Consider the following 52450-nt stretch of genomic DNA (forward strand, 5'->3'; position numbering starts at 1 on the left):
TCGGCGGCCATAGCGAGAGGGAAACGCCCGGATCCATACCGAACCCGGAAGCTAAGCCTCTCAGCGCCGATGGTACTGCAGGGGGGACCCTGTGGGAGAGTAGGACACCGCCGGACTTCTTTCGTGAGAAAGCCACCCAATGCTGGGTGGCTTTCTCTCGTTAACGCAGCGTTTTCGCACCGCGGCGCGGCGCAGCATCACCAGATCGCGAGCCGCACCAGCGCCCCGATGACACAGGCCCACAAGAGGCTGGCGAGCGTACCGACGATGAAGCGCTCCCGCGCCGCCGGGGTGGACAGCTCCGAAAAGCGTCCGATGCCCTTGAGTGCCACCACGACCGCGATGGCTTCGGGGAAGCCGGCGATCAAACCGAGCGTGACGCCGACCCGCTCCAGATATCCGATCGTGGTCCCGCCGCGGAGGATCTCCTGCACCTCGCCGGACTCGTTCGCGTCCCCCCGCACGCCAACGAGGATTCCGCCGGCGATCCCCTGCTGCACGGTGCCGTGTGTTGCCATGTCCAGTACCCGCCGCACGACCGGGTCGCCGCCGAGCACCGAGAGCGCCAGGGCCGGCAGGGCCAGGATCATCCCCATGATGCCCGGCACGTTCTGCGGCGTCATCACCACGATGACCAGGCTCAGCACAATGATCCCCGCAGCGATGGCCAGCGGGATGTTCCGTGGCCGCCGCAGGCTCAGCACGACCAGCGCGAGGGCCGCGCACAGCGCGAGGAACAGGAAGATCGACAGGATCGCGACGACAACGGCGTCGGGGATGACCACCACCATGCCGACAGTGTGGCATGTAGGTCCCTCACTGCACCGGCATCCATTCGCCTCTTGCCACTGATCCGGCGGCTACGCAATGCTCGAACCCATGGCGAAGATGGAGCATTTCGAGATTCCGGCTGACGATCTGCCGCGTGCGCAGGAGTTCTACCAGCGGGTGCTCGGATTCGACTACCAGCCGTGGGGCGACGACATGGGCATGCTGACCCAGCCGGACGGCGAGGGCGTCGACGGCGACCTGCATGAACGCGGTGCGGTGTCGCATCCCACGGTCGTGTTCACGGTTGACCGCATCGAGGACACCATCGCGCTCGCGGTGGCCCGCGGGGGTTCCCAGGTGAACGAGATCCAGGCACTCGGCGAGAACGGCCGCTGGGTGTACATCACCGACTCCGAGGGCAACATGATCGGGCTCTTCGACGAGATCGCCGTCGCCTGAGCCGCACGGAGGCGCGGCGCAGCGCGCTGATAGCCTGGACCGCGTGTCTTCCCAAGCCCTGACGGTCGCCGAACCCGCGATCGACCCCACGTTCGAAAACGTCTGGGACGAGTTGGTGTGGCGTGGCCTGGTTCACGTGTCCACCGGCCAGGAGGCGCTGCGCGAACTGCTCGCCGGCGACCCGATCACGTACTACTGCGGCTTCGATCCGACCGCGCCGAGTCTGCACCTGGGCAACCTCGTGCAGCTGCTCACGATGCGGCGGATCCAGCTGGCCGGGCACAAGCCGCTGGGCCTGGTCGGCGGCTCGACCGGACTGATCGGTGACCCGCGACCCTCCGCCGAGCGCACGCTGAATACGCCCGAGGTCGTGGCGGAATGGGTGGGCAGGCTGCGCGTTCAGGTGGAGCGCTTCCTGAGCTTCGAGGGCACCAACGCCGCCCGCATCGTCAACAACCTCGACTGGACGGCGCCGCTGTCGGCGATCGACTTCCTTCGCGAGATCGGCAAGCACTACCGCGTCGGCACGATGCTCAAGAAGGATGCCGTCGCCGCGCGGCTGAACTCCGACGCCGGGATCAGCTACACCGAGTTCAGCTACCAGATCCTCCAGGGGATGGACTACCTGGAGCTCTACCGCCAGTACGGCTGTGTGCTGCAGACCGGCGGCTCGGACCAGTGGGGCAACCTCACCAGCGGCACCGACCTGATCCACCGCGTCGAGGGCGCGTCGGTGCACGCGATCGGTACGCCGCTGATCACCAACAGCGACGGCACCAAGTTCGGCAAGAGCGAGGGCAACGCCATCTGGCTCGACCCCGAGATGTGCAGCCCGTACCGGATGTACCAGTTCTGGTTGAACAGCGACGACGCCGACGTGATCGGCCGGCTCAAGGTCTTCACCTTCCTCACGCGTGCCGAGATCGAGGAGTACGCCCAGCTCGTCGAGACCGAGCCGTTCCGGCGGGCCGCGCAGAAACGGCTGGCGCTGGAAGTGTCGACGCTCGTCCACGGCCCCGAGGCGACGGCGGCGGTCATCGCGGCATCCGACGCCCTGTTCGGCAAGGGGGACCTGACGTCGCTGGATGCCGCGACGCTGCGTTCCGCGCTCGAGGAACTGCCGCACGCCACCGCGACGCGCGAGACCACGGTCGTGCAGGCGCTCGTGGACACCGGTCTCACCACCAGCCTGTCCGAATCACGCCGCGCGATCGCCCAGGGCGGGGTGTCACTGGACGGCGACCGCGTCGACGATGACACCGCGCTGGTCACCGGTTCGCTCCCCGGCGGGGTGTCGGTGCTGCGACGCGGGAAGAAGACCCTCGCTGGACTGTTCCTGGCCGAGTCGGCCGAGTAGGCCGACGAGGCGCGGATGCCGTTCACTCCCAGCCACGCAGTCGTCGCGCTGCCGTTCATCCGCACGCCGCTCGTTCCCGCGGCCATCGCCATCGGCGCGATGACCCCGGATCTGCCGCTGTTCGTCCGCGGGACCCCGCTGACCTACGCGGCGACCCACTCCTGGCCGGCGCTGCTGCTGACGGTGCTGGTCGCCTTCGTGCTGCTGCTGGCGTGGCGGTGTCTGCTGCGCCCCGCGGTGCGGGAGCTCTCGCCGCGGTGGCTCGCCGCTCGCCTGCCCGCCGAATGGGACATGCCGGCAGGCGAGGCGGCGATGGACACCGTCGGCGCCGATCGGCGGCATCCGCGTGGCCGTGCCTACCCCGTGCTCCTTGTGATCTCGCTGCTGCTGGGCGTGGTCACGCACATCGTCTGGGACGCGTTCACGCACGAGGCGCGCTGGGGAGTGGTGCTCTTTCCAGCGCTCGACGCCGCATGGGGGCCGCTGCTGGGCTACAAGTGGCTGCAGTACGGCTCGAGCGTCGTGGGCCTGGTGGTCATCGCGGTGTGGGCGGCGGTGTGGCTGAGCAGGCGCGATGCCGCGACCCCCGTCTCGCGGGTGTTCCCCGCCGCCGTGCGCATCGGGTGGTGGGCATCGCTTCCGGTGATCCTCGTCGCGGCGTGGGTGAGGGGGCTCGTCGCCTTCGGGCCGCTGGATGCCGATTTCGGCGTGGCCCACCTGGGCTACCGCGTATTGCCCCCGGCGTGCGGTGTATGGGGCCTGGTCACCCTCGTGGTGGCGGTCGCGGTCCAGGTCGCACGAGCGCGCCGCTGATCTCGCTACCCGGACGCGCTCGGGCCCGATTCGCGCGTCCGGGCCGGCGTCAGAGCGCTGCGCCCACCGAGACCCGAGCATCCGCCAGTGCCAGCACGACCGCGAGCGCTTCGCGCAGCGACGCCTCCGGGTCGGTGGTGAGCCGATCCTGCCGCCACGCGATGTGCTGGTCGGGGCGCACCAGAATGCACCCGGACTCGCCGATGCCGGACGCCTTCGCCCAGGCGCCGTAGAGATCCGCGACCTCACCGCCCGCGCCGATGCGCAGTGCGGTCACGGGGATGCCGGTGGTTTCGGTGATCGCGCGAGCCGCGTCCAGCCATGCCCCGCCGCGGGTGCGGGTGAGCAGCGTGAACTGCTCGGGGCGGCAGAGGTCCAACGTCGACACCGTGGTGCCTCGGCATTCCACCCACGCGTGCGGCACCCGGGCCCCGGCGATGTTGCGGGGGCGATAGACGAGCTCGAGATCGATCTCGTCCTCCGGCTCCAGGGTGCCGTCGGGAACGACCGCGCCCTCGCGGTACACCTGATTCATCTCGGTGCCGTGCGCGTGGTAGGACCAGGTCTTGGAGTCCCGGGCCACGGCGAACGCCTCGCGGCGGGCCTCGCCGGCATCCGAATCGGCGAAGAGCACGTCGAACTGCGCCTGGCGCTCGGCGGGAGAGGCCGCCGGATCGATGCCGAGCGCCTTGACCACCTCGGGGTTCTGGTGCCAGCCGGCCACGGCGCGGTCCACGACGTGGCGCCCGATCGGCTGGCGTTCCGTGCTGTACGAAGCGAGGAGCCCCGCGCCGGCGTTCCAGCGCAGCGTGGCGGCGAGCTTCCAGGCGAGGTTGAAGGCATCCTGGATGCAGGTGTTGCCACCCAGCCCGTTCATGGGGGGATGCCGGTGCACCGCGTCGCCCGCGCAGAACACGCGGCCCTCGCTGTAGCGGTCGGCGACGACCTGGTTGATGCGCCACGGATACATCCCGCGGATGGTGATCTCGACGGTGTCGTCCTGGATGATCTCGCGGACGGCGGTGATCAGTTCTTCTTCCGAGAGCGTGGTCACGCTCTGCCCGAGGTGGACGAACCCGACGATCCACTCGTTCCAGGGGCGCACCATGCGCAGCATCGCGTTACCCATCGCCCCGTCGCGGCCCGGCTGCAGGATCCAGAAGATCGAACCTGGGCGGTGCGCGAAGTGCTGCGAGAGGTCCGCCTCGAAGTGCACATTCAGTGCGGGGGCGAGCGCGGGCGTGCCGGTGAAGGGCAGCCCGATGGCCTCGGCCACCGGACTCTGGCCGCCGTCGGCGCCGATCACGTACGCGGAGCGCACCGTGAACTCGGCGCCGGTGAGGCGGTCCCGCAGCGTCGTCGTGACGCCATCGGCATCCTGCGCCAGCGAGACGAACTCGGTGCTGTAGCGGGTGACGACGCCCAGCCGCATTGCTTCGCCGACGAGGATCGGCTCGAACCGGTCCTGCGGCAGGTCGCACCCCTTGCCGGGGCTGTGGGCGTATTCGCCGGCCCGGGCCGGATCGTTGCCCCAGCTCCACATGCGGCCGAACTCCACGCCGGCGACCGCCGTCATCATGACGTGGTTGGCCATCTGGTCGCCCGGCGTGGCCGCAGCCACGCATGCGTCTTCGAGATCGAGAGTGCGCATGACCTCCATCGTGCGCTGGTTGACGATGTGAGCGCGGGGGGAGTTGGCGACCCACGGCGCGCGACTGATCATCATGGCCTTGACCCCGTGGCGGGCCAGCGCGACCGCGGCGGTGGAACCGGCCAGGCCTGCCCCGACGATCAGGACCTCGGTCTCGAGTTGCTCCATCGCGACTCCCTTTCGTTAGTGTTCAGTCACAGCGTGAAACTAATGATGCACGCATACCCATTTCTTTCCAACGGTGGAGCGATCCTGAATACGAACACTGATGCTGCAGAACAGTTCGCGCACGTCGCGGACCTGATCGTCGACATCGCACGCGAGATGCGACTGCGCAGCGGCGTGGACGCGCCCGGCGTCCCGCTCAACCAGACGCAGAGTCAGGTGATGAGGTTCGTGCACTCCTGCCCCGATAGCTCGGTGTCCGAGATCGCCCTCGCAGTGGGCATCAAACGCACCAACGTCAGCTCCGCCCTGCAGGATCTGCGCGAGCTCGGCTACGTCACGACGGCCCCGGATCCGCGCGATGGCCGCGCGATCCGCGTCCGACCGACCGCGCTCGCCGATCGGACGATCGCGCAGTTGGGACGGGCGTGGGCGGGCACGCTGCAGGAGGCGTGGGATGCCGTCGGGCACGGCCGTGACGACATCGCGGCAGCGGAGTCCGTGCTCGCCGCTCTCATGCAGGGCCTGCGGGCCACCCGGCACGACGGCCCCGGCACTCCCCACTGAACGCCGGCGCGACATCACCTCCAGCCGATTTGCGAACACCCGTCGCGATGTGCAGGGTTAGGTTGCGACCACGGCATCCTCGTTAGGGTCTCCGCCCGTTACCGTCAGGGGAGCACCCCGCGGCTCCCGAATCGCCGCGGACGGGTGAGCATCGAGTGTTCTGACGCGAGGAGGCGTCGTTATGCGACGAAAAGCAGCACTACTGAGGGTCGCGATCCCTCTGACCATCGCAGGCCTGCTTTTGTCCGGCTGCGCCGGCGGAGCCGATCCCGAACCCGCGGGGAACAGCGGGGCACCATCCGGACCCAGCGGCACCCTCAAGGTCAACTGGGGTGGCTTCCCGCAGAGCTGGGCGCCGGGCCAGTCCATCGAGCCCGGGTACCTCCGCGTTCCCTACGAGACGCTGACCACCCTCGGTGCAGACGGGTTCACCGTCGAGCCGTGGCTGGCGACGGAGTGGGAGCAGACCCCCACTGATCTCACGCTCACGCTTCGCGACGATGTCACCTTCCACGACGGGACACCCTTCAACGCTGAGGCCGTGAAGATCAACATCGAGTACGTGCGTGACAACGGCGGACAATTCTCGGGCGCGCTGAGCGGTGTCGACTCGATCGATGTGATCGATGAGACGCACCTGAAGATCAACTTCTCCCGCCCCGCGCCGACGTTCCTCACGATGTTGACGCAGCGCAACGTACCCATCGCTTCGCCGGCGGCCATCGCCGACGCCTCGGTCGTGACGGCGCCGGTGGGCACGAGCCCGTGGGCGTACGACGAATCAGCCTCGGTGCAGGGCACGAAGATGGCGTTCGCACTCACCGACGACTACTGGGGTGAGGAGCCGGGCTTCGCCGGCGTCGAGCTGTTCGGCATCGCCGATGACACCGCTGCCACCGCCGCGTTGCTGTCGGGCGAGATCGACATCACCGACACCGAAGACGACCAACTGCCCACGCTGGAGTCGGCGGAGAACGCCGAACTCATCACCTACCCGGCGATCCGCAACAACATCGTGTTCTTCGACCGCGGCCCCGGCGGCGTGTTCGAGGACGTGGATCTGCGCAAGGCCCTGTGCTACGCGGCCGATGCCACCGGTTACAAGGAGATCGACTCGGCGGTGCTCGATGCCCCGCAGCAGCACTTCATCGACGGCGAGTTCGGCAACAACCCGGACATCGTCGGCTACCCGGACAGCAGCGAAGCCGCTGCGGCGTTCAAGGCAGCCGGCAGCCCGGCCGTGAGTGCGACGTTCCCGGCGGCACCGTTCAACAAGCAGCAGCTGGAGTACTTCGTCGACGGCATGAACCAGCTGGCAGGTGTCGAGGTGACCGTGCAGGAATTGGCGGTGCCGCAGTTCCTCAGCGACTGGAACTCGGGCAAGTACCCGCTCGGCGTCGGAAACAACCCGCAGATCGCCCCCTACGACTGGTACGCCACGTGGTTCGCGGAGCGGGCCTTCTCCAACCCCTCGGGGACTGAGAGTGCGCAGCTCAAGGCCGCGGCGCAGGCTGCCGTCGCTGCCGGCACCACCGAGGAGGCGCAGGGGCTGTGGGCGGAAGTCATGCGGATCATCATCGACGAAGAGGCGCTGGCATGTGGCTTCACGGTGCAGTCGGAGATCATCGCCTGGAACGCCGACACTGTCAGCGGCGTCGAGCAGCCCACCGAAGCGTGGGAGCAGAACCTCGTCAACTACCGCGATCTGAAGCCTGTCGGCTGACGTTCGCCTGACTGCATCACACCCGGAGGTAGAGACACATGGCACTGCGAGCGATGAGGCGAGGGGGACGGCGATGCTGAAACTCATCGGTTATCGGCTCATCCTCGCAGTGCCCCAACTGGCGATCGTGTCGCTGCTGGTGTTCTCGCTGGTCTACCTCATCCCGGGGAGCGCGGCGGCCGTCATCCTGGGCGACGCCGCCTCCTCTCCGGAGGAGATCGCGCGGGTCGAGGCCCAACTGGGCCTCGACCGGCCGTTCATCGTGCGGCTCGTCGAGTGGTACGCCGCTGCGCTGCAGGGCGATCTGGGCACATCGCTGCTCGCGGGACAACCCGTGACGGACATGATCGCCCAGCGCCTGCCCGCCACCCTGTCGCTGGTCATCGGGGGACTGCTCGTTGCCGTCATCGTGGGCATGGGTCTCGGCCTGTTCGCCGGGGTGAAAGCGGGACAGCCGCGGGACCGCGCCGTCACCGGCGTGACCGCCTTCCTGCAGTCCGTCCCCGAGTTCTGGCTGGGCCAGATCCTCGTGGTCGTGTTCGTGATCCAGCTGAAGCTCGCCCCGGTGCTGGCATGGACGCCGCCGAGCCAGGACGTCGGCAAGTGGCTGACCGGACTGATCCTCCCTTCTCTCGCCCTCGGCGTCGGGACCGCCGCCCTCATCGCCCGCCAGACACGCACCGCGATCGCCGACTCGCTGGCATCGCGCTACATCGACACGCTCACCGCCGCGGGTGTCTCGCGCACGCGGATCATCTGGACCTACGCGCTGAAGAACTCCCTCGTGCCGGCGCTCGCCGCCGTCGGGCTCGCCGTCGGCGTGCTGTTCGGGGTGAGCCTCGTCATGGAGCGCGTCTTCTCGTTCCCGGGCCTCGGCACGCTCATGCTCAACAGTGTCCTGAGCAAGGACTTCCCCGTCGTCCAGGGTGTCGCTCTCGTGATCGGCATCATCATCATCGTCGTCAACGCCGTACTGGACATCTCCTACGGCGTGATCAACCCGAAGGCGCGCCCGTCATGACCGACGCCCAGTACAGCCAGACGGTCGCCGTCCGCACTCCTAAGGGAGCGCCGGCGCAGACGGGCACCGGGCGCACGCTGCGGCGCATCGCGCGCCAGCCGCTCACCGTGATCGCACTCTCGTGGCTGCTGATCGTGGTCGCCGCTGCGGTCTTCGCGCCCCTGCTGGCGCCTTATGACCCGCTCCACAACGACTTCGACGACATGCTGTCCGGGCCGACGGCCGAGCACTGGCTCGGCACCGACGAGAACGGCCGCGACGTGCTCAGCCGCATTCTCTACGGCGCACGCATCGCCCTCCTCGTCGGATTCGGCGCCGTCATCATCGCGATGCTGATCGGAGTGCCCATCGGCCTGCTCCTGGGCTTCCGCGGCGGCTGGACCGACCGGATCGGCACCCGTTTCGTCGATGTGTTCGACGCACTGCCCGGCATCCTGGTGGCGTTCGCCGTCATCGCCATCCTGGGTCGCGGGCTGCTACCGCTGCTGCTGGCGATCGGCTTGATGTTCTGCATGAACTTCGCGCGGATGGCCAGGGCCATCACTCTCGCCGAGCGGCACAAGCTCTACGTGGATGCCGCCCGCGTCTCGGGATTGCGCGAATCGGCCATCCTGTTCAAGCAGGTCCTGCCGAACCTGACTGCGCCGCTGATCGTGCAGGCCGCGATCATGACCGGAACGGCCATCATCATCGAGTCGGCGCTGAGCTTCCTCGGGATCGGTCTGGAGTCCTCGACCCCATCCTGGGGCGGTCTGCTCGGCGTCGCCGCTGCGAAGCTGGCGCTGCAGCCGTTCCTTGCCATCCCGCCGGGAGTGGCGATCGTGCTCACGGTGCTCGCGTTCAACACGCTGGGGGACGGGCTCAACGATGCTCTCGGGGTGGGCAGGCGCAAGCCGTTCCGTCGCTCGAAGCGCACCTCCGACTCCGTCGCCCGCACCGCCCTGCGCCAGGCGCCGGCGGCCGGAGGAATCGCTGCGGCCGAGGCGGGCGGGTTCACCGGGGTGCCCATCGCGATGGGGGTGCCTGCCGGCATCGACCCGTCGCCCGTCACCCGTGACGAGGCAACGGTCGACCACCGTCCCGCGGATCCGGAGAACATCCTCGAGGTGCGCAACCTCACAATCGAGCTGCAGACGACGGAGAAGGGCAACGTCGACCTCGTCTCCGACGTGTCGCTGTCGATCCGTCGCGGCGAGATCGTCGGCATGATCGGCGAATCCGGGTCGGGGAAGTCGACCTTTGCGCGAGCGGTGCTGGGACTGCTCGCGCCCGGCATCGGCGTCTCGGCCGGGTCGATCCTGCTCGACGGCGAAGACGTCGTCGGCAAGACCGAGAAGCAGCTCCGCGGTGTGCGCGGCAGCACGATCGCCGCGGTGTTCCAGGACCCGATGGCCGCCCTGTCTCCGGTGCATACCATCGGCAAGCAACTCGCCGAGCCGCTGCGCGCTCACTTCGGGATGTCCCGTTCGCAGGCGCGCACCCGTTCGATCGAGTTGCTGGATCGGGTGGGCGTGAAGGACGCGCAGACGCGGCTGGGGCATTACCCGCACCAGTTCTCCGGCGGCATGGCGCAGCGCGTGGCGATCGCAATGGCGTTGGCATCGCGACCCGCGTTGATGATCGCCGATGAGGCCACCTCGGCGCTGGACGTCACGACTCAGGCGCAAGTGCTCGACCTGCTGCTGGATCTGCGTGACGAGTACGGCATGGCTATCCTGCTGATCACCCACGACATGGGTGTTGTCGCGGAGGCGTGCGACCGGGCGGCGGTGATGTACCGCGGCGAACTGGTGGAGGTCACCGAGACCGCCGCGGCCCTGTTCGATGCCCCGCAGCATCCCTATACGACTTCGTTGCTCGCCGCTCGCGAGCGCACGCCACGGCCGACTGCGGAGGTTTCCCGATGACCGAGGCCGCCCCCCTGCTGCAGGTCGCGGACCTGTCGATCAGCTACGACAGCGGCGGGCCTTTCCGGAAGCGGAAGAACGTCGTGCACGGTGTCTCGTTCGACATCCGACAGGGCGAGACCTTCGGCCTGGTCGGCGAATCAGGCTCCGGCAAGTCGACGACCGGCCGTGCGATCCTGCGGCTGCTGGCCCCGTCCGCTGGTTCGATCACCTTCGACGGCACCGAGGTGACCGGCTTCGGCCGCACCACGCCGCTGTCGTACCGCCGCGACGTGCAGGCGGTGTTCCAGGACCCGTCGACCTCGCTCAACCCGCGCCAGCCGGTGTCGCGTTGCGTGACGCTCGCCCTCAAGCGCCACGGGATGGGTGATCGCGTCGAGCGGGAGCGCCGCGCCGCTGAGGCGTTCGACCACGTCGGGCTGACCCGTATGCACCTCGACCGCTACCCCAGCGAGTTGTCCGGCGGGCAGCAGCAGCGCGTGGCGATCGCCCGCGCCCTTGCGCTCGGTCCGCGTCTGGTGGTCTGTGACGAGGCACTGAGCGCACTGGATCTGTCCACCCAGAACCAGATCATCAGTCTCCTCGTCGAGCTGCAGGTCGAGACAGGGATGAGCTATCTGTTCATCGGGCACAACCTGGAGATCGTGCGACACATCTCGGACCGCATCGCCGTGATGCGGTTGGGCGAGCTCGTGGAACAGGGCAGCGCACGCGATGTGTTCGACAACCCGCAGCATCCATACACGCGCAAGCTGCTCGGCTCGACGCCCGCGCAGCACCCGGCCGGTCGCGACGAGCGGCGTCGTGTGCGTGCCTCGTTCGCGCAGAGTCCTCTCGCCGTGCCTGCTCTGGAGGTCTGAACCTCTCGCCGGCGGTCGCTAGGCTGGGCCCGTACGCCCGCGGCTCCCGAGCGCGGCGTCTGGAAGGATCACCGTGGATCGCCTTGTCGTCATGAAGACGTTCGTCACCGTTGCGAAATCGTCGAGCTTCAGCGGAGCCGCGCGCGAACTCGGCATCTCCGGCTCCCTCGTGTCGCGCCACGTCGCCGACCTCGAGCGGCAGATCGGGGTGCGGCTGGTCAACCGCACCGCGCGGTCGGTGAGCCTCACCGACGCCGGGCGTCGCTACGCGGAGTTCTCCGAGCGCGTCCTCGGCGAGATCGAGGAGGAGGACGTCTCGCTGTCGCAGGCGCGCGACCTGCCCGAGGGGCCGCTGTCGGTGATCTGTCCCAAGTGGATCGGCACGCTCGACGTGGGCGACGCGATCGCCGCATTCGTGCGCGAGCACCCGAAGATCACGCTCCGATTCGAGCTCGGCGGCATGTCGGATCGCAACTACGACTTCCTTGATCGCGGATACGACGTCGCGTTCCACACGCGTGACCTGCGGGACTCGAACGTGCTCATCCGGCGAGTGTCGGAACTGCCGTTCGTGCTCGCGGCATCCGCTGCCTACCTCGCGCGCAACGGTGTGCCGCAGACGGTGGCGGAGCTCAGTGACTTCGACTGCATCCTGCACCCCAATGACCCGGTGTGGCGGCTGGGGGAGGGCGAGGACACCGTGCACCACAAGATCGTCGACCCCAAGGTCGTCGCGAACTCGTACCTCGTCATTGAGAAGCTGCTCGAGCATGACTGCGGCATCGCGCTCATCCCTCGCAACCCCGCCGAGGAGCGCTTGGCGTCCGGCGAGCTGGTCGAGGTGCTGGCGCACCTGCGGCCGCCGGCGCGCGCGCTCTACGCCGTGCACGGACCCGGCGGTCAGACGCCGGAGCGGGTGCGGATCTTCCTTGACTTCATGACCGCTTGGTTCCGGTCGCGCACCGTGCGCGTCGAGGCCTGAAGCGAATACTCACTCGGGGGCGCGAATACTCACTCGGGAACGCGAGTACTCACTCGGGCGAGGGCGACGACGGACAGCGCGACGGCGGGGGCGATCAGTAGCGCGAGGCGCAGCGACGTCGCGTCGGCGAAGGCGCCGATGAGCGGCGGGGCGAGGAAGCCGACGCGCATCACGAGCGACGAGATCGTCAGGCCCACACCCGCGCGCAGGCCCGGCGCCTGGTCGGCCGCCTGCATTGCGGACGGGATCATCGTCGCGATGCCGATGCCGACCAGCGCGAACCCCGTAAGCGAGGTCCACGACGCCGGGACGGCAAGGGCCAGGACGAATCCCGTCGCAGCCAGCCACGCGCCGACGGCGAGGACCCGACCCGTTCCCCACCTGTCGATCGCCGCGTCCCCCACGAGCCGACCGAGCGTCAAAGCGCACATGAAGGCGATGAATGCCGCCCCGGCCGTTGTCGTTCCAGCGCCGACGATGTCGACGAGGTAGATCCCGCCCCACGTCGAGACGATGTCCTCGAGCAGCGCTCCGGCGATGCCGATGCCGACGATCGCGAGGAACGGCCACAGCGCGAATCGTGCCGCCGCGGTCGGTGCCACCGACGGCCGATCGGGGGCGGGCGCAGCCGGAAGCCGCACGAGCACGCCCGCTGCCAGCGACAGCAGTGCGATGAGGATGCCGGTGGTCACCAGCTGCACGCCGATCGGCACCCCGTTAGCCAGAGCCAGCGCAGCCACCGACCCGCCCACGATCGCCCCCACGCTCCAGACACCGTGCAGGCCGCTGATCACGGACTTGCCCAGCGCACGCTGCACGCGCAGTCCGTGCGCGTTGTTTCCGATGTCCCCCGTGGAATCCAGAATCCCCGCGATGAAGAGGGCCAGAGCAAGCGTCCAGCCGTCGGAGGCCATCGAGATGACGATGAGGTTGAGTCCGAGCAGCATCGAGGACACGACGGCGGTGGGGGCAGAGCCGATAGACCGCAACAGACGACCCGCGATCAGACCCGCCGCAAGAGCCCCGACCGGGCCCGCCGCGATCACCAGGCCGAAGGTGGCGTTGTCGAGGGAGAACGTCTCTCGCAGCTCGACATACCGGGGAACGATCGATGCGAACGCCACAGCGTTGACGAAGAAGAGCAACGCGACACCCCACCGAGCCCGACTTGCGCGAGCCTGCGGCACGAGTTCCATCGCGTTCCACCCTATCCGCACGCCCTCGCGGGCCTGGCCACCAGCACCCGCCCACGCCTCGCCCGTCGCGATGGCCGCCTGGCCGGGCCATTCGTGACAGGCGAGCGAGGAGCGTCGACGCGCGAATACTCACTCGGGGACGCGAATACTCACTCGGGGACGCGAATACCCACTCGGCGGCTCTTCCGCTCGCGGCGAAAAGTGATTATGTTTTGATAATCACATTAGGCGAGGAGGCCGGATGCCCGACGACGTCGTCCCTGATGATCGCACGTTCACGCAACTCGCCGAGCTCGTGATCGACATCGCCCGCGAGGTGCAGTTGCGTACGGCGCAGTCGACCCCGGTGGTGCCCCTGACTCCCACCCAGGGTCAGGTGATGCGCTTCGTGCATCGGCACCCCGGCTGCTCGGCATCCGACGTCGCCGACGGCAGCGGCCTGCAGCGTGCCAACGCCAGCACGGCGCTGCGTGAACTGCGCGAGCGCGGCTACATCACCTCGCAGCGCGACGCCGTCGACGGACGTGCCATCCGCATCCACGCCACCGAGCTGTCGGACGCGACGATCGCCACGCTGCAGGGCACGTGGGCCGCCCTCCTCGAGAGGGCGTGGCGCACGGGAGGACCATCGGATGCCGAGGGGGTGCCGGCAGACGTGACCGCGGCGCTCACCCGCATTCACGACGGGCTCGGTGCAGACCGCGCAACGAAAGCCTTCGCGCCCGCCACTCCCGCCCGCGGGGCCCGGGGCGCAGACTCGACCCATCCCGACCGCTGAAGGATCCCTCGCCATGTCCATCGAACGCATCGAGTCCGTCACCTACGGTGTCGACGACCTCGACGAGTGCACGCGTTTCTTCATCGACTTCGGGCTCGCCCTGCGCGAGCAGACTCCGACCCGTGCGGTGCTGACCACCCAGGTCGGCCAGACCGTGGTGCTGCGTCCGCTGGAGGACCCCGAACTTCCGGCAGCGGTGGAGAGCGGGCCGGGAATCCGGGAGGTGGTGTGGGGCGTCGACTCGCAGGAATCCCTCGACGTGCTCGTGGCGGGCCTGCGCAGCGACCGGGCTGTACACGTGGACCCCGACGGTGTCGCGCACACCTACGACGAGACCGGCTTCGGCGTGGGGCTCGCCGTCACCCGACCCGAGCACGTCGGCTACGACCCGCGCAAGTACAACAGCTCCGGGCGCATCGAGCGGTGGAACTCCTCGCACGGTGCCATCCCGCAGGTGCGGCCCATTCGCATCTGCCACGTGGCGCTGAACATCCCGAAGGAAGGCAGGCGCGAAGCGGCCGACTTCTACCTGTCGCGACTGAACTTCCGCGCCACCGACATCGTGGAGCCGATGGGGGTGTTCATGCAGATCGAGGGCGACGACGACCAGCACAACTTCCTGCTGTGCCACCGCCCCGACCGCGCCGGCACCAACCACACCTCCTACGAGGTGTCGGGGTTCGATGACGTCATCGAGGGCGGCAACCACATGATCCAGAAGGGGTGGCGGGAAGCCCGTCGCCTCGGCCGTCACACCGTCGGATCCAATGTCTTCCGTTTCATCCACAACCCCGCGGGCGGGCGCGTCGAATACGCCGCCGACATGGACCGCGTCGACGACAGCTACGGGCCGAACGTGCACGCCGAGACGCCGCCGCACCACATCTGGGTGCTCGAGACCAACCGGGAGAACCCGGTTCCCAACACATCAGAAGGAAGCGCTCTGGCATGACCATCGTCACCGAGAACAGCACGGCCGCGGCCGAGATCTATGCCAGCGCGCGGCTGGGCCTGTACATCGACGGCCAGTGGCGCGACGGTGCCGACGGGCGCACGTTCGACGTGCTCAACCCGGCCACCGGAGAGGTCATCGGCCAGGTCCCCCGGGCCGAAGCGCGCGACCTCGATGACGCGCTCGCCGCGGCCGAGCGCGCCTTCCCGCTCTGGCGCGACACGTCCGCGTTCGACAAGAGCCGCATCCTCATGAAAGCAACGGCGCTGCTGCGCGAGCGCGCGGGTGAGATCGGCCGGCTCATGGCGATCGAACAGGGCAAGCCCCTGAAGGATGCCGTCACCGAGGTACAGCGGGTCTCCGGCACCCTGGAGTGGTGCGCGCAGGAGACCCGGCGCCTGTACGGCCGCATCATCCCCACCGACATCGACACGCAGCTGACGGTGCGGTACGAGCCGGTCGGCGTGGTCGGGGCGATCGTGCCGTGGAACTTCCCCGCCGGCTCCCCCATGCGCAAGATGTCGGCCGCTATTGCCGCCGGCTGCGCACTGGTCATCAAGGCCTCGCAGGAGGTCCCGGCGACCGTCTGCGCACTCGCCGAGGTCTTCCACGATGCCGGACTGCCCGCTGGCGTGCTGAACCTCGTCTTCGGTCGGGGCGCCGAAACCGCCGAGCACCTCATCGACGCGCCCCAGACCCGACTGATCGCCTTCACCGGATCGGTGCCCGTCGGAAAGCAGCTCAACGCCCGCGCCGGCGCGCTGATGAAGCCGACCATCATGGAGCTCGGCGGACACGCGCCCGTCATCGTCGCCGCCGACGCCGACCCGCTCCAGGCCGCTCGCCGCGCGTCGGGAGCCAAATGGGCCAACGCCGGCCAGGTGTGCACGTCCCCCAGCCGCTTCTTCGTGCACGAGAGCATCGCTGCGGAATTCACCGCCGAGATGGTGCGTCTGGCCGAAGCGCTCGTCGTCGGTGACCCGCTCGACGATGACGTCACGATGGGTCCGCTCATCAACGCGAAACGGGTCGAGGCGACCGAGCACCTGGTGCGCGATGCCGTCGCACACGGCGCCACGGTGGCCACCGGCGGGGAGCGCATCGGCGAGACCGGCTGCTTCTACGCCCCCACCGTCCTCACCGATGTCCCGCTGGACGCTGAGGTCATGAGTGAGGAGCCGTTCGGCCCCATCGCGCCGATCACGACCTTCACCGACCTCGACGAAGCCATCCGCATCGCCAACTCGCTACCGTTCGGGCTCGCCGCGTACGCGTTCACCGAGTCGGCTGCGACCGCCGACGTGCTGGTGCGCGGCTTCGAAGCCGGCATCCTCTCGATCAACCATTGCGGCGGATCGGTCACCGAAGCACCCTCGGGCGGGGTGAAGGACAGTGGCATCGGTCGCGAATCCGGCCCGGAAGGCGTGCAGGCGTACCTGGTCACCAAGCGCATCAGCCACAAACTGCGGTGACGGCGAAGGACGAACGGATGCTGCTGGCCCGCTGCGCGCGCGACGGACGCGAGTTCCTCGGCTACGTCGAGGACGACGAGGTCGCCGAGATCTCCGGCGACCCGCTGCGCATCCCCTTCGCGCCTCTCCAGGACGACCCGCAGTCGCTGCGCACCGGCGCGCGGCACCCGCTCGACGCGGTCGCGTTTCTCCCGCCGGTGTTCCCGCCGACCTTCTACGCCGCCGGGTTCAACTACAAGGCGCACAACCGGCACCACGAAGAGCTCGGCTACGACCCGGTGAAGGTGGGCACCCGTCCCGAGGTGGGCTACCGCGCGCAGAGCGCCCTCATCGGTCACGGCGGAGACATCGTCAAACCCGGCGGGGTCGAGGGGCGTTTCGAGGCCGAGGCGGAGCTTGTCGCAGTCATCGGCCGCACGCTCAAGCACGCCGACCGTGACCAGGCACGCGCGGCCGTCTTCGGCTGGACTATCGGCAACGACGTCAGCGCCCGCACCTGGCAGCACGCGGACCGCACGTTCTACCGCGCGAAGAACGCCGACACGTTCAAGCCGATGGGCCCCTGGATCGCCACCGGCATCGACCCCCTGCGCTCCACCACGACGGTGCGGCGCAATGGCGAGGTTGATGCCCGGTTCGCCACCGGCGACATGATTTTCGACCCGTACGACTTCATCGTCGAGATGACGAAGTACATCACCCTGCGACCCGGCGACGTGCTGTGGCTCGGCGCCGACGGCAACACCCCCATGGCCGTGGGGGACGTCATCGACATCGACATCTCCGGGATCGGGACACTCACCAATCGCGTCGTCGCCGACGCGGACAAAGAAAGGATGCCGTCATGAGCACGACCGAGACGAGCGCGGGCCCCACTCCGGTGGCCCCCGGCTTCAGCCTGCCGGAGCCGAAGTTCGACTCCGAGGGCCGGAGCATCGAGCCGAAGTACATCCACCACGTCAACTTCCCCACCACCAACGTGGACCGCACCGTCGAGTGGTACACGAAGGTCTTCGGGCTGAAGCGGGTGATGCCCAAGAGCAACACCCGGGTGGTGCTGATGACCAAGGGCCGCTTCGACCTGCACTTCACGCCGGTTGAGGAGATGGACCGCATGGCGCCGTACCACTTCGCCATGGAGGTGGAGGACTGGGACGGCTTCCTCGGGCACCTCGACAGCCTCGGCATCCGCCACACCCGCCCGGTGGAGCGCCCCGAGAACCAGTCGAAGTTCTGCTACATCCACGACCCCGACCACACGATGATCGAGCTCGTCTTCCACGGCAAGCGCCCCGCCTGACACCCGCTTCCGACCCGCCGGCATCCGACCGGCCCGTCGCCCCTGCCCTGAGGAGGGACACCCATGCCATACGTGGACAACAACGGCACCACGATCTACTACGAGCAGCACGGCGAAGGGTCGCCGATCCTGTTCGTGCACGGGTCCGGCGGACACCACGCCGCCTGGTGGCAGCAGGTCGTCGCGCTACGCGACCACCACACCGTCGTCACCCTGGACCTGCGCGGCTTCGGCAACTCCGACAAGGACGACTCGTTCGACAGCCTCAACTTCCCCGGCGACATCGTCGCGGTGATTGAGGATGCCGACCTCACCGACGTCACCCTGCTCGGTCAGTCGATCGGCGCCGCCGCGGCCCTCAAGGCCGCACTGCGCGTGCCCGAGCGGGTGCGGGGAGTCATCCTCGCGCACTCCCTCGGCGGCATCGACCACCCCGAGATCACCCCGCTGGTGAAGGCCGACCGCGCCGAGGCCGAGAAGCTGCCGGTGATCGACCGGCTGCTGACGAAGCAGTTCCGCCAGGACGAGTCGGCGAAGACCTTCCTGTTCACGCAGATGGGCACCTTCAACAAGGCCCGCATGCAGGACCTGCGAAACCTCGCCACCGACGGTCCGACGGTCGGGGACGTGGCCGCCGCCGGCATCCGACTTGCCTTCCTCGCCGGCGAGAAGGACGCGGTGCTGAGCCCGGCGACGGTGACCAAGGCGCACGAGCTGATGTCCGGGTCGTTGCTGGAAGTCGTCCCTGGGGCGCCACATTCGATGTATTGGGAGCGCCCCGATCTGTTCAACGCCGCGGTGAAGCGGCTCACCGATGAGCTCGAAGGGAACTGACATGCCTCGTAATGTGATGCAGGCAGAAGCCGAGAAGATCATGGCGGTCGCCGAGCGCGAGGCGCTGCGGCTGGGCAAGGGATTGAGCATCGCCGTCGTCGATTCCGGCGGGTTCCTGGTGAGCGTCCGCCGCTTCGACGGCGCGCGCCCGATGACTCCGCTCATCGCGATCTCGAAGGCCTACACCTCGGCGGTGATGCAGCGCCCCAGCGGCATGCTCAAGGGCTGGTCGAGCTCGGACCCGGTGTTCTTCAGCAAGGTCGGCGACATGGGACAGTTCCCGATCGTGGCCACCGGCGGCGGGGTGACCCTCAAGCTCGAGGGCGAGTTCGTCGGCGGCGTCGGGGTATCAGGCGGCACGCCGCAGGAGGACGAGGCGCTCGCGCAGACCATCCTCACCGAGCTGGGCTACGAGACTGACTTCGCCGAGTGGGCGGGCGCCAAGACCGCCGCCGAGACCAAGGACTGAAAGGGGCAGGCGATGGCAAATCTCTTCGCTTACCGCATCGACAACCACGGTGACAACGTGCGTCCGCCGGCGCTGCAGGAGGCCCGGGCGCGGGCACGCGCCGGGGAGATCACCGAGGCGGACCTGCAGCAGGCCGAGGACCAGGCGATCACCGAGCTGATCACCTACCAGCGTCACCTGACGCTGTCGTGCTTCACGGACGGCGGATTCCGAAACGCCGATTACCGCAGCCCCGTGCTGCAGTCGGTCGCCGGATTCAGCCGGGTGCCCGAGCAGATGAGCGCCGACGGCTTCGGCACCTGGGTTGTGGACGGCCCGCTGAAGGCACGAAAGCCCATCGCACTGGATGCCGCACGGTTCCTGCTGGACGAGACCGGGTACCCGGTCAAGGTCAAGCTGCCCTCGGCGGCGCACCTCGCGGCGCACACTTACTCCGACGACCTCACCCGGCGCGCGTACCCCGGCGCCGCGGCGCTCGGAGACGCGATCGCCGAGCTGCTGCGCGACGAGATCGAGCTGCTGTTTGAGATCGGCGTGAAGTTCGTGCAGCTGGACAACCCCGACTACTCCGCTTATCTCGTCGGTCGCGAGGTCGGGCCGCTCTCGTTCGAAGAGGCGCTCGAGATCGACAACGCCACCGTGGCCGGGCTCGAGGCCGACGAGGACCAGAAGGTCGCGCTCACCGTCGGGTGGGGCGATCACCTCGACGCGCCGGTGGACACCTCGCGGGCCGAGGCCCTGTTCGCGAGTGCCTTCGACAAGTTCACGTTCCCCTACCACTCGGATGCCGCCGTCGCGCAGAACCTGCCCGCGCTGGTGCCGGACGACAAGCAGATCGGCCTGGGCATCGTGGATGCCACCGTCGCGGGTCTCGAGGACATCGACACCGTGATGGCGCGGCTGGATCTGGCCATCGAGCAGCACGAGTACAACCGCATCGGCTTCCTGCCGCAGCGTGGGTTCCAGCAGGCCGCGTATCGTCCGGCCGCACTCACGCTGGAGCAGCAGCGCCGCAAACTGGAGCACGTCGAGACGTTCGCCACGATGATCTGGGGGAACGAGGCATGAGCGCGGTCACCGTCGTCGCCCGGCTGCACCCGGCACCGGAGCACCTCGAGCAGGCGACGGATGCCGTGCGGGCCGCCGTCGCCGGCATCCGTGCCGAAGCCGGCTGCCTGCAGTACGACCCGCATCTGGCCGACGACGGCGCGTTCGTCATCGTCGAACGCTGGGCCTCGCGCGAGGCGCTCACCGCCCACAACACCGGCTCGGCGGTGCAGGTGCTGCGCGACGGGGTCGCGGGGTTGATGGCGGCGCAGACCGAGGTGACGGTCGCCGTCGCGCTGTGAGCCAGACGGTTACAGCCGACCGGTGAACGGAGAAGGGGCGGCATCCGTCGTGAGGCGGAACAGGCGCACGGTGCGGCCGGAGTCGCGCTCGTATTGCCGGTAGCCGGGCCATTGCGCTTCGATGAGCGCCCACGCGGCGTCGCGTTCGGCGGCAGGGATGCGCTCCGCGTGCACGCGATGGCGCCGACCGCGCACCACGACCTCGGCGTCGGGATGGGCGGCGAGGTTCGCCGTCCAGGCGGGGTGCGCGTCGCGCGCGAAGCTCGTGCCCGCGACGATCGCGCCGCCGCGCCCGTCGGGCGTGTACATCAGTTGCGTCTCGCGCGGCTGACCGCTCTTGGCCCCGATCGTGTGCAGCACGAGCGAGGGCACCAGGATGCCGGAGACGATGAGCCTGCCGCCGCTCACGCGCGCGAGGAAGCGCTCGGCGACCGGCAGCGCCTTCGGCGCGATGCGCCGGAAGGTGCGCGTGCGGGTGACCGGCGCGAGCAGGCGGCGGAGGGCGGTGACGAGGCGGTTGGCCATGGCACGAGCATGGCACCCCGTTGCGACCCCTCGCCCGAGGCGCTCGGGCGAGCCCGGGTTCGGTCGTCGCGAAGGGACGCTTCGGCGCCGGGGAGGGGCACTTTGCGACGACCGAAGCGCCGCGAGCGCCGCAGTCACCGGGCGTGCGGCACGAACCGGGCGACGTAGCGGGTGAAGCCGACGGCGCCGAGCAGCCCGATCACCCCGATGACAGCGGATGCCGCCGGCAGCGACACCGCGGCGGTGACGCCGGCCAGCACGAGTGGTGTCGCGGCGGCACCGGCATCCGTCAGCGTCCGCCACGATCCGAGGAACGGCGCCGGATCGCCCGGTGGAGCGACGTCGGCGCCGAGGGTCATCAGGATGCCGCTGGAAAGGCCATTGCCCACGCCGACCACAGCGGCCACGGCGATGTACCAGCCGACCGCGTTCGGCAGATCGTGGGTGAGGGCCAGGCCCAGGAACGCCCCCGCCATGAGGATCATCGACGGCAGGCACGCCCAGAGCCGGCCCCACCGGTCCATGATCTGACCGCTGGTGTAGAACAGTGCGAACTCCAGCGCCCCGGTGATGCCGACGACCAGTGCGATCGTCCCCGCATCCAGTTGCAGCGAGACTCCCCACAGCGGCAGCAGGTGCACACGCGCCTGCCGCATGGCCGACAGGGTCGCCGCCGGCAGGCCGAGACGGGCGAGCACGCCGCGGTGGTGCCACATCGTCGCGAACACCCCGTCCGGGGACGGCCGGGCGGCCGACGGCGCGGCATCAGGGTTGCGTGCCGCGTGCCGGGTCTGCATCGGCAGCATCCCTGCCGCCGCGAGATCCTCCTCGGGGTCGCGTGCCACGAGCACGAGCAGGATCAGTGCGGCCAGGCATCCGATGAAGAACCAGGCGGCGGCTGACTCGGTGCCGAAGATCGCCAGGAGCAGGGCCGCGGCGAACGGGCCGGCGAACATGCCCAGCCGGAACGATCCGCCCAGCACCGACAGCGCGCGGGCGCGATAGGACAGCGGGACGCGCGTGGTCATGAAGGCGTGGCGGGCCAGCCCGAATGCCGACGCGCACAGGCCGATTCCGAGCACCGACACCGCGAGCACCCCGACGCTGGGCGCGAGCAGCACGCCGATCCCGCCGGCGAGGGCGACGGAGCCGGCGATGGCCATCGTGCGGCGCTCGCCGATGCGGGCCACCGCCCAACCGGCCGGCAGGTTGCCCACCAGGCGGGCCACCACGATGACCGCGGCGATGAGCGCCGCCTGCGCCAGGTCGGCGCCGAGGGCGGCGGCCATGACCGGCAGCAGGGGGACGAGGGCGCCCTCCCCCAGGCCGAACAGGAACGTCGGCCCGTAGATCATCGGGGCGAACCGCAGCAGCATCTGCCGCGTGTCCGCGGACGTTCCGGTCGTGTCGCTCACGATGCTCGCCCGGCGAGCACCTCCCGCGCCCAGGCGACGCCGACGGCGACGTGATCCTGTCGCGAGATCTCGTCGTGTTCGCCGAACGGACCCACCCGCTGCGCGCCGAGCGAGGTGAGTAGGGCGTCGAATTGGCGCGCGCCCCGGTTGTACTTCTCCCGGTACGAGGTGTCGCCGAGCCCGAACACGGCGTACTGAACACCGGTCAGGTCGGGGGAGAGGTCGGCGAGATCGTCGTGCAGGAACTGCGCGAACCCCGGCAGCTCGCCGCCGCCGTGGGTGGCGCAGGCGATGAGGTACAGCGCGTCGGGCGCGAAGACGTCGGTGGTGGCATCGGCCATGTCGATCACGTCGATCTCGGTGCCTGGGCCTGCCAGGGCTGCGCTGACGCCGCGGGCGACGTCCTCGGCCCTGCCGGATTCCGTGCCGTACAGCGCGACGATTCTCATGATTTCGCCATCGTAGCCAGCCGCCGCGCTATGCCTTCGCGGCGGTGAGGTAGTGCGTCACGACGTAGTCGGCGATCGCGATGGAACTGGTCGCGGCGGGCGACGGCGCGTTGCGCAGCAGCGTCACGGGACCCACCTGGTCCACCGCGAAGTCGTCGAGCAGCTCGCCGGCGCGCCCCCACGCCTGGGCACGCACGCCGGCGGCGGTCTTGTGGGTCAGGTCGCTCATCTTCAGCTCGGGCACGAACCGGCGCGCCTTGCGGAACCACAGCGGCTTGATCAGCGAGCTGCTGATCTCATCCACCCCCATGCGCCAATGCTGCTTGGCCAACGGCCACGCGCCCGGCCACCGCAACGACTCCCAGGTGTCCTTGGCCGAGATCTGCAGCCAGTTGTACCCCTCCCGGGCGAGCGCCGGCACGGCGTTGGGACCGACGTGCACGTTGTCGTAGACGCCACGCGTGAAGTGCACGCCCAGAAAAGGAAAGCGCGGGTCGGGCACCGGGTAGATCATCCCGTTGACGAGGCCGGTGCGCTCGGCCGCGAGCTCCCAGTACTCGCCGCGGAACGGCAGGATCTTCGGCGACGCGTCGGCCCCCACCAGCTTCGCCACGACATCGGATTGCAGTCCGGCGCACACGATCAGCCGGTCGAAGACGTCCTCAGAGACCGGAGTCACCACGCGCACGGTGCCGTTCTCCCGATGGATGCCGGTCACCTCGTGCCCCAGCCGGATCTCGCCGCCCGCGGCCCGCACGTCCTGCGCCATCGCCTCGGTGATGCTGGCGTAGTCGACGGCTGCGGTGTGGGGCGAGTGGACGGCGGCGACCCCCGCCACGTGCGGTTCGATCTCGTGCAGTCGCGCGGCATCGTCGATACGCACCAGGTCGGGCACGCCGTTGGCGATCGCCCGTCGTTGGATCTCGGCCAGTGCCGGCAGCTCGGTCTCGTCGACGGCGACGACCAGTTTGCCGACCTCGCGGTAGGGCAGGCCCTTCTGTTCGCAGAACTCCCGGATCGACACCCGACCGGCGGCACACAGGGTGGCCTTGAGCGACCCAGGGGCGTAGTACAGGCCCGCGTGCACGACGCCGGAGTTGCGACCGGTCTGGTGCTGGGCCAGCCGCGGCTCCTTCTCCAGCACCGTGATCGATGCGCCGCGCTGGGCGAGCGTGCGCGCGAGGGCGACACCTACGATGCCGCCGCCGATGATCCCGATGCGTTCGGCCATCAGTGGCTCCTCACTGCCGCGGTCTTGATGCGGGTGTAGAACGATAGCGCGGCGGTGCCCTGCTCCTTGAAGGCGGAGCCCGACTCCTTGAACCCGCCGAAACCCTGGTGGATGTCCCAGCCGCTCGTGGGCTGGTTCACCGAGACCTGACCGGTGTCCACCTCTGCGATGAAGCGGTGCGCGGCGTCGAGGCTGCGGGTGAAGACCGCCGACGACAGGCCGTAGGCCGAGTCGTTGACGGCGGCGATGGCCGCGTCCAGACCGTCGACGGTGACCATGCTCAGCACCGGCCCGAAGACCTCCTCCCGCCACAGGCTGTTCTGCGGCTGGACCGCGACGAACAGCGGCTCGACGAACGCCCCCTGGGCGGCAAGACCGTCGGCCAGCGGTGCGCGAGCCACAACCGTGGCACCCTCGGCGAGTCCGGCGGCGACACGGTCCTGGATGTCCTGCTGCTGACCCCGGCTGACCACGGGGCCGACGTCCACCGGTGCGTCGCCTCTGCCTACGCGCAGCCGGGTCACCGCGGTCGCGACCCGTTCCCGCAGTTCGGAGGCGATCGACCGCTCGACGATCAGCCGACTGGTGGCGGTGCAGCGCTGCCCCGCCTGGCCGAACGCCGCTGCCACGACGACGGCTGCGGCCAGGTCGAGGTCGGCGTCGCCGAGCACGACGGCGGCGTTCTTGCCGCCCATCTCGGTCTGGACGCGCACCCCGGAGCCGGCGAGCTTGCGCTGCAGGCCGAGCCCGACGGAGGTCGAGCCGGTGAACGACACCGCGGCGAACCGGCTGTCGGTGGCCAGCACGTCACCGATCTGGGATCCGCGACCGGTGACGGTGCCCAGCACGCCGGCGGGAAGGCCGGCGCGGTCGAGGATCGCCGCCAACCGCAGCGTGACGATCGGGGTCTCGGTGGCCGGCTTGATCACGACGGCGTTCCCGCTGATGAGGGCGGGCGCCAGCTTGCGCGCGGGTGTGAGCAGCGGATCGTTCCACGGGGTGATCAGCAGGACGACACCGACCGGCTCGACGATCTGCATCGAGAAGGTGCCGGGGCGTGCGTCGGGGAGCAGCTCGCCGAAGGGTGCCCGGCCCATGCCGCCGTAGTACTCGAAGAACTCCGCGGCCTTGCCGACCTCACCGCGGGCTTCGGCGGTCGTCTTGCCCATCTCGGCGACGATCAGGTCGGTGAGGGCGTCGGCGTCGTCGCGGATGAGCGCGGCGGCGTTCAGCAGCACGCGGCCTCGCTCGATGTGTCCGGTGGCGCGCCACGTGCGCGCGCCGGCGACGGCGGCGGTGAGCACCGCGTCGACGTCGGCGGGCCCCATGGCCGGGACATGACCGACGACGGAGTCGTCGGCGGGATTGCGTACCTCGATCGGATCGCCGGCGGCGTCGGTGGTGAACCGGCCGGCGACGAGATTGGCCTCGACGGTGATGCTCACGAAGATCCTTCCCGGGGTGCGCGGGTGCGCACCGTCAGACAGTTCATGCCTGTCCGACCAGCTTCGTGCCCCGCCCCGGTGGGCGGCAATGCGGGCGGCCGACCGATCGCGCAAGCGTTGCTTGCGGGAACCGTCAGCGCCCGGTCAGTCCTCGGCGACGCGCAGCCCGATGTCGGTGCGGTGGTGCGACCCCTCCAGGTGGATGCGGGCCAGCGCGTCATACGCGCGCTCGCGCGCCTGGAAGAACGTGTTGCCCAGGGCCACGACGTTGAGCACGCGGCCGCCGGTGGCGACGAGTTCGCCGTCGCGCCAGGCGGTGGCGGCGTGCGCGAGGTGCACACCCTCGACGGATGCCGCATCCTCCAGACCCGTGATGACCCGCCCGGTCACGGGATCGGCGGGGTAGCCCTCGCTGGCGAGCACCACGGTGACGGCGGCGGCCTCGGCGAACGCCGGCGCGGGTTCGGCCTCGAGGTTTCCGGATGCGGCGGCCATCAGCAGCGAGGACAGCGGCGTCGCGAGGCGGGCGAGGACGACCTGCGTCTCGGGGTCGCCGAAGCGCGCGTTGAACTCGATGACCTTCACGCCCTGCTCGGTGAGGATGAGCCCGGCGTACAGCAGACCGATGAAGGGCGTGCCCTCCGCGTCGAGCTGGCGGATCACGGGCTCGGCGACGTCGCGGGTGACCTCGGCCACGAACTCGTCCTCGCCGCCGAACGCGCCGGCGAGCCAAGGGAGCGGCGAGTAGGCGCCCATGCCGCCGGTGTTGGGTCCGGCGTCCTCGTCGTGGGCCCGTTTGTAGTCCTGTGCGGGCGAGAGCGCGACGACCCGGTCGCCGTCGGAGACGAAGAACAGCGACACCTCCGGGCCGGAGAGGAACTCCTCCACGAGCACCGGTCCGCCGGCGAGGTAGGTCTCGGCGTGCGCGAGCGCGGCGGCGCGGTCGTCGGTGACGATCACGCCCTTGCCGGCGGCCAGGCCGTCGGCCTTGACGACGTGCGGCGAACCGAGCTCGTCCAGCGCCGCCTCCACCTCGGCGACCGTGCGGGCACGCACGGCACGACCGGTCGGCACGCCGGCGGCATCCATGATGCGCTTGGCGAACGTCTTCGAGCCCTCCAGCTGTGCGGCGGCCTTGCCGGGGCCGAACGCGGGGATGCCCCGCTCCCGCAGGGCGTCGGCGACGCCGGCCACCAGCGGCGCCTCGGGGCCGATGATGACGAGGTCGATCGCGTTCTGGTTGGCGAAGTTCGTCACCGCCACCGGGTCGGCGGGGTCGAGCGCGACGAGCGTGGCATCGCCGCCGATGCCGGCGTTGCCGGGCGCCGCGAACAGCTCGTGTCCGGCCTCTTCGGCGCGCAGCGCCAGGATGATGGCGTGCTCGCGCGCGCCCGAACCGAGGACCAGGATCTTCACCCGGCCAGCCTACCCAGCAGCGTTCGCGGGCGGGCAGGGCGCATGACTCAGGAAGGATGCCGGGTTCGGCGCCTCCCGCGGCCACGCCCCGGGTTTTTACCTGAGTTATGCGCCGGTAGCGTGGCGGGATGGCGCGCAAGATCACCACCGAAGCGGGGCGGGCAGCCCTCGCGGCCGTCGCCGCGACGGACACGCCGGCGAGGACCGACCGCGCGACGGCGGTGCGGTACCTGCTGCAGCTGCTGGCCGAGAAGGCGCCGGGAAACACCGTCGAGGTGCGCGTGCCGCCCTTCGGCGCCGTGCAGGTGCTCGAAGGTCCCCGGCACACTCGCGGCACGCCGCCCAACGTCGTCGAGACCGACCCTGCCACCTGGATCGCCCTGGCGACCGGGGCCGAACATTGGACGGATGCCGTGTCGGCCGGCCGCATCCACGCGTCGGGCACCCGGGCGGATCTGTCCGCCCTGCTGCCGCTGCGCCCCTGAGATCGCGCGGGTCATCGCGCCCGCTAGCCTGGGCACGAGGTCAGGGTGTTCCTGACCTCGACGCGCCGCAGCGCGCACCCCCCGACCCGCTGGAGCAGCCCGTGCGTCCGAACACCAAGATCCGATCCGCGCTCCTCCCGGCGGCCATCGCCCTGGTGGTGGCGCCGCTGCTTCTCCCCGCCGCGGCCACCGCCGCGACGCCCTCGCTGCCCGCCGACGCCTGCACGGTGACCGAAGCCGATGCCGCGTGGGGCATCCACGAGTCGCTCCGCGCCGCCGGTGTGATGCCGGACGGCGCGTGGGAGCTCAGCGGCGGCGTCGCGTACGAGGAGTCGGAGTTCCGCTTCACCGGCGGCACCGGCAGTTACGACCCGGCCACCGCGACCGGAAGCGTCTCGTTCCCCGGCAGCATCCGCTTCACCGGTCTCGGCGGCCGGTTCGACGCCCAGCTCTCGGCGCCGACTGTCGTGTTCACCGGACCCGATGCCGCCGAGCTGCGCGCCGACATCTCGGGCACCTCGGTGGCGGGCGCGCTCGCCGGAGACACCACCGTTTCCTCGGTGGAGCAGGTGCCGCTGGTGTCGATCGATCTCACCGAGCACGCCACCGTTGTCCAGTCGGACCACGCGGTGCGGGTGACGGCGGTGTACGCACCCACCGCGCTCATCGCCGCCGGGTTCGAATCGTTCGGCGACGACACGGTCGGCGCGCCCTTCGACCCGATCTCACTGACGGTGGAAGCCGCCTGCCCGACCGAGCCGAGCCCCGAGCCGACGCCGGTGCCGATGATGACGACGATGGTGGATGCCGGTGACCAGTCGGGCACGCCATCGTCGTCTGAGTCCTCGTGGCTGCCGTGGGGACTGGGTGCGCTCGCCGCGTTGGTTCTGTCAGCGGTCGCCTCGATCATCGTGCTGCGCCGCCGGCCTCGTGCGGACGGCCCGGAGTGACCCGCCGCGCCGCGGACTGAGCGCGACGCCGCCCGCGGCGAACGCTGCGGTGAGACAATGGACACATGACCGAGTCCGCGCGTGTGCGCCGCAGCCCGAAGTTCGCGGTGTTCCTCGGGCTCGGTGCGGTGCTCGGCATCCTGGCCGCGCTGATCCTCACCTTCGCCTTCGGCGGCAGCGCCGAGGAGAGCCCCAACACCGGGATGGTCTACTCGCAGACGCAGGTGTTCGGATTCGTCGCCCTCATCTGCGTGCCGGTGGGCATCGCCGTCGGCGGCGTCGTCGCGGTCATCCTCGACAGGGCGCTGGCGCGGCGGGGGCACGATGTGCAGATCGAGCACGAGCGCATCCGCACTCAGGACTGATTCACGCCAACTCCGCGATGATCGGGTTGATCGCCGCATCGAACGCGACGACATCCCCTCGTAGCCCGTCGGTCACCGCGATCGTGAGAGATCCGATCCACCACACCCCGCGCTGCGCCAGCGGCAGCACCTGCACGTTCAGCTCGAACGAATGCGCGCGCCTGCCGACCCGGCGCTCGTGTTCGGCGATCGCCCCGGCGTAGGCGCGATACGACACCCGGGCACCGGCCGCGGCGTCGGCCCCATAGCGTTCGTGCGCCCGCTGCGCGTAGGCGACGCACTCCTGCGCGTGCGGCATCATCGCGTCACGCAGTTCCTCGAAGCCCGCGGTGGGCAGGGCCGCGAGGCTGCCGAACCCCGCCACCAGATCCAGCGGCACCGGCGACGGATGTGCCTGCGGCTCGACGGTCATGGCCCAGAAGCTGCGCCACTGCCGCTCGAGAGCCGCCTGCTGGTCTTCGGTGCGCTGAGTGGATGCCGCAGGCAACCCCCGCAGCGTCGGAAGCTCCTCGGGTGAGCGGATGCCGAGCAGCTGGCGCACGCCGAGGGCGGCGAGGACCGCCTGACTCGCGTCCTCGCGGACCACCCACTCCGGAGTCCCCCCGACCATGCGGCCATTGTAGGCGGGCACCCGGTCTCGGGGGCAGTGCCTCGGGAAGCTGCGAGTCGTCCGCGCTGTCCCCGCGCGCAGGTAGTGTGTACGCGTGGCCTCTCCCTCCCACAATCCTTATGCCGCCGCAGGTGTCGACACCGCCGCGGGTGACCTCGCCGTCGAGCTCATGAAGACGGCCGTCAGGCGAACGCACGGACCGGAAGTGCAAGGCGGGGTCGGCGGCTTCGCGGGCCTGTTCGACGCCACCGCGCTGACCGGGTTCACCAAGCCGCTCCTGGCCACCAGCACCGACGGCGTCGGCACCAAGGTCGCCATCGCGCAGGCGATCGACAAGCACGACACGATCGGCATCGACCTGGTCGGCATGGTCGTCGACGACATCGTCGTGGTCGGCGCCAAACCGCTGTTCATGACCGACTACATCGCGTGCGGCAAGGTCTTCCCCGAGCGCATCGCCGACATCGTCAAGGGCATCGCGCTGGGGTGCGCCGAGACGGGCACCGCCCTCATCGGCGGCGAGACGGCCGAGCACCCCGGACTTCTCGGCATCCACGACTACGACGTCGCGGGCGCGGCGACCGGTGTCGTCGAAGCCGATCGGGTGCTGGGCGCGGACCGCGTGCAGGGCGGCGACATCGTGCTGGCGCTGGCCTCCAGCGGACTGCACTCCAACGGCTTCTCGCTCGTGCGGCACATCGTCGCCGGTGCGGGCATCGGCTACGGCGACAACGCCGCCGACTTCGGCGCCACCTGGGGTGAGGTGCTCCTCGAGCCCACCCGCCTGTACACCGCCCCCCTGCTGCAGGTGGCATCCGACCTCAACGCCGACCTGCGTGCCTTGAGCCACGTCACCGGCGGCGGCATCGCCGCCAACCTCGCCCGTGTCCTGCCGGTGGGCAGTTGGGTGGACCTGGACCGTTCCACCTGGAGCCCGCCGCCGGTCTTCCGCGTGCTCGCCGACCTCGGCGACCTGGACCTGACCGACACCGAGGGCACCTGGAATCTCGGCATCGGGTTCCTGGCGGTCGTCTCGGCAGAGCGGGCGGATGCCGCGGCAGCCGCCCTGACCGCCGCCGGCATCCCGACGTGGCAGGTCGGCGTCGTACACGACACAACGCGCCCGGAGGGCGACTACGAACAGGGCGCCAAGGGCGTCGAGGGTGGCGCGGTGCGCCTGGTCGGCTCGTATCGCGAGCAGGGAGCGAACTAACCCCGCATGTGTGGAATCGTCGGCGTCGTCGGTCACGCCCCGGCCAATCAAGAGGTTTACGACGCGCTGCTGCTGCTGCAGCACCGGGGTCAGGACTCCACCGGCATCGCCACGGCGGAGGCCAGTGGCGTGGTGCACATGAACAAGCAGCGGGGGATGGTGCGGGAGGCCTTCCGCACCCGCGACATGCGCACCCTGCTCGGCACCATCGGCCTCGGCCACGTGCGGTACGCCACCAAGGGCACCGCGTCCAGCGAAGAAGAGGCGCAGCCGTTCTACGTCAACGCGCCCTACGGCATCGTGCTGGTACACAACGGCAACCTCACCAACACGCGGGAGCTCAGCGAAGAGCTCTTCCGCACCGACCGGCGGCACCTGAACACCAGCTCCGACACCGAGCTGCTGGTCAACGTGCTCGCCAACGAACTGCAGCAGACCATCCGTGGCGACCGGTTGAGCCCCGGAGACGTGTTCACCGCCGTCGGGCGCGTCCACCGCCGGGTCGAGGGGTCGTACGCCACGATTGCGCTGATCGCCGGGTACGGCCTGCTGGCGTTCCGTGACCCGTTCGGCATCCGTCCCCTCATCCTCGGCACCCGCCGCGCCGCCGACGGCCGGGACGAGTGGATCGTCTCGAGCGAATCGCTCGTGCTGGAAAACGCCGACTACGAAGTGGTGCGCGATGTGCTGCCCGGCGAGGCGGTGTTCATCGACATGGACGGCAACCTGCACTCCCGCCAGTGCGCCGAGAAGACCACGCTCGCGCCCTGCTCGTTCGAGTACGTCTACCTCGCCCGCCCCGACTCGATCATGAACGGCATCGCGGTGTACGAATCCCGCTTGCGCATGGGGGAGCGGCTGGCCGACACGATCGCCAAGCACACGCCCCCCGGATCGATCGACGTGGTCATGCCGATCCCCGACTCCTCGCGCCCGTCGGCGATGCAGGTGGCGCGCAAGCTCGGGCTGGAGTACCGCGAAGGCTTCTACAAGAACCGGTATGTCGGACGCACGTTCATCATGCCCGGGCAAGCGGTGCGCAAGAAGAGCGTGCGGCAGAAGCTCAACGCGATGTCGAGTGAGTTCAAGGGCAAGAACGTGCTGCTCATCGACGACTCGATCGTGCGGGGGACCACCTCCCGGGAGATCATCCAGATGGCCCGCGACGCCGGCGCGAAGTCGGTCACGTTCGCCTCGGCGGCGCCGCCGGTGCGCTACCCGCACGTGTACGGCATCAACATGCCCTCCCGCCAGGAGCTCGTCGCCCACGGCCGCACGATCCCGGAGATCGCCGCGGAGCTGGGCTGTGACCGGCTCGTCTACCAGGAGGTCGAGGATCTGAAGGCGGCGATCCTCGAGGGATCCGACCTGGACGACCTCGATATGAGCTGCTTCGACGGCCGGTACGTCACCGGCACCGTCTCGGACGAGTACCTGGCCTGGGTCGAGGGCACCCAGGAATCTTGAGCCGGCCTGCAGCGGCCGGTTCCGCATCGCACCCCTCCCGACAGGGCGGGGTGCTGGCGCTGGTCGGCATCGTGCTGTTCGCCTTCTCGCTCCGCAGCGCGGTGGCATCGCTGTCGCCCTTGGTGGGGCTGATCTCGGAGGACTTCGCGCTTCCGGCGAGCGTGCTGGGCCTCATCGGCACGGCGCCGCCGGTGTGCTTCGCGGTGTTCGGGCTGCTGGCGCCGCAGTTCGAGAAGCGGTTCGGCGTGGAGAAGGTGACCGTCGCCGCGATCACGGTGGTCGCCGCCGGACTCGTCGCCCGCGGCTTCGCCGTCGATTCGCTGAGTCTGCTCGCCGCCACCGCGCTGATCTTCGCCGGTGTCGGCGTCGGCAACATCCTGCTGCCGCCGCTGGTGAAGAAGTACTTCCCGCGACGGGTCGGACTGCTCACCACCGTCTACACGACCACGATGGCCGTGGCCACCTTCACGCCGCCGCTGATCGCCGTACCGGTTGCCGGCATCGCCGGCTGGCGCCTGTCCCTGGGCGCGTGGGCTGTCTTCGCGGCGCTGGCGACCCTGCCGTGGCTCCTCATGCTCTGGCGGGCGCGCGCAGATGTGCCGGAAGAGATCGAATCGGCCACGCCGCGGCTGTTCGCCCGGCTATGGCGACTGCCGCTGGCCTGGGCGCTCGCGGTGGCATTCGGAGTGTCGTCGACTCTTGCCTACACGTCGTTCGGCTGGCTGCCCACGATCCTGGTGGACATCGCCGGCGTCACCCCCGAGACCGCCGGAGCGCTGCTGTCGCTGTTCGCGCTGATGGGACTGCCGGCTTCGCTGCTCGTGCCCCTCCTGGTCGCGCGGCTGCGTGCCGAGAAGGTGCTGTTCGCCGTCGCGGTGGTCGCCGGGCTGGCGGGGTTGGCGGGCCTCATCTTCGCGCCGCAGGCTGCTCCCACGCTGTGGGTTGCGCTGCTGGGTACGGCGCCGCTGCTGTTTCCCATGATCCTGGTGATGCTGGGGTTGCGCACCCGCACGCATGAGACCGCGCTCGCACTCAGCGGCTTCGTCCAGAGCATCGGTTATGCGATCACAGCGGTGTTCCCGCTCGCGATCGGTCTGCTGCATGATGCGACCGATGGCTGGACGCTTCCGCTGTGGGTGCTGGTCGGCGTCGTCGCCGCAGCGGTCCCCGCGGGGTATGTGATCACCCGCGCCCGCAGCGTCGAAGAGGACTGGGAGCGCCGGTACGGCACGTGGTGAAAGGCGCTTAGGCCTTCTCGTCCTCGAGCTCGTCGGAGTACTCGTCGGCCCACTTGTCGACGTACTGGTTCTCGTCGTCAGGATGACTCAACTCGCGTTCCAGCGCGGCGTAGTTCACGCTCGGGCTGAACGACTTGAGTTCCCTGGCGATCTTGGTGTGCTTCGCCTTCTGACGGCCACGCCCCATGCGAGACCCCCTCATTTTTTCTGAGTCGCGGGCTAAGCGACTGAGCCCGACGTAATCACGATCCGGCAGAACACCGGGAAGAGTAGAATTCAGGATATCACGGAGCCCCGGGCCCGGCCCGAGGGGGAGGGGCATGCCGCTATGTCTGACGAGTCCGCCGAAGCAACGCCCCAGCATGCAGTGCTGGTGGGTGCTGTCCCCGGCCAGCCGCCGCGCGTCTTGAAGGAAGCGGCACGCTACGCCAAGCTGCTGGGTTCCCCGCTTGTGGTGGTGCACGTCGATGTTACGCGATTTGTGACCTACGAGGATCCCGATGGCTACGTGCACTCGGCACCGCTGGATCTGAACATCGCCAACGGCGAGGCAGACCTGGCCGACGTGACCGATGCCGCCACCGCGGCGCTGGACGGATCGGGCGTGCAGTGGCACATGCGTCAGCTGGTCGGGGACCCGGCCCTGGCGATCAAGCAGCTGGCTGAGCAGACCGACGCGCGGCTGATCGTGGTGGGCACCCGTCGGCGCGGGATCGGCGAGTCGATCCGCGAGTTCTTCACCGGCTCGGTCGCCGCGCGCCTCGCGCACCGGCAGCACCGGCCGATCCTCGTCGTGCCGCTGGACGAGCCGGCGGGCGACGACGAGGATCTCTGGCCGGAGCAGTAGGTCAGTCCCGCAGTGCTCGGATGACCTCGCGGGCGGCGTCCTCCAGCGTCGCGATGAGGTCGTTGACGATCGCGGGGGAAATCGTCCCACCCCGCGCAACGTGGGTGCGCAGGTCGCCACGCACCTGTGCGCGGAACTCGGTCAGCGCCGTGTCCGCTCGGTGCAGCTGTTCGCGGCTGAGCGTGCGGGCGTCGTCGGCGACCGGCTGCGACGCCGTGCTGCGCTCGGTCTGAGCGGCCGCGGCGAGGTCGGCCTGCAGACTCCGCATCGCCTCACGCACGCTGCCGCGGACCTCGTCGGCGATCAGGCGCACGCTGTCGGTGAGACCGGCTTCGATACCCTCCAGATCCCCGGATCGGGAGGCTACTTCGGCCCGCCCTGCTTCAGTGATCTGGTAGACGGTCTTACGGCCGTCGACCGACTTCGTGACGAGTCCCTCCTCCTCCAACTTGGCAAGTCGCGGGTACACCGTGCCGGCACTGGGCGTGTAGGTGCCGCCGGTGCGGTCGGACAGGGCCTGGATGAGGTCGTAGCCGTGACGCGGCGACTCGTCGAGCAGGCTCAGCAGGTACAGACGCAGGTCGCCGTGCGAGAACACCGGGGTCATCACCACTCCTCCGGCTCGGGGATCGCGGCCGGGGAATCGGACGCGACGGCATCCGTTCGACGCAGCACCGTCACGTCGCCCGACACGGTGTGGGCGCGCACGTCGGCGAACGAGCCGCTCAGCTCGCCGACCGATCCGGCGTAGTTGACGCCCACGCCGCCGCCGCCCGAGCGGGTGATGCCGTCGATGAGGACATTGCCGCTGACGCTGCGGACGGCGTAGTTGGTCGGGCGGTTCGGGTCCAGGCGCAGCGTCGCGTTGCCGGCGACGGTGTTGATGTTGACGGCCTCGGTGGGGCCGGCGGAGTCGATCAGCATGGCACCGGAGACGGTGTCGACCGTGGCTCTGCGCAGCGATCCGGATGCCGCGACGTCGCCGGAGACGCTGTTGGCGGTCAGCGCGCCCTGCAGCCCTCGCACCTGCGTATCGCCGGAGACGGCGTTGATCGAGACGTCGCCGACGAGCCCGTCGACGAGGATGTCGCCGGACACGGTGTTGAGCTTGGCGTTGGTCTGCAGGCCCGCCACGAGCGCGCTGGCGCTGACGACGCCGAGGGTGAGGCCCAGGCGACGGGGGACGGCGACACTGATCTCGGCCTTCGGGCCGCCGGCCCCGAAGTTGCGGAACACTTCGAGGAAGTTGTCCCACCGCAGCTGTGCGTGGTCGATTTCGAGGAGGTCGCCGGACACCTCGATGCGCAGGTCTTTGACGGTGACGCCGTGGACTTCGACGCGCACCCCCGGTTCGTCGTGCGCGACGACATCGATCTGTCCGCCGACGAGGCCGACTTTGAGTGTGTGGACTCCTTCGATGTCGATGACGCGGGTTTCTCCCGGGTGGATGATCCACTTCTCGAGGGTCATGTCTGCTCCTGAGTTTTGAAGTCACGATATATCGTGTTTGCGGTCACAGTAACACGATATATCGCGATGTCAACGGGTGGACTGAAATCGGGGCTTGACCTTGACGTTGCGTCAACCTCTACGGTCGTAGGCGAGGAGGGGGGGCCCATGGAATGGTCCATCCAGCAGGTCGCGCGGCTTGCGGGCACCACGAGTCGCACGCTTCGTCACTACGACGACATCGGGCTGCTTGCGCCGACGAGCACCGGTCGCAACGGCTACCGCCACTACGACCAGCAAGCCCTGGTGAAACTGCAGCGCATTCTGCTGCTGCGCGAGCTGGGGCTGGGCCTGGTGCAGATCGGCGAGGTGCTCGCCCGCGAAACGTCGCAAGAAGACGCTCTCGCCGCCCACCTGGCGTGGCTGCGCCAGGAGCAGGACCGACTGACGCGACAGATCACGTCAGTCGAATCAACCATCGAGGCACTGGAAGGAGGTGAACAACTCATGGCACAAGACATGTTCGACGGCTTCGACCACACGCAGTACAAGGACGAGGTCACCGAGCGCTGGGGCGCGTCGGCGTACGCACAGAGTGATCGCTGGTGGCGCGGCCTGAGCACGGCGGACCAGGACGACTGGAAACAGCGTTCAATGCGATTGGCAACAGACTGGACGGATGCCGCCGCGCGCGGCGTCGCACCGGAGTCCGACGAGGCCCAGGCGCTGGCCGCGCGTCACGTCGACTGGCTGAGCGATGTCCCCGGTGCGCCCACGGCCGGCAACCTCAAGGGATACGTGACCGGCCTCGGCGAGATGTACGTCACCGATCCGCGTTTTAGTGCGAATTACGGCGGTGCATCGGGTGCGGAGTTGGTCCGCGACGCGCTGCGCATCTATGCCGAGCACGCGCTGTAACCGCCCGCACAACGAAAACGAGGGCCCGGCGCGATGCGCCGGGCCCTCGTCCTCTGGGGACGCTTAGACGCGCTTGTTGCCGCTGATGACGCGGAAGAGGAAAGCGATCAGCGCGATCACACCGACGATCAGTGCGACCCACAGCAGCCAGCTCAGCGCTTCGGTGAGTCCACCAACGATGGCAAGAACGATGGCGACGACGATGATGATCAAGAGTGCAATGTTCATGGGGGCTCCTTGTTTTTACTCCCACCACCCGCGGGGAGAGGGGTGAGGCGCGAGTCAGCGCTCGACGAATACATTATCCATCCTGAGAGTGCTCTACCGAGGTCTTGACGGGCGATCCTCGGCGGTGCTAGAACGTGCGCGCGATGGTTGTCAAGCCCCTGCGGCGATCGATCCGAAGCCCTAACGTCGTGGCATCCGCTGACGAGGAGACGCCATGCCGCAGGGCCGAGGATCGAACAGCCTGAAGGACCCCGGGCTCTACGAAGAGCTGCGTGGTTGCTCTGCCAAGCGCAAGGCGGAGCTCATCCCGATGCTCCGCACCCACTGACGTGGCGCGGCTTCGGCGCGTGCGACCTGCGGCGGATGCCGGCATCCGCCGCGTCCGATCCGGGTCGGGGTTCCGCTATCTCGACGATCGAGGCAAAGCCGTCGGCGACGAGGACCGCGAACGGATCCGGGCGCTGGTCATCCCGCCGGCCTGGCGGGACGTGTGGATCAGCGCCGCACCCAACGGGCACATCCAGGCCATCGGCGTCGACGACGCCGACCGCACGCAGTACCTGTACCACCCTGATTGGGCGCCCAAGCGGGACAAGGGGAAGTACGCCCGAGCCCTGCAGCTGGCCGAGGCGCTGCCGCGTGCCCGGGGGCGGGTGACGGCCGCGCTGCGGCAGGAGGGCCTGGATCGCGAGCGGGTGCTCGCGGCGGCGTTCCGGCTGCTGGATCAGGCGGCGGTGCGCATCGGCTCGGAACGGCATCTCGCTCGCACCGGCAACCGCGGCCTGACGACGTTGCAGCGCCGGCACGCGACGGTCGTGGCACCGGTCGTCTCGCTGGGCTTTCCGGGCAAGAGCGGCAAACGCCAGCTGATCGAGCTGGAAGACGCTGATCTTGCCGCCGTGATGAGCCTGCTCTCGGCGGGCAGACCCGGCTCGCCGCTGTTGTCGTGGGAGAAGGGCCGACGGCGGGTGCCGCTGGCGCCGCACGAGGTGAACGCGTACGTCCGCGTGCTCACCGGCGGGGACTTCACGGCGAAGGACTTCCGCACCCTTCGTGGCACGATCATCGCCGCCGACGCGCTGGCGCGCATCGGCACTGTCGACACCAAACGCGACCGAAAGCGGGCGGAGGTGATCGCGGTGCAGCGCGCCGCGGATGCCCTCGGCAACACCCCGTCCGTCGCACGTGGCTCCTACGTCGACCCCCGCGTGTTCAACCGCTATAAGAAGGGCCGATTGCTGGACACCTCCGTCTCACCGGAATCGGCGATCCGCGCACTGATTCTGCCGCAGCTTCCCTAGCCTGAGCGCGTGGCGCGGTTCTCATGGGTGACGCTCGTGGTGGTCATCTTCGGCGGTGCGCTCGGCGTCGCCGTGCGCGCGGTGCTCGTGGTGCCGTGGGGTCCGGGGGTGCACCCCCTCGTCTTGCCCGCCATCACGATGCTGGTCAACGTCGCCGGGTCCTTCCTGCTGGGCCTCATCGCGGGCCGGCTCGGCCCGCGGCGGCCGCGGCTGCGTGCCTTCCTCGGCACCGGCGTGCTGGGCGGGTTCACCACCTACAGCGCGTTCGCGGTGCAGACAGTGCAGGTCTTCGGCGCGGCGCCGGTGACCGGGCTGCTGCTGGCAGCGGTCGCGGTGCTCGGCGGAGTGGCCGCTGCGGCATGGGGGCTCGTGATCGGGCGGCGGAAGGCGACCGTTCCCGAGGAGGTCGGCGGATGAACCACTGGGAGATGCTCGCGCTCGTCGGCGCCGGCGGGGTCGGCGCGGGCGCCCGCTACGTGGTGGATGCCGTCGTGATGCGCGGGCGCACCGACGTGTTCCCGCTCGGCGTCCTCATCGTCAACGTCAGCGGCTCCGCTCTGCTGGGATTCCTCGTCGGTCTGGGCGCCGTCGTCGCCCCTGCGTGGGTGGCGATCCTGGCGGTGGGCCTGCTCGGCGGCTTCACCACCTTCAGCACGGTCAGCGTCGATTCGGCGCTGCTGGCACAGCGGGGCCGGCGCGACTGGGCCGTGGTCAATCTCGCAGCGACCCTGGGGCTGGCCGTCCTGGCCGCCGCGATCGGGATGGTCATCGGGGGCCTCGTTCCCTGAGAATCGGCGCAGACGCCCCGTGGGATAATGCGACTGGATACATCCGCGTATCCAGTCGCGCTCGCGGCATCCGACCTCCCGCATCCCATGCTCGCAAAGGCAGCCCGTGTCGAACCTCGCCGTCCTGAGCCTCAAGAACCGCGCTCTCATCGCCCTCGTGACGATCGTCGCCGCCGTTTTCGGCGGTCTCGCTCTGACCAACCTCAAGCAGGAACTGATCCCCTCGATCGAGTTCCCCGCGGTGTCGGTCGTCGCCACCTACCCCGGCGCCTCGCCGGATGTCGTCGCCAACGACGTGTCGACGCCGATCGAGACCGCCATCCAGGGCGTGCCGGGTCTGGAATCGACCAGCGCGACGAGCACGACGAATGCCTCGATCATCCAGGCGTCGTTCGCGTACGGCACCGACCTGGCCACAGCCGAGCAGAAGATCTCGCAAGCGATCAACCGCATCAAGGGGCAGCTGCCGGAGTCGGTCGACCCGCAGGTGTTCAGCTTGTCGATCGATGACCTCCCGGTCATCCAGCTCGCCGTCACCGGCTACGACGACGAAGCCGCGGTGCAGGAGCTGCTGGAATCCACCGTGATTCCGGACCTCGAGGATGTCGAAGGCGTCAACGCCGCCGAGGTGATCGGCGGCGCCGGACAGCGCATCACGATCACTCCCGACCAGGCGGCGCTGGCCGCAGCGGGCTTCTCGCAGCAGGCCATCAGTGACGCGCTCGAGCAGAACGGCGTGCTGTTCCCCGGCGGCGGCATCACCGAGGACGGGCAGACCCTCACGGTGCAGACCGGCGCGAAGATCGCCTCGATCGAGGAGATCGGGCAGCTCCCGCTGGTGCCCACCGAGGCTGCCCAGTTCGCCGCCGAACCCGTCACGATCGCCGATGTCGCCACCGTGGCAGAGGAGAAGGACCCGCAGACGTCGATCTCCCGGGTCGACGGCGAACCGGCGCTGACCATCGCGGTCACCAAGCTCCCGGCGGCCAACACGGTCGACGTGTCCACCGGCGTTCTCGCGGCTCTGCCGGACCTGGAGAAGGCGCTGGAGGGCGAGGCCGAGTTCACGGTCGTCTTCGACCAGGCGCCCTACATCCAGCAGTCGATCGAGGCGCTCGCGCAGGAGGGCCTGCTGGGCCTGGTCTTCGCGGTGCTGGTCATCCTGGTGTTCCTGCTGTCGGTGCGCTCGACACTGGTCACCGCCATCTCGATCCCCACCAGCGTGCTGATCACGTTCGTCGGCATCCAGGCGTTCGGTTACTCGCTGAACATCCTGACCCTCGGCGCCTTGACGATCGCGATCGGGCGGGTCGTCGACGACTCGATCGTCGTGATCGAGAACATCAAGCGCCATTACGTCGGCACCGCCGACAAGACGCGCTCCATCCTGCTTGCGGTGCGTGAGGTGGCCGCGGCCATCACGGCATCCACCATCACGACCGTCGCGGTGTTCCTGCCCATCGCCTTCGTCGGCGACATGACCGGAGAGCTGTTCCGCCCCTTCGCGCTGACCGTGACGATCGCGATGACCGCGTCGCTGTTCGTGTCGCTGACGATCGTGCCGGTGCTGGCCTACTGGTTCCTGCGCCCCGGCAAGCCGCTGCTGGACGCCGACGGCAACCAGATCGACCCCGAGCACCCTGACGCACCGCCGTCGCGTCTGCAGAAGATGTACCTGCCGATCCTGCGGTGGACCCTCAAGCACTCGTGGGTGACGCTGCTGCTGGCCGTGCTGGTGCTGGCGGGCACCGCGGCTGCCGCGCCGTTCATGAAGACGAACTTCCTCGGCGACACCGGTCAGAACACCTTCACGATGACGCAGGACCTGGGTCCGGCGGCATCGCTGGAGGCCAAGGACGCCGCCGCGCAGACCGTCGAGGACGAGCTGCTGGAGGTCCCCGGCGTCGAAACGGTGCAGGTGTCGATCGGCTCCAGCGGTTCGGCCCTGGCCGACGCCTTCTCGGGCGGCTCCAGCGGTGCGACGTTCTCCGTCACGACCGACCCCGACGCCGACCAGCTGGTCGTGCGTGAAGAGGTGCTCGACGTCGTGGCCGGACTCGAGGACGTCGGCACGGTGGCCGTCTCGGCCACCGGCGGCTTCGGATCCAGCGACATCGAGATCGACGTCACCGCCCCCGACCAGCAGACGCTGCAGGAGGCGACGGATGCCGTCGTGACGGCGATCGACGGCAAGGACGGCGTCGAGCAGGTCACCACGAACCTGTCGGACTCGCTGCCCTACATCGCCGTCGTGGTCGACCGCGACGCCGCCGCGGCCCTCGGGCTATCGGAGGTCGCCGTCGGCGCACTGGTATCGGGCACCATGCAGCCGCAGCAGCTGGGCACCGTCGAAATCGACGGCACCGCGCTGACGGTCTACCTCGCCGCCTCCCAGACCCCGGCCACCCTCGAGGAGCTGCGCGGCCTGCAGGTCCCCTCGGCCACCGGCCCCATCCCGCTGTCTCAGATCGCGACGGTGGAACAGAGTCAGGGCCCGACGTCGATCACGACCGAAGGCGGCCAGCGCACCGCGACGGTGAGCGTCACGCCCTCCGGCGATGACCTCACCACCGCCTCGACCGTGGTCAACGAGGCCCTCGCCGACGCCGATCTGCCCGCTTCGGCCGATGCGACCCTCGGTGGCGTGGTCTCGCAGCAGCAGGACGCGTTCACGCAGCTGGGCCTGGCGATGCTCGCCGCGATCCTCATCGTCTACATCGTCATGGTGGCGACCTTCAAGTCGTTGCGTCAGCCGCTGTTGCTGCTGGTCTCGGTGCCGTTCGCGGCGACCGGGGCGATCCTGCTGCAGATCGCCACCGGCGTGCCGCTCGGGGTGGCATCCCTCATCGGTGTGCTCATGCTCATCGGCATCGTGGTGACCAACGCGATCGTGCTGGTGGACCTGGTCAACCAGTACCGCGTGAAGGGGCTCTCCGCCCGTGACGCCACGATCGCCGGCGGGGCACGCCGCCTCCGGCCGATCCTCATGACGGCGCTGGCGACCATCTTCGCCCTCACCCCGATGGCGCTGGGCATCACCGGCCACGGCGGGTTCATCTCGCAGCCGCTGGCCATCGTCGTGATCGGCGGGCTCATCTCGTCGACCTTCCTGACGCTGCTCGTGCTGCCGACGCTCTACAACCTCGTGGAGGGTGCGCGCGAGCGTCGTGCGGCCCGTCGTGGTGAGCCGGCCCTCGCCGGCGCCGTCGCCGACGGGGCTACCGCTGGCGGCGGCGCGACTGCGCCGCTGACGCGTCGGGACCGCCGGGTGCAGAGCGCCACCATCAGCCTCCCGGTCGTCATCCCCGACGCGCCTCGCCCGACCCCGGCCGCTGCCGGTGGCGGTCAGGATGCCGGTGACGCCCCGGCGACCGTGACGGAGGTGGCTGCTGTCGCTCCGGGCGCCGATGTGGAGGTGGCGGACGCGGAGGTTGCGGACGCTACGACCGCGGACGCGCCGACCGCGGATGCGGCCGCGGACGCGCCGACCGCGGATGGAGCCGCAGAGCCCGGGGGTAACCGCCTGTCGGCGCTGTCGCAGGCGGTGCAGCCGGCTCGCGTCGGCGAGGACGTGCCGTGGTCGCAGCCGCAGTCCGCCGAGCCCGAGGCCGAGCCCGCGGACGACGAGGCTTCCGCTACGGTCGTGGACACTGCGCCCGATCCGGAGCCCGCGGCCGAGGACGTGCCCGACGTGGACGCCGGCGACGAGCCCGTCGTCGGGTCCGCCGACCACGCGGAGCCGGACGCCGACCAGGAGCTCGACGCCGAACCCGCGCGCGACGAGGACGACCGCAGCTGAGCTCAGGGGGTGCGGTAGGTCGCACCCCACTGCAGCTGCCACTGCTCACCCGGTGCCAGCCATCGCAGCCCCTCGCCGGAGTTGAACGCATCGGCGGGGGCTGTCATGGGCTCGATCGCGATCGCGATCGGCTGGTCCGGGTAGCGGTCGGTGATGAACAGCTGCAGGTAGTCGAAGCCGGTGCCGGCCCAGACGTCGAGCACCCGTCCGTCGGGCGCCGTGAGCAGCGTGTGCACGCAGTCCTCGTCGTCACGGGCGATCGAGCCGTACCCGGTGTTCAGATCCAGGTCGCCCAGCAGTCGGGGTGAGCGCAGGTCGGTGGCGTCGTCGACGGGAACCTCGGCCACCGGAAGCAGCCGGTCGTCGAGTTCGAAGCGCGTCGCGGCATCCAGTTGCACCGACAGCTGCGCCGTCGGGACGTCGCCGATGCAGAAGTACGGATGTGCGCCCAGCGCGACGGGCGCAGGGGCCTCGCCGAGGTTGATGAGACGGTGCGTGACGGTGAGGGAGATGTCGGTGACGGCATACGTCACCTCGGTGGCGATGTAGAACGGGTATCCGGTCTGCGGGTACACATCGGCTCCGAGGGTGATGGCGTCCTCGGTGTACTCCACCGGCTGGTAGCCGGTGTAGCGCAGCAGGCCGTGTGAGGCGCTGCCGGTCTTCGGCTCGCTGAGCGCGAGCTGGTGGGTCACGCCGTGCTGGGTCCACCGGCCGTCGCGCACGCGGTTGGGCCACGGGACCAGCACCACGCCGGATGCCGCGGGGGTGGGGGTGTGGTCGGGATAGCGGGGCACGAGGTCCACTCCACCCACCTGGAACGCCCGCAACGCGCCGCCGACCTGGGCGATCTCGGCGACGGTGTCACCGCTGTGCACGGTGAACCTGCGGCCGGTCGGATCGTACGGCGTGTGACTGCTCATGAGGCAATGGTAGGACCACGGGCAATTTCCCAGCCGGAACCCGGTAGGCTCTATCAGTCGGCTCTGGACACCACGCGTGGTGCGTGGATGGGTTTGTGAGTCCAAGGGGCCGATGGTGGGCGTCGATCGACGCGCATGACCATCATCGATAATGGCCCCGGCCGACGAATGTCCGGGTATGCCCGCGCGTAGCGGGCGCTGTTCTCGTGTGTTGAGAACCCAGAAGGACATATCCATGCCTAAAAGCAAAAAGCCCGCCGGCGGTCGCCCCGCGAAGAACTTCGAACCGCGTTACGGTGCGAAGACGAGCTACCAGGACCGCAAGCGTCAGCCCGGCGATGCCTCGACCGGCACCACCGGATCGAAGAGCCCCAGCCACCGCGGCTACCGACCCGACACCGCTGCCACCGGCGAGGCGCCCAAGCGCCGCTGGACCGCGCAGGAGAAGGTGGGCCGCGAAGAGGCCCGCACCATCCGCACGCACTCGCAGGGTGACGACCGTCCCCGTCGTTCGTTCGACGACCGCCCGGCCCGCCCGGTCGGTGACCGCCCGCAGCGTGACGACCGCGGCTTCCGCGGTGATCGCGTCGCCCGTGATGAGCGTCGCCCCACCGGTGACGGCCGCCCCTCGTACCGTCCGGAGCGTTCGTCCGACGACCGTCCGGCCCGTGCGTACAGCGACCGTCCGGCGCGCGATGACCGTCCGGCCCGCTCGTACAGCGACCGTCCGCAGCGTGATGACCGTCCGGCGCGTTCGTACAGCGACCGTCCGGCGCGCGATGACCGTCCGGCCCGTTCGTTCAGCGACCGTCCCGCCCGCGATGACCGTCCCACTCGCTCGTTCAGCGACCGTCCGGCTCGCACCTTCGACGAGCGTCCCCGTCGCGACGCCGGCGACCGCCCGCAGCGCGATGACCGCCCGGCCCGTTCGTACAGTGACCGCCCGCAGCGCGATGACCGTCCGGTCCGCTCGTTCAGCGACCGCCCGGCTCGCTCGTTCGACGACCGTCCCCGTCGCGACTCGGGTGACCGCCCGGCACGCTCCTTCGACGACCGTCCCCGTCGCGACTCGAACGACCGCCCGGCACGCCCGGACTGGAACGCCGAGACCAAGAGCAAGGCGCACCAGGACAACGTCGACGTCGTGCACGAGCGTCTGCAGGCCGAAGCGGTTCAGGCCGGCGAGGTCGCAGATGTGACATTCTCGAGCCTCGGGCTCGGCGACAACATCGTCCGCGTGCTGGCCGATCTCGGGGCACCGACCCCGTTCCCGATCCAGGCCGCGACGATCACCCCGATCCTCGAGGGCAAGGATGTGCTGGCGCGCGGTCGTACCGGCTCCGGCAAGACCATCGCCTTCGGCGCTCCGCTCGTGGAGTCGCTGCTGCGTTCGCAGGCCGGCAAGCGCCGTGAATTCGGTCGCCTCCCCAAGGCGCTCGTGCTGGCCCCGACCCGCGAGCTCGCGCTGCAGATCGACCGCACGATCCAGCCGATCGCCCGCAGCGTCGGCATCTTCACCACGCAGATCTACGGCGGTGTGCCGCAGGCACGCCAGGTCGGCGCGCTGAAGAAGGGCGTGGACATCATCATCGGCACGCCGGGTCGCATCGAAGACCTCGTGGCGCAGGGCAAGCTCAACCTCTCCGAGGTGCAGATCGTCGTTCTCGACGAGGCCGACCACATGTCCGAGCTCGGGTTCCTCGAGCCCATGCAGCGGATCCTCCGTCTGGTCGCAGACGGCGCGCAGAAGCTGATGTTCTCCGCCACGCTCGACCGCGAGGTCGCAGCCCTTGTCGACGAGTTCCTCGTCGAGCCGGCCGTCTACGAGGTCGCCGGTGAAGACCAGGACTCCAGCACGATCAACCACCGCATCCTGGTGATCGATCACCGCGACAAGGCCGAGATCCTCAACTCGCTGGTCGACCGCGCAGGCAAGACGCTCGTCTTCGCCCGGACCCGGGCGTACGCCGAAATGCTCGCCGAGCAGTTCGACGACCTCGGCATCTCGGCGGTCGCGCTGCACGGTGACCTGAACCAGGCCAAGCGCACGCGCAACCTGCAGCGCCTGACCGACGGTCGGGTCAACGTCCTGGTGGCCACCGATGTCGCCGCCCGCGGCATCCACGTCGACGACATCGACCTGGTCATCCAGGCCGACGCCCCCGACGAGTACAAGACGTACCTGCACCGCTCCGGTCGTACCGGTCGCGCGGGCCGCGTCGGCACCGTCGTCACTCTCATCCCGCGTCAGCGCCGTCGGCGTATGACCGAGATGCTCGAGCGCGCCGAGATCGACGCCCCGTTCGACGAGGTGCGTGTCGGCGACGACATCCTCGAAGAGCTGGCCGGCCGCCAGCTCGCCGAGGTGGACGCGTAAGCAGCCCCACCCCGATGCGCCGATCGCCTGCCCAGGCGGTCGGCGCATCGTCGTTTCAGGCCGGTGTCACGCCGGCAGCCAGGTGCGCGTCGCGGTGACCAACGCGGTGACACCCATCGTGAGCGTGGGCTCGATCACCGGCGCGTAGTGCGGCGAGTGGTTGGACGGGACCTTCAGCAGTGCCGGATCCGTCATGTCGCCCGTCGTGAACAGCGAGGGGTCGGCACCGCCGAGCAGCCAGTACGACAGCGGCACACCGGCGGCCGTGGCGAGGATACCGACGTCTTCGCTGCCCGCTCCCGCCCCCGGGTCCATCACCTTGTCCGCGCCGAGCCATGTGGCGAACGCGTCGAGCGTCTTCGCCAGCGCCGCCGCGTCGTTCACCACGACGGGGAACCGCTCGATCTCGGTGATGGTGGGCTCCTGCGGCGCGCCGGCCGTGGTGGCCTCGCCGCGGACGATGCGGTCGACGCTGGCGAGGATGTGATCGCGCACCGTCTCGGTGTAGCTGCGGATGTTCAGTTGCAGCTCGGCTTCGTTGGGAATGACGTTCGCGGCATCCCCGGAGTGCACCGAGCCGACCGTGAGCACGGCGGTGGCGGTGCTGGGGATTTCGCGGGAGATGATCGTCTGCAGGCGCAGGATGGTCTCCGCGGCCATGACGACAGGATCGATCGACGCCTCGGGCATGGAGCCGTGCGCGCCGCGGCCCACCAGGCGCACGCGCAGCGAGTCCGAGCCGGCGTACGACGCCCCGGGGTGGCCGGCGATCTTGCCGGCCGGCAGGGGGGCGACGTGCTGGCCGAGCACCACGTCGGGCTTGGGGAACTTCTCGTACAGACCGTCGTCGACGAGCGTCTGCGCGCCGGCACCGAGTTCCTCGGCGGGCTGGAACACGATCATGAGTGTGCCCGACCAGCTCCCCTTGTCATCGGAGAGCACTTTGGCGGCGCCGAGCATGCAGGTCACATGCATGTCGTGCCCGCACATGTGGCCAACTGGCACGACCTTGCCGCTCGCGTCGGTCGCCGTCACCGTGCTGGCATACGGCAGTCCGGTGTCCTCCTTGATGGGAAGGGCGTCCATGTCGGCGCGCAGCAGCGCCGTCGGACCGTCGCCGTTTCGCAGCAGACCCACCACGCCGGTCTTGCCGACGCCGGTCGTCACCTCGAACCCCAGCTCCCCCAGACGCTTCGCGGCGATGCCGGAGGTGCGGTGTTCCTGGAATCCCAGTTCCGGGTGGCTGTGCAGGTCCCGGTACAGATCTGCCAGGGCGGGGTCTACGGTGACGTTCTCGTGCGCTTCCATCGGGGATGCTCCCTTCGTCGCTTGCGGATTCTGCCCTGAGTCTGCGTCGCCGTCGACACCGGCACAAGGCACCCGGCGGGCGCCTCCCGGCCGGTCACCCCGCTCCCCAGCACAGGTGATCTCGCCGGTACAGGACGATTTCAGCCGGATCGTCCTGTACCGGGGAGTCCTCCTGTCGCGGGGAGGGCTACGCGAGCGCCGCCACCAGCTCCGCGGCCCGAGGCGCCCCGCCCAGGCTGCGCAGCTCCGCGCCGACGCGGGCGGCGCCGTCCCGGTACGACGGATCGCCCGCGACGCGGCGATACCCGGCCGCGATCCGTTCGGCGGACGGTGTGCCGGTGCGCAGGTTCACCCCCGCGCCGGCCCATGCGACCCGTGCCGCGATCTCGGGCTTGTCCAGATCGCCGCCGCCGATGACGAGCGGGATGTCGTGCGCCAGCGCCGCGAGCGTGCCGCCCCAGCCGCCGTTGGTGATCATCACCTGCACTCGGGGGAGCAGCTGCGCATAGGGGATGAACCCGGCCACGCGGGCATTGTGTGGCACCGGGAACGGCAGGGTGTCGTGACCCCGGATGCCGGTGGTCGCCACCACGATGACGTCCTCGCCGGCCAGCGCCTCCAGGGTGGGACGGATGAGATCGCTCGGATCGATGTTCTGCGTCCCCTGCGTGACGCAGACGACGGTGCGGGATTCCAGGTCGCTCCACCACTGCGGCGGCGCGAACCCGTCCCCGGGCGACCGGGCGACCAGGCCGACGAAGTGCAGGTGGGCGGGGCGGTCAGGTCGGGCGAAGTCGAGGGCAGGGCTACCGCTTGCCGTCACCAGCTGCTGCGACATCACGGTGGTGTTGAAGTCGCGACGGGAGGGCGGCAGCCCCGCGGCATCGCGGGCGCGTGCGAGCGGTTTCTGCAGTGGGCGCCCGAGCAGCCGCGCTGCGATCACACGGAGCGCGGCATCCCTCGCCTTCGTCAGCGGATTGGTGCCGGGGACCAGGCCCACGCCGCTGGGCGGGCCGAATCTGCTGGGCATGTAGGGCGGCAGCACGGCGACGGTCGCCCACGGGCAGCCGGCCTTCTCGGCGAACAGGGCCGTGCCGACCGACAGCTCGTCGCCGGCGATCACATCCCACGGCTCCCGCGACCACTCCGCGGTCAGGTCGGCGACCTGTCCCGGGGCGGTGTTGATCATGCAGTCCTCGACGTTCACGAGGAGCTGCGCGAGGCCCTTCTTGCCGACCAGCCGCGGAAAGGTCGCCGCCATGTCGTGCTCGTCGAAGTCGGGCGCCTCGGTCCACGGCACCGCGCGGGCGCCGACGGCGCCGATCGCGTCGCGGAACGCGCTGCCGGTGTAGAACCGCACATCATGGCCGCGCGCGAGGAGTTGTTCGGCGACGGCGAGCATCGGGGTGACGTGGCCGGTGAAGGGCATGGCGGTGAGCATGATGCGAGCCATGCGCAACATGGTGCACCCGGATGCCGGCGGGCGAAAGGCCGCGTCAGAACAGCGTCGCGGCGGCCGCCGCCTGGCCGCGCGAGGTCGTGACGATCGGTCCCGGCCGCGCCGGGCGGACCGGCTCGTCGTCCTCCGCGCCGCCGGCCAGCCCGTGCAGGCGCAGCAGCGGCCGCACTCGGCGCGCCAGCCAGACCCGGTACGCCTTGGGAGCACCGACGGATGCCCCGGGGTACAGGCCGCGGTACGACGAGACCAGTTCGGGGTGCTCGCGGGCGAGCCACTGCATGAACCACGGCTTGACGCCGGGGCGCAGGTGCATCGCGCCCCAGACGATGCGACCGGCGCCTGCGTCCCTGATGCGCCGGAGCGCATCGTCGAGCACCGCCACCGAATCGGTCAGGTGCGGCACGATCGGCATGAGGAACACCGTGACCCGGAAGCCGGCCTCCCTGGCGGCCCGCACGGTGTCCAGCCGGGCCTGGAACGACGGCGCCCCCGGCTCGATCGCGGCGCGCAGCGCCTCGTCGGGAACGGCGATCGACATCGCCAGCGACACAGGCACGGATGCCGCGGCTTCCCGCAGCAGCGGCAGGTCGCGGCGGATGAGCGTGCCTTTCGTGAGCACCGAGAACGGGGTGCCCGATTCGGTGAGCGCGCCGATGATCCCGGGCATGAGCCGGTACCGGCCCTCGGCGCGCTGATACGGGTCGGTGTTGGTTCCCAGCGCCACCGGCTCCCGCGCCCATGACCCGCGGCGCACCTCGCGGGCGAGCACGTCGGCGACGTTGATCTTCACGATGATCTGGGAATCGAAGTCCCTCCCGGCATCCAGATCGAGGTACTCGTGCGTGCCACGAGCGAAGCAATAAACGCAGGCATGACTGCACCCCCGATACGGGTTCACCGTCCAGTCGAAGGGCATCGCCGAGACGGCGGGCACCCGGTTGAGCGCCGACTTGCACTGCACCTCGTGGAAGGTCATCCCGGCGAACTCGGGCGTGGTCACCGAGCGCACCAGGCCGTCGATGCGTTCCATTCCGGGCAGGGCGTCGGCATCCACCACTCCCAGTTCCTGACCTTGCCACCGCATCGGTCCATGGGAACAGATCTTCGAGAGTATGTCAACCGGGGCGGATGATGGATCGAACGGCGCGCTGGGTTCCGATGCGAGCGCGGGGACGCGTAAAGGGGACAATGGGGAGGTGACGGATCCCGAACCGCCGGTGTACCGCCGTGCCCCGCGCGCGGCGGTTGCGCCGCGGCAGCCGGCGCGGCGCGCACGGCGCAGTCGTGCCGCGCGCCGACGGGGAGCGATCGTGCTCGCGGTGCTCGCGGCGCTGGTGCTGTGGGGCGGGATCGCACTGTCCAGCGCTGTGCTGGCGCCTGTGGCCGAGACCGGCCCGAAGGACGGCGTGCCGGTCGGCACGCGCGCCGCGCCGGCGGCCACGACGCTGCCGGTTCCCACCATGCGCGGCGCGGAGCCGGTGGAGCAGGTCGAGGCGGCACCGGCCGAGCCCGAGGTGACCGACGGGATCTGCGTCGAGGCCCAGGTGACCGAGGCACTCGCCGCCGGCGACGACCGCGCCGTCATCGCCGCGGCGGGTGGCGCCGAGGCGTTCCGTCAGGCGGTCGCCGAGGGAGCCGCGCCCTGTGTCGACCTGACCGATCCCGCCCGGCTGTGGATGGTGGTCAACAAGCAGCTTCCCTATGCGCCGCTGGAGTACGCGCCGTCGCCGCTGGTCTCCGCCGGCGCCATGCCCGGCGGCAATCAGGCGATCCTGCGGGCGGATGCCGCCGCCGCGCTGTCCGAGATGGCCGCCGCCGCCGAGGCTGCGGGCCGCGAGATCGGGGTGCAGAATGGCTATCGCTCGTTCGGGATGCAGCAGTCGATCTATGCCGCGCATGTCGAGGACCGCGGCGTCGCCGGGGCCGACCTCGTCAGCGCCCGACCCGGCTTCAGTGAGCACCAGTCGGGGCTGACCGCCGACGTCGTCGCCTGCGACGGCGTGTGCGGGCACCTCGACGATCTCGCCGGCACGCCCGCCGACCGGTGGATCCGCGAGCACGCGTGGGAGTACGGCTGGATCGTCCGCTACGAAGAGGGCTACACCGCCATCACCGGCTATGCGCACGAGCCGTGGCACCTGCGCTTCATCGGCGTCGACCTCGCGCGCGCCTACCGCGAGGGCGGTTTCCACTCCCTCGAGGAGTTCTTCGGGCTCCCCGCCGCACCCGACTACGCCGACTAGCGGCATCCCACAATCCCGCGGTACTCAGTTCCGCACATCGCGGCATTCAATCCCACAAACGGGTGTGTTCGGGCGGTCCCAGAGCCTAGACTCGCCTCGGCAGCGTCGCCCTTCGGCCGGCGGTGCCCCACCGAGACGTCTGAGTACCCGGCGGCGCCGCCGCCGAAAACCTGAAGGGGGCCTGCGCATGGAGCGGGACATCTACGACGAAGACCACGACGCGTTCCGCGAGGTCGTCCGCGAGTTCATCAAGCGGTACGTCACCAACGAGAAGCGCGAACAGTGGGATGCCGACGGCGAGATCGACCGAGCGACGATGCTCGCAGCCGGGGAGTCGGGCCTGATCGGCCTGTCGGTGCCCGAGGAGTTCGGCGGCGCGGGGATGCTGCAGGACTACCGCTTCCGCACGATCGTCAACGAAGAGGTGATCGGCGCCGGAGCCGGGTCCCTCGCGGGGGCCTTCGGCATCCAGGACGACCTGGCCGTGCCGTATCTCGTGCACATGGGCACGCAGACGCAGAAGGAGAAGTGGCTGCCTCGCATGGCCACCGGCGAGGTGCTCGGTGCACTGGCGATGACCGAGCCGGGCGCGGGCAGCGACCTGCGCGGCATCAAGACCACCGCCAAGAAGGTCGACGGCGGCTACCTCGTCAACGGCGCGAAGACGTTCATCTCCTCCGGCAAGACCGCCGACATCGTCGTGACCTTCGTCAAGACGGGGGAGGGCACCCGCCCGGACGCCTTCAGCCTGCTCATCCTGGAGAACGGGATGGCAGGCTTCGACCACGGCAAGAAGCTGCACAAGATGGGCTCGCACGGTCACGACACCGCCGAGCTGTCGTTCACCGACGTGTTCGTGCCGGAGGAGAACCTCATCAGCGGCACCGAGGGCCAAGGGTTCCTGCAGCTGATGATGAACCTGCCGCTGGAGCGACTGTCGATCGGTATCGCCGCGGCATCCGCCTCGCAGGCGGCGCTGGCGTGGACCGTGGAGTACACCAAGAGCCGGGAGGCGTTCGGCGAGCGGATCATCGACTTCCAGAACACCCGCTTCAAGCTCGCCGACGTCGCCACGACCGTCGACGTGCTGTGGGCGTACCTCGACCGGGCGCTGCTGGCGTACAAGGACGGCAAGCTCACCGCCGAAGAGGCCGCGAAGGTGAAGTTCTGGACCACCGACCGTGAGTGGGAGATCCTCGACACCTGCGTGCAGCTGCACGGCGGCTACGGGTACATCACCGAGTACCCGATCGCCCGCGCGTTCCTCGATGCCCGCGTGCACCGCATCTACGGCGGCACGAACGAGATCATGCGCGACATCGTGAGCCGCAAGATCGCCGGCAAGCGCTGACGCCGCGGCGCCGCGCCCGCCGCG

At 69.7% G+C, this 52450-nt stretch carries 51 protein-coding genes and 1 rRNA gene; 34 read left to right on the forward strand and 18 right to left on the reverse strand.

The annotated features are described in order from the left end of the window. A 5S ribosomal RNA gene (rrf, locus tag NQ151_RS15755) occupies positions 1–116 on the forward strand. Between the two features lie 81 nt (positions 117–197). On the opposite strand, the gene NQ151_RS15760 is transcribed toward rrf, so the two are convergent. Further along, positions 198–791 carry a hypothetical protein gene (locus tag NQ151_RS15760; RefSeq protein WP_257508777.1) on the reverse strand — a complete coding sequence of 198 codons (594 nt, stop codon included), beginning with the start codon at positions 789–791 and terminating at the stop codon, positions 198–200. An 88-nt stretch (positions 792–879) separates the two neighbouring features. Here NQ151_RS15760 and NQ151_RS15765 point away from each other — a divergent pair, with 88 nt between their 5' ends. From NQ151_RS15765 to NQ151_RS15775, 3 genes are read left to right on the forward strand one after another with little or no spacing between them, the layout of a single operon-like run. Then, positions 880–1230, forward strand: coding sequence for a VOC family protein (locus NQ151_RS15765; RefSeq protein WP_257508778.1), 351 nt, complete (start codon positions 880–882; stop codon positions 1228–1230). 43 nt (positions 1231–1273) lie between these two features. Beyond that, positions 1274–2587 (forward strand): tyrosine--tRNA ligase, encoded by a 1314-nt coding sequence (gene tyrS, locus NQ151_RS15770; protein WP_257528672.1) that lies wholly within the window; start codon positions 1274–1276, stop codon positions 2585–2587. 15 nt (positions 2588–2602) lie between these two features. Further along, positions 2603–3400: a DUF4184 family protein gene (locus NQ151_RS15775; RefSeq protein WP_257528673.1), complete on the forward strand. Its 798-nt coding sequence runs from the start codon at positions 2603–2605 to the stop codon at positions 3398–3400. Positions 3401–3449: 49 nt separating this feature from the next. Here the strand turns inward: NQ151_RS15775 and NQ151_RS15780 are convergent, their stop codons facing one another. After that, positions 3450–5219, reverse strand: a complete 1770-nt coding sequence (locus NQ151_RS15780; RefSeq protein ID WP_257508781.1) for an FAD-dependent monooxygenase — start codon at positions 5217–5219, stop codon at positions 3450–3452. A gap of 42 nt (positions 5220–5261) precedes the next feature. Here NQ151_RS15780 and NQ151_RS15785 point away from each other — a divergent pair, with 42 nt between their 5' ends. The 6 genes from NQ151_RS15785 (at position 5262) to NQ151_RS15810 (ending at position 12276) form a co-directional block, all read left to right on the forward strand. Further along, positions 5262–5783 (forward strand): MarR family winged helix-turn-helix transcriptional regulator, encoded by a 522-nt coding sequence (locus tag NQ151_RS15785; protein ID WP_257528674.1) that lies wholly within the window; start codon positions 5262–5264, stop codon positions 5781–5783. A 181-nt stretch (positions 5784–5964) separates the two neighbouring features. Beyond that, on the forward strand, positions 5965–7506 hold the full coding sequence (locus tag NQ151_RS15790) for an ABC transporter substrate-binding protein (protein WP_257528675.1): 1542 nt from the start codon (positions 5965–5967) through the stop codon (positions 7504–7506). Positions 7507–7579: 73 nt separating this feature from the next. Then, positions 7580–8527: an ABC transporter permease gene (locus tag NQ151_RS15795; RefSeq protein ID WP_257528676.1), complete on the forward strand. Its 948-nt coding sequence runs from the start codon at positions 7580–7582 to the stop codon at positions 8525–8527. Further along, positions 8524–10434: a dipeptide/oligopeptide/nickel ABC transporter permease/ATP-binding protein gene (locus tag NQ151_RS15800; RefSeq protein WP_257508785.1), complete on the forward strand. Its 1911-nt coding sequence runs from the start codon at positions 8524–8526 to the stop codon at positions 10432–10434. The genes NQ151_RS15795 and NQ151_RS15800 overlap by 4 nt, the downstream gene beginning before the upstream one ends. Further along, entirely contained in the window at positions 10431–11294 is an 864-nt protein-coding gene (locus NQ151_RS15805) for an ATP-binding cassette domain-containing protein (protein ID WP_257508786.1), read from the forward strand. Before NQ151_RS15800 ends, NQ151_RS15805 begins: the two co-directional genes overlap by 4 nt. A gap of 73 nt (positions 11295–11367) precedes the next feature. Further along, positions 11368–12276, forward strand: coding sequence for a LysR family transcriptional regulator (locus NQ151_RS15810; RefSeq protein ID WP_257508787.1), 909 nt, complete (start codon positions 11368–11370; stop codon positions 12274–12276). 29 nt (positions 12277–12305) lie between these two features. On the opposite strand, the gene NQ151_RS15815 is transcribed toward NQ151_RS15810, so the two are convergent. After that, complete coding sequence (locus tag NQ151_RS15815) at positions 12306–13472, reverse strand: MFS transporter (RefSeq protein WP_257528677.1); 1167 nt, start codon at positions 13470–13472, stop codon at positions 12306–12308. A gap of 241 nt (positions 13473–13713) precedes the next feature. Here NQ151_RS15815 and NQ151_RS15820 point away from each other — a divergent pair, with 241 nt between their 5' ends. The 9 genes from NQ151_RS15820 (at position 13714) to NQ151_RS15860 (ending at position 20626) form a co-directional block, all read left to right on the forward strand. After that, complete coding sequence (locus tag NQ151_RS15820; protein ID WP_257528678.1) at positions 13714–14250, forward strand: MarR family winged helix-turn-helix transcriptional regulator; 537 nt, start codon at positions 13714–13716, stop codon at positions 14248–14250. A 13-nt stretch (positions 14251–14263) separates the two neighbouring features. Continuing rightward, entirely contained in the window at positions 14264–15202 is a 939-nt protein-coding gene (locus NQ151_RS15825) for a VOC family protein (RefSeq protein ID WP_257528679.1), read from the forward strand. Next, positions 15199–16674: an NAD-dependent succinate-semialdehyde dehydrogenase gene (locus tag NQ151_RS15830; RefSeq protein ID WP_257528680.1), complete on the forward strand. Its 1476-nt coding sequence runs from the start codon at positions 15199–15201 to the stop codon at positions 16672–16674. The genes NQ151_RS15825 and NQ151_RS15830 overlap by 4 nt, the downstream gene beginning before the upstream one ends. After that, positions 16671–17522 (forward strand): fumarylacetoacetate hydrolase family protein, encoded by an 852-nt coding sequence (locus NQ151_RS15835; protein ID WP_257528681.1) that lies wholly within the window; start codon positions 16671–16673, stop codon positions 17520–17522. The genes NQ151_RS15830 and NQ151_RS15835 overlap by 4 nt, the downstream gene beginning before the upstream one ends. Further along, on the forward strand, positions 17519–17974 hold the full coding sequence (locus tag NQ151_RS15840; protein ID WP_257528682.1) for a VOC family protein: 456 nt from the start codon (positions 17519–17521) through the stop codon (positions 17972–17974). Before NQ151_RS15835 ends, NQ151_RS15840 begins: the two co-directional genes overlap by 4 nt. A gap of 63 nt (positions 17975–18037) precedes the next feature. After that, positions 18038–18808: an alpha/beta fold hydrolase gene (locus tag NQ151_RS15845; protein ID WP_257528683.1), complete on the forward strand. Its 771-nt coding sequence runs from the start codon at positions 18038–18040 to the stop codon at positions 18806–18808. A gap of 1 nt (position 18809) precedes the next feature. Further along, positions 18810–19277, forward strand: coding sequence for a GlcG/HbpS family heme-binding protein (locus NQ151_RS15850; protein WP_257508795.1), 468 nt, complete (start codon positions 18810–18812; stop codon positions 19275–19277). 12 nt (positions 19278–19289) lie between these two features. Next, a complete protein-coding gene (locus tag NQ151_RS15855; protein WP_257528684.1) occupies positions 19290–20345 on the forward strand; it encodes a uroporphyrinogen decarboxylase/cobalamine-independent methonine synthase family protein in 1056 nt (351 codons plus the stop codon). Further along, entirely contained in the window at positions 20342–20626 is a 285-nt protein-coding gene (locus NQ151_RS15860; RefSeq protein WP_257528685.1) for a putative quinol monooxygenase, read from the forward strand. Before NQ151_RS15855 ends, NQ151_RS15860 begins: the two co-directional genes overlap by 4 nt. Positions 20627–20635: 9 nt before the next feature. Here NQ151_RS15860 and NQ151_RS15865 read toward each other — a convergent pair whose 3' ends face one another. The 6 genes from NQ151_RS15865 to purD all read right to left on the reverse strand — a co-directional run bounded on the left by NQ151_RS15865 (position 20636) and on the right by purD (position 27107). Next, positions 20636–21151, reverse strand: coding sequence for a nitroreductase family deazaflavin-dependent oxidoreductase (locus NQ151_RS15865; protein WP_257528686.1), 516 nt, complete (start codon positions 21149–21151; stop codon positions 20636–20638). Positions 21152–21285: 134 nt separating this feature from the next. Next, positions 21286–22527 (reverse strand): MFS transporter, encoded by a 1242-nt coding sequence (locus NQ151_RS15870; protein WP_257528698.1) that lies wholly within the window; start codon positions 22525–22527, stop codon positions 21286–21288. Positions 22528–22562: 35 nt separating this feature from the next. Beyond that, positions 22563–23015: a flavodoxin domain-containing protein gene (locus NQ151_RS15875; protein WP_257508799.1), complete on the reverse strand. Its 453-nt coding sequence runs from the start codon at positions 23013–23015 to the stop codon at positions 22563–22565. A gap of 28 nt (positions 23016–23043) precedes the next feature. After that, a complete protein-coding gene (gene lhgD / locus NQ151_RS15880; RefSeq protein ID WP_257508800.1) occupies positions 23044–24246 on the reverse strand; it encodes an L-2-hydroxyglutarate dehydrogenase in 1203 nt (400 codons plus the stop codon). Next, positions 24246–25691, reverse strand: coding sequence for an aldehyde dehydrogenase family protein (locus NQ151_RS15885; protein ID WP_257528687.1), 1446 nt, complete (start codon positions 25689–25691; stop codon positions 24246–24248). Before NQ151_RS15885 ends, lhgD begins: the two co-directional genes overlap by 1 nt. 144 nt (positions 25692–25835) lie before the next feature. Continuing rightward, a complete protein-coding gene (purD, locus tag NQ151_RS15890; protein ID WP_257508802.1) occupies positions 25836–27107 on the reverse strand; it encodes a phosphoribosylamine--glycine ligase in 1272 nt (423 codons plus the stop codon). Positions 27108–27235: 128 nt separating this feature from the next. On the opposite strand from purD, the gene NQ151_RS15895 reads away from it, so the two are divergent. The 3 genes from NQ151_RS15895 (at position 27236) to NQ151_RS15905 (ending at position 28907) form a co-directional block, all read left to right on the forward strand. Then, positions 27236–27592, forward strand: coding sequence for a sterol carrier family protein (locus NQ151_RS15895; RefSeq protein ID WP_257508803.1), 357 nt, complete (start codon positions 27236–27238; stop codon positions 27590–27592). 101 nt (positions 27593–27693) lie between these two features. Then, the gene (locus NQ151_RS15900) at positions 27694–28542 is read left to right on the forward strand and encodes an HtaA domain-containing protein (protein WP_257508804.1); all 849 of its coding nucleotides are present in this window, start codon (positions 27694–27696) and stop codon (positions 28540–28542) included. 65 nt (positions 28543–28607) lie between these two features. Beyond that, positions 28608–28907: a potassium transporter Trk gene (locus NQ151_RS15905; RefSeq protein ID WP_257508805.1), complete on the forward strand. Its 300-nt coding sequence runs from the start codon at positions 28608–28610 to the stop codon at positions 28905–28907. Position 28908: 1 nt separating this feature from the next. On the opposite strand, the gene NQ151_RS15910 is transcribed toward NQ151_RS15905, so the two are convergent. Then, positions 28909–29517, reverse strand: coding sequence for a zinc-binding alcohol dehydrogenase (locus NQ151_RS15910; protein ID WP_257508806.1), 609 nt, complete (start codon positions 29515–29517; stop codon positions 28909–28911). Between the two features lie 94 nt (positions 29518–29611). Here NQ151_RS15910 and purM point away from each other — a divergent pair, with 94 nt between their 5' ends. From purM to NQ151_RS15925, 3 genes are read left to right on the forward strand one after another with little or no spacing between them, the layout of a single operon-like run. Further along, positions 29612–30730 (forward strand): phosphoribosylformylglycinamidine cyclo-ligase, encoded by a 1119-nt coding sequence (purM, locus tag NQ151_RS15915; RefSeq protein ID WP_257508807.1) that lies wholly within the window; start codon positions 29612–29614, stop codon positions 30728–30730. Positions 30731–30736: 6 nt separating this feature from the next. Next, on the forward strand, positions 30737–32197 hold the full coding sequence (purF, locus tag NQ151_RS15920; RefSeq protein ID WP_257508808.1) for an amidophosphoribosyltransferase: 1461 nt from the start codon (positions 30737–30739) through the stop codon (positions 32195–32197). Beyond that, the gene (locus NQ151_RS15925) at positions 32194–33435 is read left to right on the forward strand and encodes an MFS transporter (protein ID WP_257508809.1); all 1242 of its coding nucleotides are present in this window, start codon (positions 32194–32196) and stop codon (positions 33433–33435) included. The genes purF and NQ151_RS15925 overlap by 4 nt, the downstream gene beginning before the upstream one ends. Positions 33436–33442: 7 nt before the next feature. Here NQ151_RS15925 and NQ151_RS15930 read toward each other — a convergent pair whose 3' ends face one another. Next, positions 33443–33622: a DUF3073 domain-containing protein gene (locus tag NQ151_RS15930; RefSeq protein WP_257508810.1), complete on the reverse strand. Its 180-nt coding sequence runs from the start codon at positions 33620–33622 to the stop codon at positions 33443–33445. Positions 33623–33763: 141 nt separating this feature from the next. Between NQ151_RS15930 and NQ151_RS15935 the strand changes: the two genes are divergently transcribed. After that, the gene (locus NQ151_RS15935) at positions 33764–34282 is read left to right on the forward strand and encodes a universal stress protein (protein ID WP_257508811.1); all 519 of its coding nucleotides are present in this window, start codon (positions 33764–33766) and stop codon (positions 34280–34282) included. Between the two features lies 1 nt (position 34283). Here the strand turns inward: NQ151_RS15935 and NQ151_RS15940 are convergent, their stop codons facing one another. Next, the gene (locus NQ151_RS15940) at positions 34284–34889 is read right to left on the reverse strand and encodes a PadR family transcriptional regulator (protein ID WP_257508812.1); all 606 of its coding nucleotides are present in this window, start codon (positions 34887–34889) and stop codon (positions 34284–34286) included. Continuing rightward, entirely contained in the window at positions 34889–35752 is an 864-nt protein-coding gene (locus NQ151_RS15945; RefSeq protein ID WP_257528688.1) for a DUF4097 family beta strand repeat-containing protein, read from the reverse strand. Before NQ151_RS15945 ends, NQ151_RS15940 begins: the two co-directional genes overlap by 1 nt. A 147-nt stretch (positions 35753–35899) precedes the next feature. Here NQ151_RS15945 and NQ151_RS15950 point away from each other — a divergent pair, with 147 nt between their 5' ends. Beyond that, positions 35900–36649: a MerR family transcriptional regulator gene (locus NQ151_RS15950; RefSeq protein WP_257508814.1), complete on the forward strand. Its 750-nt coding sequence runs from the start codon at positions 35900–35902 to the stop codon at positions 36647–36649. Positions 36650–36712: 63 nt separating this feature from the next. On the opposite strand, the gene NQ151_RS15955 is transcribed toward NQ151_RS15950, so the two are convergent. After that, on the reverse strand, positions 36713–36877 hold the full coding sequence (locus NQ151_RS15955) for a hypothetical protein (RefSeq protein WP_257508815.1): 165 nt from the start codon (positions 36875–36877) through the stop codon (positions 36713–36715). Positions 36878–37206: 329 nt separating this feature from the next. Between NQ151_RS15955 and NQ151_RS15960 the strand changes: the two genes are divergently transcribed. The 4 genes from NQ151_RS15960 to NQ151_RS15975 all read left to right on the forward strand — a co-directional run bounded on the left by NQ151_RS15960 (position 37207) and on the right by NQ151_RS15975 (position 42765). Next, positions 37207–38178, forward strand: a complete 972-nt coding sequence (locus tag NQ151_RS15960; RefSeq protein ID WP_257508816.1) for a DNA topoisomerase IB — start codon at positions 37207–37209, stop codon at positions 38176–38178. A 9-nt stretch (positions 38179–38187) separates the two neighbouring features. Beyond that, positions 38188–38595 (forward strand): fluoride efflux transporter FluC, encoded by a 408-nt coding sequence (locus tag NQ151_RS15965; protein ID WP_257508817.1) that lies wholly within the window; start codon positions 38188–38190, stop codon positions 38593–38595. Then, a complete protein-coding gene (locus NQ151_RS15970; protein ID WP_257528689.1) occupies positions 38592–38966 on the forward strand; it encodes a fluoride efflux transporter FluC in 375 nt (124 codons plus the stop codon). The genes NQ151_RS15965 and NQ151_RS15970 overlap by 4 nt, the downstream gene beginning before the upstream one ends. Positions 38967–39072: 106 nt before the next feature. Then, positions 39073–42765, forward strand: a complete 3693-nt coding sequence (locus NQ151_RS15975) for an efflux RND transporter permease subunit (RefSeq protein ID WP_257528690.1) — start codon at positions 39073–39075, stop codon at positions 42763–42765. A gap of 2 nt (positions 42766–42767) precedes the next feature. On the opposite strand, the gene NQ151_RS15980 is transcribed toward NQ151_RS15975, so the two are convergent. Then, complete coding sequence (locus NQ151_RS15980; protein ID WP_257528691.1) at positions 42768–43688, reverse strand: aldose 1-epimerase family protein; 921 nt, start codon at positions 43686–43688, stop codon at positions 42768–42770. Positions 43689–43923: 235 nt separating this feature from the next. Between NQ151_RS15980 and NQ151_RS15985 the strand changes: the two genes are divergently transcribed. Beyond that, on the forward strand, positions 43924–46065 hold the full coding sequence (locus NQ151_RS15985; protein WP_257528692.1) for a DEAD/DEAH box helicase: 2142 nt from the start codon (positions 43924–43926) through the stop codon (positions 46063–46065). Between the two features lie 66 nt (positions 46066–46131). Here the strand turns inward: NQ151_RS15985 and NQ151_RS15990 are convergent, their stop codons facing one another. The 3 genes from NQ151_RS15990 to NQ151_RS16000 all read right to left on the reverse strand — a co-directional run bounded on the left by NQ151_RS15990 (position 46132) and on the right by NQ151_RS16000 (position 49916). Continuing rightward, positions 46132–47373, reverse strand: coding sequence for an amidohydrolase (locus NQ151_RS15990; RefSeq protein WP_257528693.1), 1242 nt, complete (start codon positions 47371–47373; stop codon positions 46132–46134). 187 nt (positions 47374–47560) lie between these two features. Next, positions 47561–48826 carry a glycosyltransferase gene (locus NQ151_RS15995; protein ID WP_257528694.1) on the reverse strand — a complete coding sequence of 422 codons (1266 nt, stop codon included), beginning with the start codon at positions 48824–48826 and terminating at the stop codon, positions 47561–47563. 43 nt (positions 48827–48869) lie between these two features. Further along, complete coding sequence (locus NQ151_RS16000; RefSeq protein WP_257528695.1) at positions 48870–49916, reverse strand: Rv2578c family radical SAM protein; 1047 nt, start codon at positions 49914–49916, stop codon at positions 48870–48872. A gap of 112 nt (positions 49917–50028) precedes the next feature. On the opposite strand from NQ151_RS16000, the gene NQ151_RS16005 reads away from it, so the two are divergent. Together NQ151_RS16005 and NQ151_RS16010 are read left to right on the forward strand one after the other, a co-directional pair. After that, positions 50029–51075 (forward strand): M15 family metallopeptidase, encoded by a 1047-nt coding sequence (locus NQ151_RS16005; protein ID WP_257528696.1) that lies wholly within the window; start codon positions 50029–50031, stop codon positions 51073–51075. Between the two features lie 187 nt (positions 51076–51262). Then, complete coding sequence (locus NQ151_RS16010; protein ID WP_257528697.1) at positions 51263–52426, forward strand: acyl-CoA dehydrogenase family protein; 1164 nt, start codon at positions 51263–51265, stop codon at positions 52424–52426. The last annotated feature ends 24 nt before the right edge of the window (positions 52427–52450 follow it).

It is taken from the genome of Microbacterium sp. zg-YB36 (assembly GCF_024623575.2).
Classification (GTDB): domain Bacteria; phylum Actinomycetota; class Actinomycetes; order Actinomycetales; family Microbacteriaceae; genus Microbacterium.

Coding starts and splice junctions, on each gene's coding strand:
- NQ151_RS15930 (WP_257508810.1), bottom strand. CDS start 33,622: ATGGGGCGTGGCCGTCAGAAGGCGAAGCACACCAAGATCGCCAGGGAA.
- NQ151_RS15805 (WP_257508786.1), top strand. CDS start 10,431: ATGACCGAGGCCGCCCCCCTGCTGCAGGTCGCGGACCTGTCGATCAGC.
- NQ151_RS15980 (WP_257528691.1), bottom strand. CDS start 43,688: ATGAGCAGTCACACGCCGTACGATCCGACCGGCCGCAGGTTCACCGTG.
- NQ151_RS15800 (WP_257508785.1), top strand. CDS start 8,524: ATGACCGACGCCCAGTACAGCCAGACGGTCGCCGTCCGCACTCCTAAG.
- NQ151_RS15995 (WP_257528694.1), bottom strand. CDS start 48,826: ATGGCTCGCATCATGCTCACCGCCATGCCCTTCACCGGCCACGTCACC.
- NQ151_RS15945 (WP_257528688.1), bottom strand. CDS start 35,752: ATGACCCTCGAGAAGTGGATCATCCACCCGGGAGAAACCCGCGTCATC.
- NQ151_RS15850 (WP_257508795.1), top strand. CDS start 18,810: ATGCCTCGTAATGTGATGCAGGCAGAAGCCGAGAAGATCATGGCGGTC.
- NQ151_RS15795 (WP_257528676.1), top strand. CDS start 7,580: ATGCTGAAACTCATCGGTTATCGGCTCATCCTCGCAGTGCCCCAACTG.
- NQ151_RS15870 (WP_257528698.1), bottom strand. CDS start 22,527: ATGCTGCTGCGGTTCGCCCCGATGATCTACGGGCCGACGTTCCTGTTC.
- NQ151_RS15955 (WP_257508815.1), bottom strand. CDS start 36,877: ATGAACATTGCACTCTTGATCATCATCGTCGTCGCCATCGTTCTTGCC.
- NQ151_RS15935 (WP_257508811.1), top strand. CDS start 33,764: ATGTCTGACGAGTCCGCCGAAGCAACGCCCCAGCATGCAGTGCTGGTG.
- NQ151_RS15845 (WP_257528683.1), top strand. CDS start 18,038: ATGCCATACGTGGACAACAACGGCACCACGATCTACTACGAGCAGCAC.
- NQ151_RS15860 (WP_257528685.1), top strand. CDS start 20,342: ATGAGCGCGGTCACCGTCGTCGCCCGGCTGCACCCGGCACCGGAGCAC.
- lhgD (WP_257508800.1), bottom strand. CDS start 24,246: ATGGCCGAACGCATCGGGATCATCGGCGGCGGCATCGTAGGTGTCGCC.
- NQ151_RS15875 (WP_257508799.1), bottom strand. CDS start 23,015: ATGAGAATCGTCGCGCTGTACGGCACGGAATCCGGCAGGGCCGAGGAC.
- NQ151_RS15840 (WP_257528682.1), top strand. CDS start 17,519: ATGAGCACGACCGAGACGAGCGCGGGCCCCACTCCGGTGGCCCCCGGC.
- NQ151_RS15815 (WP_257528677.1), bottom strand. CDS start 13,472: ATGGAACTCGTGCCGCAGGCTCGCGCAAGTCGGGCTCGGTGGGGTGTC.
- NQ151_RS15820 (WP_257528678.1), top strand. CDS start 13,714: ATGCCCGACGACGTCGTCCCTGATGATCGCACGTTCACGCAACTCGCC.
- NQ151_RS15990 (WP_257528693.1), bottom strand. CDS start 47,373: ATGGAAGCGCACGAGAACGTCACCGTAGACCCCGCCCTGGCAGATCTG.
- NQ151_RS15985 (WP_257528692.1), top strand. CDS start 43,924: ATGCCTAAAAGCAAAAAGCCCGCCGGCGGTCGCCCCGCGAAGAACTTC.
- NQ151_RS15905 (WP_257508805.1), top strand. CDS start 28,608: ATGACCGAGTCCGCGCGTGTGCGCCGCAGCCCGAAGTTCGCGGTGTTC.
- NQ151_RS15865 (WP_257528686.1), bottom strand. CDS start 21,151: ATGGCCAACCGCCTCGTCACCGCCCTCCGCCGCCTGCTCGCGCCGGTC.
- NQ151_RS15970 (WP_257528689.1), top strand. CDS start 38,592: ATGAACCACTGGGAGATGCTCGCGCTCGTCGGCGCCGGCGGGGTCGGC.
- NQ151_RS15830 (WP_257528680.1), top strand. CDS start 15,199: ATGACCATCGTCACCGAGAACAGCACGGCCGCGGCCGAGATCTATGCC.
- NQ151_RS16010 (WP_257528697.1), top strand. CDS start 51,263: ATGGAGCGGGACATCTACGACGAAGACCACGACGCGTTCCGCGAGGTC.
- NQ151_RS15895 (WP_257508803.1), top strand. CDS start 27,236: ATGGCGCGCAAGATCACCACCGAAGCGGGGCGGGCAGCCCTCGCGGCC.
- NQ151_RS15940 (WP_257508812.1), bottom strand. CDS start 34,889: ATGACCCCGGTGTTCTCGCACGGCGACCTGCGTCTGTACCTGCTGAGC.
- NQ151_RS15780 (WP_257508781.1), bottom strand. CDS start 5,219: ATGGAGCAACTCGAGACCGAGGTCCTGATCGTCGGGGCAGGCCTGGCC.
- NQ151_RS15765 (WP_257508778.1), top strand. CDS start 880: ATGGCGAAGATGGAGCATTTCGAGATTCCGGCTGACGATCTGCCGCGT.
- NQ151_RS15910 (WP_257508806.1), bottom strand. CDS start 29,517: ATGGTCGGGGGGACTCCGGAGTGGGTGGTCCGCGAGGACGCGAGTCAG.
- NQ151_RS15785 (WP_257528674.1), top strand. CDS start 5,262: ATGATGCACGCATACCCATTTCTTTCCAACGGTGGAGCGATCCTGAAT.
- NQ151_RS15790 (WP_257528675.1), top strand. CDS start 5,965: ATGCGACGAAAAGCAGCACTACTGAGGGTCGCGATCCCTCTGACCATC.
- NQ151_RS15855 (WP_257528684.1), top strand. CDS start 19,290: ATGGCAAATCTCTTCGCTTACCGCATCGACAACCACGGTGACAACGTG.
- NQ151_RS15775 (WP_257528673.1), top strand. CDS start 2,603: ATGCCGTTCACTCCCAGCCACGCAGTCGTCGCGCTGCCGTTCATCCGC.
- purF (WP_257508808.1), top strand. CDS start 30,737: ATGTGTGGAATCGTCGGCGTCGTCGGTCACGCCCCGGCCAATCAAGAG.
- NQ151_RS15760 (WP_257508777.1), bottom strand. CDS start 791: ATGGTGGTGGTCATCCCCGACGCCGTTGTCGTCGCGATCCTGTCGATC.
- NQ151_RS15825 (WP_257528679.1), top strand. CDS start 14,264: ATGTCCATCGAACGCATCGAGTCCGTCACCTACGGTGTCGACGACCTC.
- NQ151_RS15950 (WP_257508814.1), top strand. CDS start 35,900: ATGGAATGGTCCATCCAGCAGGTCGCGCGGCTTGCGGGCACCACGAGT.
- NQ151_RS16000 (WP_257528695.1), bottom strand. CDS start 49,916: ATGCGGTGGCAAGGTCAGGAACTGGGAGTGGTGGATGCCGACGCCCTG.